This is a genomic window from Brevibacillus panacihumi, from assembly GCF_003710985.1.
Classification (GTDB): domain Bacteria; phylum Bacillota; class Bacilli; order Brevibacillales; family Brevibacillaceae; genus Brevibacillus; species Brevibacillus panacihumi.
In genome coordinates, this window is the sequence record NZ_RHHT01000016.1 from 1 (window position 1) to 44,743 (window position 44,743).

The following is a 44,743-nucleotide window of genomic DNA, read 5'->3' on the forward strand; positions in this document are numbered from 1 at the left end:
CAAGGTGGTTGAAGTAGGGAAGAAGGAAGAATCATATGAAAATGCGAGAATAAGGGAGAAAGACTCTAATTTTGAGGGGTTAAACCGGTATAGTGAAAGTAGACCGAAACGAGGGGAGGGGTAGCCGATGGCAAGAGAACTCCAATTTGATGATGAAGGTGTCATTTTAACATTAACGGGAGCGACCGGATTCTTCGCTTTAAAATTCAATCTGAAAATGCCCTACAGTACAATAAAAAGTGTATATGTCGATTATTTTGACGCTCCGCGATGGATGCTCAGGATGCCTGGAACTTCCATTCCTGCGCTACATATTTTCGAAGGGAGCTTCAAATACGCGGATGAATGGTACTTTCTTTCTTACGAGAGCAGAGTCCCCCTTTTAAACATCGAGCTAGAAGGACATGAGAAATATAAGTATGTGATTTTTGAGATCAATGATCCTACCGGCGTTGCAGCCGATATTCGAAGACGCTTGGCAAAACATTCTACTAACGGGTAACGTTAGTTGGCGAACAAATGATATAGCGGCGGTCTAAGACTTTCCTTTCCGGGTCTTACACCACCGCTATTTTTTATACAGCACTAGACGCAAACATGTTTTTCATCCGACACTTGCTGGTCATTCTGAAGCAGATGAGCCGCGTATTCCAGCGGTCTGCGCACGGCTTCAAGATACCGTCGCCACTGTCCCAGCTGGCGAAAAATGTCGCGGCCAGGCTTGGGATTCATCTCAATCAGCCAGACATTTCCCTTCACATCAATGCCTATGTCCATACCGAATTCCATCATCTGGCCGAAGTGCTGCTCGATCCTCGATACCGCATGCAGCGCCAGATCCTTGCACTCGCCGATGATCTGCCGCGTCATCTCGTAGCCAAAATGCTCCGTGAGAAAACGCGCCGCTGGGACCGCCCTCCCTCCGCTGTGCAAATTGGAGGTGGAGGATCGCTTTGCTCCCAACCGGATCGCCATCCCAGTCAATTTCCAGGTTCCCGTCCCGTCCTTCTGGGCGAGCAGCCGCGCATCTACGGTTCGTCCCGGCACCAGGGAAAGCTCCAAGCCCTGCTGCAGAAAAAACTGCTCGTTTCCCTGCTTCTCCTGCTTCATCCACATCTGGAGCCGTTGATGCAAAACCTCGAGGCTGGCGATTCTTTCGGATATCTTCTTTTTTTGCTTGGTCTGCCCTTGCAGATGAAAGCCATCTGGCGTTCTTACGACCCGCAGGATGCTTCGGCCACCTGTGCCATTGGTTGGTTTGACATAGACGACCCGATGCTCCTGCAATAAAAGCGACAATGCTTCTCGGGAATACTCCAGCGTCTGCGGCAGCCATTTTCTCAGAATGGGATCTTGCTCCAACACACGGTGAACGGAGAATTTATTGGCGAAGCGGCTGTTCGCGTAACGAAACAGCTGTTGTCGGCGAAAGGGCAGATACCCGGCATGCTTGGGAACCGGGTAGTAGCGATAACGGTCGATGACAATATCCGGCCAAGCGTACCAGTTGCTTTTCCAGCCTGTCTGAGTTGGCGTATACCCTCTTATTTTTCTCGCAGTGAGATCGACATCTTGTGGACTAAAGAGGAAGACTTCCAGATTCATTTTCTCCCCCTCTCTGACCATCAGACGCAAAATGCCAGGCTCGATAAAGCCCTTCTCTCCTCTGTAGGTAAGGACCCCGATCCTTTTTTTCACTGACAGCAACACCCGCCTTTCTTCTTCACTTCCGCCCTCATCCCCTTGACAGTTTATGCTGAAAATGAAAAAAGCGCCTTTGCCTGTACTAGGCATTAGCGCATCTTTGGACTCCTCGTCTACATTTAGGACGAATGTTTTTCCAAATAGAGCAAGGCTGTACGCCCCAACAATTCCCCTGCGACCAGCATGGCGTCCTCGTCGATGTCAAAGCGTGGATGGTGATGCGGGAAATTGGCAAGCTTTTCGGGATTGCCTGCTCCTACAAATAGAAAGGCTCCGGGTACTTTGCCCAGATAGTAGGAAAAGTCTTCCCCGCCCATCAGCGGTTTCATCGGTTTGACGCGCTCCGCACCAAACGCAGACAAGGCAGCCTCGCGAGCCACCTGCGCTTCCTTCTCGCTGTTGATGACCGCAGGATAATCGCGAATATAGTTCACCTTCGCGGAGGCTCCCATCATCGCTGCAGTTCCCTGGGCGATCTCGGTCAAGCGCTCCTGCGCCCGATCCCGCACTTCAGGCAAAAACGTGCGGACCGTTCCCGTGAGGCGGCAGCTGTCTGCAATCACGTTGTTGTTGTCACCGCCGTGGAAGGTTCCGACCGTTACGACGACACTCTCCATCGGGCTTACATTGCGGCTGGCGATGGTTTGCAGGGCCCCGACGATCTGCGACCCGACGACAATCGAGTCGATCGTTTCTTCTGGTACAGCACCGTGTCCCCCGCGCCCTTTGACCTCGATTACGAAATCATCGATGCTCGCCATGATCGGACCGTGGCTGATGAACACCTCGCCTACCGGCAGCATCGACCACAGGTGAACGCCAAAGATCGCATCAACCCCGTCCATGGCTCCATCCCGAATCATCTGGCTGGCACCGCCTGGCGATTCCTCCTCGGCATGCTGGAAGACAAAACGGATCTCCCCTGCGAACTTATCGCGATGCTTGGCAAGAACACTGGCAAGGCCGAGCAATTGGGACGTATGCGCGTCATGTCCGCAAGCGTGCATGACCCCGGGCACAGTCGACTTGTACGGCACTTCCTTTTGATCCTGAATCGGCAGGGCGTCAAAATCCGCTCGCAGCGCTACAACAGCTCCGGGACGGACGCCTTTCAGCACACCGATTACACCGCGGCCGCCCACACCTGTACGAACCTCGTCCAGCTCCAGCTCTCTAAGAATTTCAGCGATCATGGCTGGCGTTTTCTCTTCCTGAAAAGAAAGCTCCGGATTCTGGTGCAGATGGCGGCGCCAGCGGATGATTTGCGGTTCCAACTCTTTTAATTCTTCAGTAAGTTGTTCATGCAAGGACATGTTGATTCCCTTCCTCCCCTAACGATCCTGATTCTTTTCTCTCATCATAGCAGAAAATCAGCAGGATCAGGATGGAAGATTAGACAAGAGGATAAATCTGCTGCTTTCTCCGTTCAAAGACCGAAATCGAGGCAAAGCCCGCCCGTTTGAGAGATTTGTATGCTTCCTCGGAGGATTTCCCCACTTCGTCCGGATAAATAGCGCCAGACGAAGGCGTGACAGCTACCTCATGCTGGGCCAGAATCTCCAACAGACGGTAGCCGGGACTCATTTCTCGAAAAGGAGCGAGGCTACGGTGCCCCGAGGTATTGATCTCTGTCGCCACCTGATAGCGCTTGAGGGAGCGGGCTACCCGCTGGTAGGAAGACAGCAGGGAGGCCTCCTCCGGCCGATACCCGCATGCTTTTACGCCGTCCAGATGAGCGATCAGGTCAAATAATCCGCTTCCCGCAGCCAATTCGACCAGATCGAAATAGCGGCTGTACAAACTCTCCAGGGGCATGCGCCTGATATAGTCCCTAGTTTCCGGCAAATGAACAGCCATCCCCTCTACAAAATGAACGGCACCCATGCAGAAATCCCAGTCATAAGCGGTCGTGATTTGGCTAAGAGCCTTCTCTTCCCCCGGGAAAAAATCCAGCTCGATCCCGACTCGCAAGGAAATGCCGTCTGCCTCCCAGCGATTACGCTGCGCCTCGAGAAAATGGGCATAACGATCCAGCCGTTCGCAGCAGACCTGATCCAGCCATAGCCTCTGTTTTTTTCCCAATTGACCAGAGCTTCCGCGCAGTTGCCGTTCGTATAGGGATTTGAACTCGACAAAGCGGTATCCATGCTCGACCACCCCGATGATCCGAACTCCGCGCTGTTTTGCCTTTTCCCTGTAGAGATCCAGCCAGGCGGTCGAATAGGGACCTTCCTGTACCCGCTCCTTCATTTTTTTAACCAACCCGTCCAGCCAGGCGCGATAGCCCGGCCCATCCCCTGATAACGTGTCAGCCAGTGATCCAGCCGTCTGCTGCAGCCAAGTTAGCGAGTACGGCCCCTCTTCCAAATGCACGTGAAAATCTACCTTCATCCCGATCCCCTCCGCCGGGTAAGTCCCATCTTCTTACTTGTTTGTATGTGGAGGCGATCGGGCATATGTCAAAGCAGGTTAGTTCATGTCGTTTTTTCTTTCGAATACGTAAAAGGTATGCGGATAGCGGTTCTTCTCGTCCACAATCCCCTCTTGTTTTTCGACCAAGGTATAGGCATCCCGGTCCCACGGCGGAAAAAAGGTGTCCCCCTGCACATCCAGATCGATTTCGGTAATATAAAGCCGATCTGCGGCATCCAAAAACTGGCGGTAAATCTCTGCGCCTCCGAAAATGATCACATCTCCGAGCGCCAGAACATCTTCCTTGGAATGAACCACCTCTACACCCGGCATGTGAAAATCGGGATTGCGCGTCAAGACGACATTGCGCCGGTTGGGGAGAGGTTTCCCGATTCCCTCCATCGTCTTGCGTCCCATCACAATGGTTTTGCCTGTCGTCACTTCCTTGACATGCTTCAAGTCCGCAGGAAGATGCCAGGGCATGACTCCATCCTTGCCGATCACCTGGTTGTTCGCGTAGGCGACGATCAGGCTAATCATACCGCGACCTCTCCTTTGATATGGGGGTGTGCCTCGTAGCCGACGATTTCGATGTCTTCAAACGTAAAATCAAAAATAGAGGTAACTTCGGGATTTAGCACCAGCTTGGGCAGCGGTTTCGGCTCACGGCTCAATTGCAGCTTGACCTGCTCGACGTGATTGAGGTAGAGATGAGCGTCTCCCAAGGTATGGACAAACTCTCCGGGCTCCAGTCCCGTGACATGAGCCATCATCTGCGTCAGCAGCGCGTAGCTGGCGATGTTGAACGGCACCCCTAAAAACGTATCCGCACTTCTCTGATACAGCTGGCAGGAAAGCTTGCCTTTGGCGACGTAAAACTGGAACAACAGGTGACATGGCGGCAAAGCCATCTCGTCCAGTTCCGCCGGATTCCAGGCGCTCACGATGAGACGGCGCGAATCGGGATTTTTTTTGATTTCATCCACGACCCACTGAATCTGGTCCACGGTCTTCCCGTCACGTCCGGCAAAGGAACGCCATTGCTTGCCGTATACGGGTCCCAGGTCGCCGTTTTCATCCGCCCACTCGTTCCAGATGCGAACCCCGTTCTCCTGCAAATAGCGAATATTGGTATCCCCGGAAAGGAACCACAAAAGCTCGTGAATGATCGATTTCGTATGTAGTTTCTTGGTCGTGACCAACGGAAAGCCCTCACTCAAGTCAAAGCGCATCTGATGGCCGAAAACACTGATCGTCCCGGTCCCGGTCCGATCTTCTTTGGTGACACCCTCGTTCAAAATGCGCTGGCACAGATCCAGATATTGTTTCATTTCCCTACACTCCTTCCAATACTCAATAGTAAACCATAATAGGCCGTGCCTGCCAGCCAAAAAAACGCCGTCCGCTCCTTTGCTCAGGAGCGACGGCGTTATTCCATTTGTCGTCTACGTATTGTTCACAGCCGTACGCGAAACATTGGACGCTTGCTGGCCGCGCTGGCCATTGACGATTTCAAAGGTGACCAGCTCCCCTTCTTCCAAGTTGCGGTAGCCAGATCCGTTGATGGCCGAATAGTGAACGAATACGTCTGGCCCTCCGTCCCGTTCGATAAAGCCGTATCCCTTTTCCTTGCTGAACCATTTTACTTTCCCCTGAATCATTGCATTTCCTCCCTGTACAAAGTGAAGCTCTACGCTTACCTTATCCTATGCGGATGAGAGGGATGTGGAGATAGCGTTATGAAAATAATCGGGTTACTGGCTGGCCACGGGAAGGGCTGCCGGCAATAACACGGTGACACTGGTCCCTTCGCCCGGCCTCTTCCCCGTCAGCAGCCGCCAGTATCTGATATCCTTTCTTTTTCAGGTAAAAACGAAGCAGTTCGCGAATATGCGTATCTTCATCCGCGACCAGAATCGTCCCTTTGGCAATAATAGTCAACCTTGATTTAAGCTTTATAAACGAATTATTTAAATGATTCAAATTTACAAAACAATTAAACAAATTTACACTATGGTCAACGGATTATTTTAGGGATGGTGTGACAATGGGTACAAAATCTGCATGTAACTGGATGACTCTTTGGGCGTCGATTTTATTCGTCGTGATCCTCGGTTTTTCCAGGCTCTCCTACGGCATGTTTTTGCCTGGGATACAGAGGGAGCTCGGTGGGAGCTACGGTCAATTGGGCATGTTAAACACGGTCAATTTTATCGGATATTTGGTGGGGACCTTATGTCTGCCTCCTCTGATCGCTCGGTTACCGGACCGCAAGCATGTGATCAATCGACTGACGTGTTTGTTGCTTGCAATCGCTATGATTGGCTCGGCATTTAGTGAAACTTTCATCCAGCTCGGTCTATGGAGATTCTCAATCGGCCTCCTATCTGCCTTCGCCACGGTGTTAGTCCTGTCCATTGCAATGGATGCCATACGACCGGCGGAACGGGGAGTAGCATCGGGTCTTATCTGGCTGGGCGGGTCGGCCGGCATTCTTTTGACGGGTTTATTCGCCCCCTTTACCATTGATCCTTCTCACTTGCAGGGATGGCGATATGCATGGGTGGCCATGGGCGTTTTCGGCTTGATCGCAGCGTTCGGCTTCGAGCTCGTCACCAAAAAACAGGGACCTGCAAAAATACCCCAGACGGAATCGAAGCCACCAGACCAAGGAAGCGTGAATGTGTACCGTCTCTTGCTGAACCCCAAAGAGTTCTTGTTCTTAATCGCTTCTTATTTCTTCTTCGGCTGGGGATACATCATCTATTTCACGTATTTGATTCCCTATCTTGTGAGCAAAGGCATTCCGTCTCTCTATGCCGGGTTGATCTGGTCCGGAATCGGTTTTGCGGGTTTGTTTAACGGATGGATCGGAGGCAAAGCTATCGATCGATGGCCGAGCGGATATACGCTTGCGGCGGGATTAATCCTGGGGACGATCGGTGTGAGCGGCGTCATTACGGATCATCTGTTTTTTACGGCATGGGGTGCTGTCACGGTTGGATTGGTTTCCTTTCTTACACCGCCACTCATGACGACCGCGCTTCTCCGGCGCCATGTCCCTCACAGCGCTTACGCGGCATGCCTTAGCATAGCCACTGCCTTTTTTGCCTTAGGGCAGATTATAGGTCCCATCGTTGGTGCCGTGATGGTCGAATGGTACGGCTTGCAATTCGGTGTTGCATCCAGCGCACTCTTCTTGGCGATAGCCGCCGCGTTGGCTGGTTTGTATGGACAGCAACAACGAAAACAAGAGGTCCGCGATTTGCCATTATGACGAAAGCTTGTACGTTACCGTTACAGATTTGATTGCCGAATGGAAAAACGATCCTGCCAAGGAAGTTGGGCGAAGTTGGGAGTGACGCCACCTCTTTGATTGTGTGTGCGTCATCCCTGGGTGCACCAAAAAAGCACGGGGGTTTCGTCCCCCGCGCTTTCCTATATACCCAACTACTCCAATTCGGATGCGACTCGATTCATTTTTCCTGCCAGTTCGTCCAAATCGACTTTCATCTCCAGCGCCGCCAAAAGGCCGGTGAAGTAGGAATTGACCTGCTCCTTCACACGGTCACGCTCGACTTTCACGACCTCGGCGAACAAGGTCGAAAACTGGCCTTGAAGCTGCTCGCTTCCCTGTGCTACGTAAGCTGTGACAGGCTCCTGCAAGCGTTTTTCCAATTCCTCGCGCATTTTCACCCTGCCGTCCTGCTCGAAGAAATCCTTGGTGTTCTTGAACAAGGACAGAGCAGGCTGCAAGGCTTGGGCAGATACAGGCAGCTCTTCTGCAAAGGTCAAGGTCTCTACCTGCCGAGGCTGGTACGGGGTGAGGGAAAGACCCGCAGCATAGCCCTGCACGTCACGCTGCCAGCTCTGGACGAGGGTAAGACCCTGCTTGTTCAGGAACTTTTCCAGACGCAGCGTCGTAGCCCGCAGCTCCTGCGCCAGATCGTAGCTGATGGAGCGCAGCAGATCGGTGAGGCAGCCTTGCAAAGCCTGCTTCATATTGCGTCCGTCTTCCTTCAGCACAGCCGGATTGAAAGCAAAGCCGTACAGTTCGTTGAAGCGGAAGAAGAGGCGCTGCTTGACATAGTGGAGCAGCTCTTCCCGTTCTTTGTCCAGATCTCTTTCCAGCGATGTGACCGACAACGCATCGACGGCTGCCAGTGCGGCTGCTTGAGCCTCGTTCGCAGCATCGCGTCGAGCCTGACGCTCGCTTTCCCCCGATTGGGCCATTCGCATGAATTCCGTCAACGTCTGATGAGCGCGGCGAATCTCGCCCAAGGCGGCATTGACCGCAATCTGCGTAAGTTCGTCAATGGTGAAACGCAAGAAATCCTCTTCAAAATGCGCCATCCCCGACAGGGCAAAGGCTTCGCCAGCAGGCATAAGCTCTTCCCCTTCAGCGGATTGCGTGCGCTGGCGATAGACTTTTTCTGCGGAAGCATTCAGCTTGCCAGCCTCGTGCATCCGCGCCAGCAGCGCCGTCTGGCTAGAGACGGGATAGATGCGCGGCAGACGGATGCCGCAGGTAAGCAGATTTTTTTCCACGTGAGTGATGACGCCTTGCAGTTCTTCCTCGGATGCAGCCAAATCGGCCGCGTTCACGATAAAGAACATTTTGTCCATCTCAAACGTATCCTTGACCCGCCCCATCTGCAGCAGAAACTCGCGGTCCGCCTGGGAGAAGGCGTGGTTATAGTAGGTGACAAACAGCACGGCATCGGCGTTTTTCATGTATTCGAACGCAACACCGGTGTGACGGGCGTTGATCGAATCCGCACCGGGGGTATCCACCAGGACGATTCCCTGGTCGGTCAACGGGCAGGAGTAGAACAGCTCGATGTACTCGGCGAAGCATGCTTTCTCTTCCTTAGCGACAAAGCTTTTAAACGCCTTCATGTCGACGAGCAGCTGTCCGCCGAGATGTTCCGCCATCTCCCCGAGACCTTTCGTGACCGCTTTCAGGAAGGTGTAGTGCGGTTTGGCTGTAGGAGGAATCTGCGTCACATCGATTTTGTTCAGCTCATCCAATGCCCCTTCAAGGTCAGCCGCAGAGTGGCCGAATACAGCCAGCGAACGCAAGACATCCTGCTCGACTGCATCTCTGCTTTTCAGTACGACCCGTACGGTGCCATGCGGTTCGGTGTCCGTGGGCGGCATGATCTTGTTGATCGCGGCCGTCGTCGGGTTGGGCGATACCGGCAGCACCAGATCACCCATCAATGCATTCGCGAAGGAGGATTTGCCCGCGCTGAACGCCCCGAACAAGGCTACGGTAAAGCGATTGGCCGTCAGCCGCTCCGCGCGGTCCAACATCGCTTGCGCCTGGTTCTGCATGCCGGGCACATTGATGATTTCTTTACTTGTACGCCGCAAACGCTCGGCTGCGGCAAACAGCTTCTCTCTCAACTGGTTCATAATCGTGGGCTACGCTCCTTCTTGCAGAATCGCCTGCAACTGTTCTTTGGCTGCCTGTTCGCTCGAAGCGAGCTTCGCCAATTCCTGGTGTACTGCTGCCAACTCGCGCAGCACGGACAGTCGCTTTTGCGCCTCTCCGCTTTGCACTTGCACTTGCTGCTCCAACTGCTTTACGACCTGCTCGATGAAAGCAAGACCTGCTCTGCGGTATTCCAGCTTGATCCCGTTGGAAAGGTCGTTGCAGTAATTCATTACGTATTCGCGGGAAACCGCTCCGTTCTTGATATGGGAAGCAAGGAACTCGCCCGTCAATTCCACCTGGGTGGCGTGGACAGCGGCATGATAGGCTTCGTCGCGCATGTCGTATGTCTGCGGCAGCTTCGCCATCAGTTCCTTGAAATGGAAGTCGAGATTGCCGGCTACCTTTTCGCGCAAATCGGCCAGCAGAGCCTCTTCGCGGCGCGCCCGCTCCTCTTCGGTTTTCTTTCCGGCGAACAAAAAGCCCGTTTTGAATCCCGGCTTGCGGCTTTCCAGATAGCTCTGCGCCGCTTCCGAGGTGCTGTAGTAGGTGAGTCTTGCGTTGTCCAGCAGCGTGCCAAGCTCCTTTTCCATCTGCTTGCGGGCTTCGTCTGTACGGGAAGCCATTTTTTCTGCTTCCGCCTCCGCCTGTTGCAGGGACGCTGTTACCATATCCGAATCCCGGCTGTCGACTCCCTCCAGGTTCAGGGCGTCGAGCTTGTCTTCCAGCTTCCGCCGCGCTTCCTCATTGCGTCCCTTCAATACCTGCACGTGTTCGTCGACCAGATGATGGGCTGCGCTGCGCACACTGTCAGCGACGAGCTTTTCACGGTCCGCGATCAACTGGGACAGGAGAGCGGAAAACGCCTCGTACTGGTTCTCATCGTGATCGGGTTCTGCCAAAGAGGTGTAAAAAATCCCGTCCGGGTGAATATTCCACGTAGCAAACGCTTCCTCGACACTTTCCTTGTAGGAGTCAAAATCAAGCTCGAAGTCGATGTGCTTGTCGATCATGTTCACGACCAAATAAACCGGTTTTCCCCGGTCCTTCAAGGTTTTCGTGAAATTGAAGTTCTCTTCTGCCTGGACGTGGTTGTAGTCCATCATGTAGATGACGACATCAGCCAGGTGCAAGGCCGATTCTGTCGCGATCTTGTGAGCGGCATCCGTCGAATCGATCCCAGGCGTGTCGAGCAGACTGGAATGCTCATCTAAAAATGTGCCGGGGTATTGAACCTCTACCCATTCCACTGTATCTCCGTCCACGGCGAACTGCTTCAGCTTCTCCATCTGCGTATCCGGGTCAAAGGTGACGACTCCGGTTTCTTTTGTATAGACGCGGGCGGCCTTCTCTCCACCGCGAATTTTGACTACATTTGCACTCGTCGGGATTGGATTGGAAGGAAGCAGCTGCACGCCCAATAAGGTGTTGATCATCGTCGACTTCCCTGCGGAAAAGTGACCGCAGAACGCGATGTTCAACTCCGCCTGACTGGTTTTTGCAGCCAATTGTTTCAGCTTCCCTGCTGTAACTCCATCCCCGTTTTCATCCATATACGCAGCAGCCCGCTCCCAGACCTCTGCCATGCGGGCAAACGCTGTCTGCGGCTCTAGCACATGCGTGTGAGGCATCTTTACCATCCTCTCCAATAAACCTGCTCTCTTTATTCTCTCTCGTATCTACCAAGCCGAATGTACCATACCTGCAGGGGTAGTTCAATTATTTGTGTGAAAGTTTGCACGTGGAACTTTCATCCGCAACTACATCCTATTCATCTTTCCGAGAAGAGGTCGATAGGAAGGAAGCGGAAGAAAGCCCGTTCGTCCATCTCGCTGAACGCACGGGCTTCCCAAATCCTATTTTTGCGCTACGAGGTCAGCGAATGCCTTGGCGTAGGCAGGCAGGTCAGGCGGTCTGCGCGACCCTACGATATGCCCGTCGACCACCACTTCTTCATCGATCCAGATCGCACCCGCATTCTCCATATCGTCCTTGATCCCGGGTGTTGACGTCGTCTTTACGCCCTGCAGGATCTTGGCCGAAGCCAGCACCCATCCCGCGTGGCAAATATGTCCGATCGGTTTTTTCGCTTCATGCATGTCCTGCACAAAGGAGAGAACCTCCGGATAGCGGCGCAGCTTGTCCGGCGCCCAGCCGCCTGGCACGAGCACGCCGTCGTAATCGGCCGCTTTCACCTCTGCCATGGAAAGGTCCGTCTCGCAGGGGACACCGTATTTGCCGAAGTATACATGATTCGCTTTTGGCCCGACGAGATGCACCGCAGCACCTTCTTCCCGCAGCCTCAGCACAGGATACCACAATTCCAAATCTTCAAATTCCGCCTCGACGAAGCAGACGATTTTCTTTCCAGCCAATTGCATGGAATCAGCCTCCTACTTTCTCTTTCTTCCATTGTAACAGGAACACCTGGGATGTGCATGTACCCGTGAAATATAAAAAAGTGAGAAACAGGTTTCTTACGCTGTCTCCCACCTTATAACGAATGAAAAAAAATATAGCTGGTGCCGGTAGAGGGACTTGAACCCCCACGGTTTCCCTCACGATTTTGAGTCGCGCGCGTCTGCCAATTCCGCCATACCGGCATTGTGAAACCCGTCACATGATTCGACAGAATTCGTCACGTTTCGATATCACTTTTCTACTATAACAAGGATACGTGGACGGCGCAAGACCTTTCTTTTGAAAGGCTTCCCGGCATTCAAGTGGATATATGATTGCGGCTTTGCAGCCATCGTTCGAATTCGGCAGGTGTACGCACATGATCGTCTAATACAGCAGAATAGATATCGAAGCTTTTCACTTGCTTCCCGTATTCCGTTCGTGACGCCCATACGGATTTAATGCTCAAAATCGAGACAATCGCTGATGGAGTAAGACGACCGGGCATTGTGCGAATATGCTGCAGATCGGGTTGTTTTTCTGGCTCGTCCACGAACCAAATATCCAGCTCCCACTCGTTTCCGCTTTTGCACTGATATTTCAAACCGATAAAATAACCGTCTGGGTAGACCGGATCAGTATTCCAACTGCCGGTATCGTTGATGAAGTTCATATGCCGAACCCCAGGATGGGCCATCAATCGTGAAGCAATGCCGGAAATGGCAGCGATGTCCAGCTTGGAGCAAACGACCGTCATATCGAGGTCTCTCCAGGTCATTAAACCAAGGGCGGCACTCCCCACTTTAACAGGCGCACCCGCTGCTTTTAGCAATTCGGTAAGGTTCAATTCTTCCGCTACTGCAGCAGCTTCTGTCTGCAACTGCAGTTGGCGGGCAAGCAGATCTTCCCGTTCCATCATTTTTCGCTCCTTTCCCCTATGTACGAAACGGATTCACCTTTTTTGAAAGGCTTTGCCATAGTGGTCGACAGCAAAGCTAAATAATACTTTTATCATAAATAAAAGAAATGTGATCAACATATACGGCTGGATATTGGGCAGCAACGGAATACAACCTACGCCGATGGACAGAAGCAAGCCAAGAATGGATAAAATATTTTGTTTTTCGCCAAAAACATCATGCAAAAACGATGAAATCCGTACTTGTTTCATACCTTTGCACTCCAAAAGCATATTTGGGATGATTGCCCGTCTCGCTTCCTGTTTCGCATTGCCAGCATAACGGGAGTGTCCAGAATGATGAATTCGCCATTGTAAAGTCCCCCTCCTTCCATCCGCGATATAGATATACAGGAGAATCATCTTCACCTCCTTTTCTCCTGCGAAAATGGCTGCAGTTATCTTCTCCCCCGGCATGGCGCACAGCACCCCGCGAGTATCCGCCGTCTTCCTGGCTTGTCGAAAGGATAATCGAGCGGATGCCTCCCTGCCACAATCCAGCGTCCATTCGGCTTTTTGAAGAGTTGGTAGACGCGAAAAAAACGATCGCTCGGATCAAAGGCAAACCACGCAGCAATCGTTACACGTCTCGGGGACTTGGATAACACCTTGGTTTTGACGATCGGGGGCGCTCCGATGCCATCTCCCACAGGGATTGCCAGTTTGCCGCGAATGCGGCGCAGGTCGAGATTGACGATCACCCGGTTTGCCAGGCATCTCGTCATGCTTTTTTGCAAAAAACGGCGTATCTTTGCCACCGATTGAAATCGTTTGGGCAAAATAACCCCCCGCTCACCTACACGTTTTCTTGCTGAAAATACGATGGTCCAGAAATCACTTTCCGCGTCTCTGATCGTCTTCACCCATCTCTTTCGCATCCGGCATACCTCCTTCCTACATGGGTATGCTGAGCTTCCCGCCCCCGGTTGGGCCTTTTTCAGGGTTGGGCCGCAGGTGTATAACTTTGACAGGAACGGACAAAGTAACAGAGTATGATGAAAACTGGTTAGGAGGATACGCATGCCAAGTCAAATCAATACGGATTCGCTGAAAAAGGCCGAGGTCTCTGCCACGCTGGCCAAAACGATGATTACGCAAGCCATTGAACAATCCGCTGCTAACCCTCAATTGGCCGAAGAGGCTCTCAAAACAGCTTCCACGGAGATCGCGCAGGCGCAAACGATGATTTCCCAGGTTCAATCTACCATTCAGACCCAACAGCAACAGCAACAGCAACAGCAACAACAACAGCAGCAACAGCAGCAACAAAAATCCTGATTGCCAGAGAACAGGCGAAGGGTTTGGCAACAGTTGGCTGAAAGCAGCGTTTCGAGTGCAGGAAAAAAGCCGCACATCCCGATTCTAGATGGGTCAGGGAAGTGCGGTTCTTTTATTTGTTTCAAGGACGGATATACAGATGGATATATGGTTGACGAAATTGGCACAGATATAATACTATGAGTACCATATTAGTATTATTGGTACTTAAGGAGACGAAACGGATGGATAAGGAACATAAAATAAGAAAACGCATCTTGGATTATGCCCAGCAACAGTTTGCAACAATCGGTTATTCCAAAGTTTCGACCGCACAGTTTGCGTCCGACCTGAAGATGAGCAAATCGACCTTTTATAAATACTTTTCGAGCAAGGAAGAACTCCTGTTTGCCGTAATCGACGATTTCTACCATTCCTTTGAGCAGGAAATTCAAAGCATCATCAACGACGATAGCCTGGAGATCACGGAGAAAGTCCAGTCGTTCATTCTTAGTGTCAGGAAGCGATTTCGTCACTTGCATGTCTCGGTCGTCGAAGACTTCCGGCGGGCCGTCCCGGAAGCGTATGCACATCTTGAGGAACGCCGGAGAAGTCTCATAACGGGAACGCTGATCGGCTTGTTCGAACAAGGGGCGAGGGATGGATTTTTCCGTTCTGATATTCCACCGATGATTATTGCGAATGTGTTGATTCAGGCGATGCAGCATTTGGAGCATCCGGAGGTGATCGGCGAGTTGCCGTACAGCTTCGCTGACATGTTTCAGCAAGTATTCTCGATCGTCATGGAAGGCAGTTTATCGGAGGAGGGTCGCAAACGTTTCCGCTCTTGATCACATGCATGGAAAGAGGTGAAATGGACAATGAAAGCAATCATTATCGGCGCTGGCATCGGAGGGCTGAGCACAGCTATTGCTTTGCGCAAAATCGGGATGGATGTGAAAGTATTTGAAAGCAAGCAGGAAGTGCGTTTCGCAGGTGCCGGGCTCGGAATCGGGGCGAACGCAGTCCGGGCATTGCAGCAGCTTGATGTTGGCGATCAAATCCTTCGGGCAGGAAAAGCGTTGGATGAGCTTCGCATCCTCACACCTGCAGGGAAAATCCTGCAGCGTACGGAAACTGCGGCAATTAGCCACAAGTACGGACCCGATAATGTCTCGATTGAACGGGGAGTGCTGCTGGAGTTGCTTATGAGCGCTTTGGGTCCGGAGAAAATCGTCCATACCGGAAGAACTTGCAGGCATTTTGAACAAAATGACTCCGGGGTGAAAGTGTGGTTTGAAGACGGTTCAACGGAGGAAGGAGATTTTTTAGTCGGTGCGGATGGTGTTCACTCCAAGATTCGCGAAGCTCTGCTGCCGAACGCAATACCACGTTATGCCGGATACACTTGCTGGAGGGCCGTTGTACAGGCCGAACCGGACCTGCTTCATTATGATCCGAATGTGTTTATCGAGACATGGGGTCGCAAGGGACGCTTCGGGTTGGTTCCCTTGTCGAACAACCGAATCTATTGGTTCGCCTGCTTGAATGCCAAAGCCCCAGATTCCCCACTCAGAACCTATACGGCACGGGACTTGATGAAGATCTTCGAGGGCTATCATGAACCCATCCCTCAAATACTGGCGCAAACCTCTGATCATCACATGCTGCAGCATGATATTTATGATCTGCCGCCAATCAGCCGTTTTGCGTTCGGACGCGTCGTGTTGCTCGGTGACGCTGCTCATGCCATGACGCCCAATATGGGGCAAGGTGCCGGACAGTCTGTGGAAGACGCCGTCATCCTGGCAAGTCACTTGAAACAGAGTCCAGTCATAGAAGAGGCATTGGTAAGATATGAACGCGAACGAATCGGCCGAACCGGGCAAATTACCAGAATGTCCAACCGGATCGGAAAGGTAGCACAGCTGGATGGGCACGTTTCCATCGCCCTTCGCGATGGGCTGTTCCCCCTTGTTCCGGCAAGGATTTTGGAAAAGCAGTTGGAATATCTGTATGAAGTGAGCCTTGATGGATTGTTGTAACGCAGATCGATTCTTGTCTACAATAGAGGGAAATGTCTGAAAGAAATGAGGATGATCCCATGCCAAAGCTAAACGGCATCAATCATTTTTTGTTTTCTGTATCCGATCTTGAGCGGTCCTTTTGTTTTTATCGCGATGTCCTTGGGGCGCGTCCCCTCGTTCGCGGCAGGAAGCTGGCCTATTTTGAGTGGAATGGATACTGGCTGGCTTTAAATGAAGAAAGCGAGATTCCCCGCCGTGAGATCCATGATTCTTACACACATCTGGCTTTCTCGATCGACGAGGAGAGCTTCGATACCTGGCGTGCGCATCTGGAAGCCCATCAGGTGCATATTCTGCCTGGACGGGAGCGGGATGAACGGGATCGGCGCTCTATCTACTTCACCGATCCGGACGGACATAAATTTGAATTGCATACCGGGACTCTCGAGGATCGCCTCGCGTACTACCGGGATGAAAAGCATCATATGACCTTTTTTGAGTAGTGGATGGCGGCTATCGACCAGATCTACGGCCCACGCCTCTGATTTGCTTGCGAATCGAGCGAAGCTCAGCCGGGTTCAATCGTCTGGTCGAATGGGGACGACGACGCGGATGTAATCGAGGTGTCCGAATACGGGCCCTGCTAGCTGTACCACGCGCCACACGAACGCCAAATGCCTGCAACGCCCATTGAACGGGGAACGAAATGGAGAGACGCCCATCTTCGGAACCGGCAAAATTGACAGCGGCAGCACGGTTCCCTGACGTCAGCCAGACGGAGCCGGAATCCCCAGCCAGCGAAACGGCCCGTGAACCGCGAATCACGGTCTGATTGCGGAATCGAATCTGCCCCAGTCCCCCGTAGCGGCCGTAGTCAACCATGATATCGGTGTGAATCGAGACGACCACACCTCTGACAAAGCCGGAGGAGCGTCCCACCTTTTTCAGGCGGCTTCCCAATGCATAGGAGCGCACTGACCCGGGGATCCTGCCGATTCTGGCATAGCGTGGGGCGAGCAGACGCTGACTGCTCGGGATCGCGATCGCCGCATCGAGGTAATTGACCCCGCCACGTCTCAATCGGACATAGCGGTACATCCTGCCGATGCGGTCTCTTCCCGGACGTCCGCCGTCCGCTCCTCCCGGCTGCAGGACTTCCGTATAGCCCCCGGAATTGTTCCGGTTCAACACATGGTTGTTGCTCAGCAAAAACCGCCGTGCCCGGTTTGCAGCCTGCGCGACGATCAAGCCCGCTGTTCCGGATATGCCGCGCCTCCCTACGCTGTATCCGGCTATGACGGGACGAATTCGGCTGCGAAGTCCTCTGCCTGTCGCTTTCGGTTTGACGAAGGGATGGCAGCAGCAGCGGCCGGATTTGACGATCCTCACCGGTACACGTACGGAATTGCCTGTCTTGGCGGTGGTGACATGAACGCAGGACGGGCATTTCTTTTTCATGGAAGCTTGCGAGTGCAAGGTGTACAAGACGACACATAATCCGCCCGCTCTGTTCACTCCGTTGGCAAATCCCACTCCAATCCCCACAACTCCCGGCAATTTGCCCCAGTCCTTCACCAGTTTCTCCTTGGCACGCAAGGCGTGTTGCAGCGTCGCCATCGTATCCCTCCTTCTTCGAATGTAAGCAAAGTTCTCTTCCTCATCGTATGTTCGATGTGGCCAGGTTCCTCGGACAGATGCAGCGGCTCGGAAAGCCTTTTTTTCAACAGAAAAAAAAAGTGCTCCACAAGCAGGACAACTGCTCGGGAACACCCTCTTCTTATTTTACGACGCTTCGGAAACCGTTTGGTTGTTTTCTACCAAGGCCTGCTTGAGGTTCTTGTTCCAGTGAACCAGCACCAGATTCAATACGACGGCTGTCAGGGAGCCTGTGACAATGCCGTTTTGCAACAGCATTTTCAACATTGTCGGCAGTTGCTCGAACATGCCCGGCACAGCGGCAGAGCCAAGCCCGACCGCGATGCTGCACGCGGCGATCAGAAGATTTTCATTTTGACGCAGGTCTACTTGGGACAGGATGTTGATGCCGGAAGCCACGACCATCCCGAACATGGCGATCATCGCTCCACCCAGAACTGCGTTAGGGATGACCGTGGTTAACGCGGCCAGCTTCGGCAGCAATCCGAGAACGACGAGAATGCCGCCCGCTCCGATCATGACGTCACGGCTTTTGATGCCGCTCAGTTGGACAAGACCCACGTTTTGCGAGAAAGCGGTGTAAGGAAATGCGTTGAAGATTCCCCCGAGAACGATCGCTACCCCTTCTCCCCGCAGGCCCTTGACGACGTCCTCGTTGCTGACTTCTTTGTTGGTGGTTTTGCCCAATGCGAAGTACACCCCTGTAGACTCGGCCATGCTGATAATATTCACCAGGATCATTGTAATGATTGCTACAACACTAAACTCAGGAACGCCAAAATAGAAAGGCTTGACGACGCTGAACCAGGAGGCTTCGACAACCGATCCGAAATGGACAATTCCCATCATATAGCCCGCTACTGTACCTGCGATCAACCCCAACAGAACAGAGATGGCCCGGACGAATCCTGTCGCAAAGCGGTTGACCAGCAAAATGATGATCAGCGTGCCCAATGCCAACAGCAGATTGCTTGGCTGTCCGAAATCAGGGCTGTCCTGGCCCCCAGCCGCATTGTTCATCGCTACGGGAATGAGTGAAAGACCAATAATGGTTACGACGGAGCCTTGCACCACCGTCGGGAAGAATTTCAGCAGCTTCCCAAAGAGAGGAGCAGCCAGGACGACGAAGATCCCGGAGATGATGATCGCCCCGTATGCAGTAGCCAGATTGCTGGTCGAAGCGATGGCGATGATCGGGCCTACAGCCGTAAAGGTACAGCCAAGCACGACCGGGAGGCGAATGCCCGTGAACCGGGTGCCGATCACTTGCAAAAGTGTCGCGATCCCGCATGTGAACAGGTCTGCAGCGATCAGGTAAGCGATTTGAGCAGGGGTCAGCTTCAACGCTGCTCCGATAATCATAGGAACGACTACAGCGCCTGCGTACATCGCCAGGACGTGCTGGAAGCCCAGGGTAATCACTTTTTGTTTGGATAGCATGACGGTTCGATACTCTCCTCTATTTGCGCGTATTTTTTACGTGATAAAACGCGGTCGCTCCCCTTTGCGTTGCCTCGATAAAGGTTTCCTTATACTAGGCTGGAAGCGGGTTCGATAAACTCGATATGCTCCGTGGACATGGACTGAATCCGGGCGAGGGATTCGATGCGGACACCCGCTTGTTCGAGCAGGCCGCGCCCCTCCTGGAAGCTTTTTTCGATGACCGCTCCGATGCCGACCAGATGAGCTCCAGACTCCTTGATGATCTGAGTGAGTCCGACCAGTGCTGCACCTGTAGCAAGAAAATCATCGACGATCAAAATCCGATCCTCCGCAGACAAATACTGGCGAGCTACGCTGATCTGATAGGTCTCCTGACGTGTGAAGGAGTGGACAGGTGCCGCGTATACCTCTTCGGACAAGGTGATTGCCTTTTTCTTTTTCGCGTAGATGAACGGCACCCCGAGCGTATAGGCCGTAGCCATCGCGAAGTGAATCCCGCTCGCTTCAATCGTCAGCACCTTGGTGATGCGCTCCCCCTGGAAACGTTCTGCAAAGGCTTGTCCGATCTGCATGGTCAAGAGCGGGTCCACCTGATGGTTCAGGAACGAATCCACCTTCAACACAGATGGGGAAAGAACTTTTCCATCCCGCATGATACGTTCTTGCAATTCTTTCATGACTGATTGTCCTCCCTTTATCTTCCCAGCTTCACTGTAACGCAATAAAGCCCAGAGCAGACAGGTCCCTGGCTGGTTACGCAACAACCAACACCAAGTGAAACCTGTCCCTCTGGGCTTTTCTCCCTCAGGTGTAGCACATCTCGTGCCAGCGTCGCTCGGACCAGTCTTTTCCCTATCTAAAAAATGGAAAAAATCGACATAGGAAAAACGGAACCCTAGACGCTCTTTCACTCGTAGTCAGGCGATTTACGGTCACCCGGTAGAAACTGTTGGGCCTTATTCCCAAGATTATACGAGCATACAGTATCTTGTTTCGATACAGACCAATCTACCATATCTCATGAAGTGGTATCAAGCGTTATTTTTTTGCAGGCTGCCAGGGCAGCCAAATGCAAAAGCAAAACCCCCGATCCAGATTGATCGAGGGTCATAAAATACGTGGTTATTTCTTTTTCTGGCGTTGGCCCATCGTGATTTTCTTCCACTTTGCCTTCTCGGCCGCCCGCAATGCCGCATCTTCCTTGCGCGCCAGATGCGCCAATTCCCGTTGCAGCTTGCGGTAATTGTCGTAGCGCGATTGGTCCAGTGTACCGTCAGCCAAGGCTGCTCGAATCGCGCAGCCAGGCTCGCGCAAATGCTGGCAATCGCTGAAACGGCAGGACTCCCCGAGCGATTCGATATCGTCGAAGGCGTCGCGAAACCCTTCATCCGCTTCCCACAGCTGCAGCTCGCGCATTCCCGGAGTATCGATCATCAAGCCTCCGCGCGGCAAAAGGAACAGCTCCCGATGCGTCGTCGTATGGCGTCCCCGGTCATCTCCGGCCCGCACCTCGCTGACGCGCTGCATCTCGGCACCGCTCAGCTTGTTGATCAACGTGGATTTTCCGACACCGGAAGAACCGAGCAAGGCGACAGTCTGACCTTCCCCCAAGTAGGGTACGAGCTGGTCCAAGCCCTCATCTTGTTCGGCACTGACGACATGCACCGGTACCCCGATCGCGACGGACTCTACCTCCGCGATGCGGGCTTCCAGGTCGTCGCACAGATCCGCCTTGCTCAGCACGATGACGGGAGCAGCCCCGCTCTCCCAAGCCAGGATGAGATAGCGCTCCATCCGGCGCAGGTTAAAGTCGTGATTCAACGCATTGACGAGGAACACCGTATCGACGTTGGTGGCGACGATCTGCTCCTCTACCGTACTTCCCGCCACTTTGCGTGAGAACTTGCTTTTTCGGGGAAGCAAGGCATGGATCGTCGCTTTCTTCTCCTCCGGCCGCGGGCTGATCACCACCCAGTCGCCCACAGCTGGATAATCCTCTCGACCGGATGCCTCATAGCGAAGCTTTCCTGTCACCTCGCCCAAAAGCTCGCCATACTCGCTTATGATCCGATACATTCGTTTATGTTCCAGCGTAACGCGTCCCACGCTGTACCCTTGCTCGGCATAAGGGGCAAAATGCGGCGTAAAAAACGCATTCCATCCCATTTTTTGTAAAATAGACTTTTGTTGCTGCTGATTCACCTACGGATTCCCCCTGTAAATGGTTTCACACTTTCCACCAGTCACAGTCGAATCCTCATCTGGTAAACGGGCTGTCGTTCGTTTAAAAGGAGGATTCCTGCGACCCGATTCCTGCAATTAGCTGTTTGTTCATGTACTTAGTTCCCATAATACATCGCTCCTTTTTCTACAGAACCCATTACCTTAGATGAAGGCAGTATGGATCTTGCGTATTGTTTCCCAGTTATTGTAACACGAAGTTTGCGGAATGCAACAGCGGCTAATCGCCGCCGCCACCGCCTCCATCTCCGCCTCCGCTGTCACTGCCGCTGTCGCTTCCCCACCAACTGTCGGAGCTTTTGCTCGGCTTGTCATCTGAATAATACGAAGAGCCGCCGGAATCCCCTGATGCGTGATTTCCACGCTTTTTCTCTTTATTGGCGATAGTGACCACTGCCAAGATGACGAACAATGCCAAAAACGCGAAGACGATCCCGATTGCCATCAGTCCCATACAGCACCTCTCCTCTCCATCCACATTTTATCTGCTTCTTTTCTTCCTCAAGACACGTCCAAAGATCAACAGGATGGGCGACAAGAGAATCGCCGCCGTGATCAGAGAAGCGCGTATCGAGTAACGATTGCCGACCCAGCCCACAAAAGGCCCACCAGCAGTCTGTCCCAGCGCATCCGTCTGCCCCATCATCGAAATGATGGTAGCCCGCACCCTGCTCTCGATGTTCTGATTCAGCCAGGTATCAAACAAGGGCTGCGTGAGCGAGTTCAGCATCCCGATCAACAAGAGGGAGACCAACGCCCATGTAAACGTCGGCGAAAAGGCAAACGCCAGAATCGCAGCGATGCGAATAAAGGTCAGTACAAACATCCCAACCATGACAACTCTTTCGTTGTTCATATCCAGCCGCCGTTCTCCTGCACGAACGACAAAAATGCTCAGGAACGTCGAGACTGCTGCAATCAAGCCAAACCACATCGCCATCGACAGGTGGGACTCCGGTATCCCGATCTCCGAGATGAGATGCGCCTCCCACAATCTGTCATACCCTTCCGACGCCGCTCCGCTAAAGAGCGTGACGACGAGGATCAGCAGCAGCATCGGTTCGCGGCGGATCACCTTTGCTCCGCTCAACCACGTGGTCTTCATCTCCTGCCAATGGGACGAGTCTGCTGTCCGCTCGGGACGGACGAAACGATGTTCCTTCATAAAAAAGATCAGGAACAGCCCCACCCCCAGATAAAGCAATCCCCCTACAGCATAAGGAAGATGTGTTCCCAAGGTGGAAAGACCGACACTGACCGCAATCCCCAACAGCGTCCCCATCAGGGAATAGCTTTTGGCCCGCAAGAAAAGGCTTCCCATCTTCTCTGTGCCGACTTCATCGACCACCCAGGCGGTATCCGCCCCACTGATAAATGTGTAGCCAATCCCGCAAATCAGCTGGCTGAACAGTACCCAGACAAACACTCCTACGTACGGGATCAGCGTCTCCAGACTCGGAATAAAGCCCTGTAGCACAAATCCTGCCCCAAGCGCAAACATGCCCGCAATGACAGACAGACGCCGGCTGTAAGTATCCGCTACAACTCCGGTAATCCCTTCAAAAATCAATACCGTCACTTCCAGCACCATGCCGACGATCAGCAGCTCCAGCGGATTTAATCCCAGCGTGGCGATGTAGTAGATTGCATACGTCGTAAACATCGTGCTATTGGCCAATGACTGCATAAATGCCATGATCATGTATACCTGTGACGCGTGAAAATTCATGTTTCCCCATCCACCTTTTCGGCAGACGACACGCCACGTCTCACTTGCTATTCAGTTGTCAACGACCGCGGAAGGCAAATGCGTACGTGTCGCCTAGCTTTTGTTTCGTCCTTTGGTTTGTACTGGTTTGAACGCATGTGAAAATGTTTGCATGCTTGTACACCTCCTGATTGAATTCCTTACATTATAATGGAAAAACGCACTTCCTGGATAAGAAAGTGCGTTTTTCATCGTGCTCTTTATTTAGGCGTTGTGATTGATTACTTTTACCAGACTGGAGATCGTGCCGGCATGCATCGCTTCGTGGATGAAAGCAAAGTTGCACAGCTCAGCTACCGTCTCAAAACGCATGGGCCCCATTTCAATCGGTTTGGGCAAAGCCCCTTCCAACGATTCGGGCGACAGTTCGGAGAGTTTGTTCAACTGCTCTGCGAGAACAGCCAACAGTTCGTCTTTCGTCGGCGGAGTGATGGTCCAGTCTGCTGGTTTCGTCCCCATTTTGAAAAGCTCCTCGTAAGAATCTGGAAGCTTGATGACGTCCAGAGAACAGAGTGCAAGGATGCTGTTCTGCACGACTGCGATATGACCCAGATTCCATTTGATCGTGTTGTTGAAAGGAACAGGCTGTACATCGTAAAGCTCCTCTGGAATCATTTGTGCCCGGTGAAGCAACACACTGCGAATGGTTTTTCCTGAAGATAAAATCGCGGATGACATGAATGGACACCTCCATGAAATGGTAATGGGTTACCACTCCCATTGTACACGATTTTATGGGCTGCTAGGCTTTTTTTCGAAAGAGACTGACGAGCGAAATTAGCAAAGCCAGTCCGGAGAGAACCAGCGGCAAGGTGCTGCCGGTTCCGGTCGAGCTGCCTTGTGCCGCGGCTGGCGCTGCTTGCTCATCGGTGTGTCCGTGATCGTGTCCATGACCAGCATCCCCCGTTCCTTGCCTGATCGTTGTCACGGAGGCAGGCGTCTTGGAATCCTGATCTCCCGTCCATTCTACGACCTCACCATCCGTATAGGTCTGGTAGGCTTTCCAGGAAAGCTCTCCCGCTTCCTTGGGATTGGCCCCGACGAACGCAAATTCCATGAACTCATGCGGCCCGATGCCACCGTCTGTCGCCGTCCAGATCAAGGCTGTATTGCGCCCCTCTGCGTCTTTTTCGAATTCATAGCTCCATCCGGGTACAGGTTGGACGGTGCTTACCTTCACTCCAGCCGGAAACTCCAGCTTTACTTTGACGGTGTTCGCGTCTTTTTCCACCGGAACGCGGACCGTATACTTTTCATAAGCACCCGTTGTGGTCTCCTTGGGATATACATTCACATGAGCCTGAGCACCGGCGGCTGTCATCCAAACCACACCTGCCACCAAGATACTGCTCATCCATTTTGCCTGTTTCATCCTTATTCCTCCTCGACTTGATTTAACCGGGATACGGCATTTGGCTCATCCACAATCCTGCGAAAATAGCCAAAATCCCAAAAACAACTTCCCAGCGCAAGCGCTTTTCGTTCAACACATGTTTTCCAAGCCAGCCATTCCTCTGTCGATAAGCGACAATCAGCATCAGCAGGACCAAGACCAGCTTCACCACCAACAGATCGTTCCAGATCAGCCAGTTTTCCAGCATCTTATTAAGATCAGTCTGCACCCACAGCATGAGAATGCCTGTAAGCAGGGAAACCAGTGCTGCCATCGCGACAAGGCGCAAAAAGAAGCGCTTGAATGCTTCATTCCCTTGATGTGCCTGCGATCTGTGCAAAAGCAGGTAGGCGAGTGCTCCCAGCCACAGGGCAATGCTCAGGACGTGCAGCACACGCAGCAGCAAAGCCAGCCACAAGGGGGAAAGCCCCCAGGCATGGCCGCCAAATGCTTGCGTGCCGATCAGCAAGAGCCACACCGCGACATACCAGCCTGTGATCATGCCAGGTAGCCCCAACAGCAGGAGCAGCAAAGCAGATACCAGCAGCATGATAGCAAAGGGAGATTGCGACAAGACAGAGACATTGCCTTGCCAGAGCGCAGTTGTCAGGGAAGCCGCCGGAAGAGACGCATCGTAGACGAACCACAATGACGTCAGGCCGATGAATATCAACAGCCAGCCGATCTGTCTGCCTCTTCCCAAGGATTGCGCAAAGGACGGCAGGCCGTAGCGTTGAGCGAAACAAGCCACCAGATAAAAGCCGCCTCCGACGAGCAAAATACCCTGGGTCAGGAATCGGAGAAGGATCAGATACGTCGGATCCGATTGCTTCTGGGACGGCTCAGCAACATGCGCACTCTTTTGTCCCAGGGAAAAGGTCAGCCGCTCTTCCACCGGATGTCCGTCCTCCGACACCACGGAAACCATTGCCGTATACGTCCCTTCTGCCAGATCAGGAGGCAACGAGACATGGACGCGCGTCGCGTCACCTGGCTGCAGCCTGGGCCGCTCCAGCTTGACTTCCTCTCCGTTCCAGTCGTACAGATGAATCTCGACCAGATCAGCCTCCAGGACCTCTGTGAAAGCAAACGAGAGTTGTCCCGGGTTATGGTGCAGCAGTTCTCCTTCTTTTGGCGAGCTGTCCACCAATCCGGCGTGGGCCTGGACATTTCCGATCCCTCCCATGAGGATCAGGAGAAAACAGATGATCCGGAATAGGATCTTCGTGCTTTTCATGTTCATTTCGATCACCTTCCGCTTCATAAGACTAGCAGAATGACGGCTTGTTCCATATGGCTCACACGGGCTATTTTCAAGGAGTATCGCCAAAAAAAGAAAGACCCAGACCGGATTATCATCCAGCCTGGGCCTTTGTGCATCTATTTATCTGCCGCTCTTCATTTCTGTCCAGTAGCGGTCGTACTCTTGCAGGGTATCCCCTACGTCGACCAGCCACTCTGCCCGAGCGATGTCTTTCGGGTCGAGGAAGATCATTTTGTTGGAGCGGTACTCTTCGCTGTGCAGAGGATACGCCTGTTCATTCGGGTTGCTGTATCCGATGGATTCGTAGTTCTTCACGCTAACTTCCGGGTCCATCAGGTAGTTGATGAATTTCTCAGCCAATTCCTTGTGTTTGGCTCCTTTGGGAATCGCCATGGTATCCGCCCAGATGGTTGCCCCTTCTTTCGGGATGACGTAATCCACATTCGGATTCTCCGCTTGGATAAACGCAGCGTCGCCAGACCAGACAGAGCCGATCCACGCTTCTTCCGCGATCATCTTCTGCTTGATGTTGTCAGTGTCAAACGCGATGACGCTCGGCAGCAAGGTCTTCATATCGGCAAATGCCTTCTCCAGCTCGCCTTTATCCGTCGAGCTGTTGGAGAAACCGTTTTTGATCAAGGCCATTCCCATGACCTCACGCGGGTCATTCAGGAGAATGACACGGCCCTTGTACGCTTCGTTCCACAAGTCATTCCAGCTTGTCGGCTGTTCTTTGACATAATTTTTGTTGTACGCGATCCCGGTAATACCCCATGTGTAGATGATGGAGTGCTTGCTGCCAGGGTCAAACGGCGGCGTCTGGAATGAGGAGACGATGTTTTTCAGGTTGGGAATGTTGTCTTTGTTAATTTCTTCCAGCAACCCAAGCTCGATCATGGTCGCGACCATGTAGTCGGAAGGCTGGATCAGATCGTAGCCCGATGCGCCTGCCTGAATTTTGGCCAGCATCTCTTCGTTGCTGCCGTAGACGTCGTAGTTTACCTTGACGTTGAATTTTTGCTCGAAGTCGGCGATGACTTCAGGATCGAAGTTGTCAGCCCAACTGTAGATGTTGAGCACTTGGGCTTCCTGCTCCGAAGACGAGGAACAGCCTACGGCCGTAAAAGCGAGTGCGGCGGTCAAAGCGCCGATCATGAGTGATTTGAAGCGTTTCAATGCAGATCATCCTCCTATCAATATGGGATCGTCTTAGAGTCCTTGCGTCTGAAGAGCTCAGCTATGATCACCAGAAGTACGGTACTTGTGATTAACAGTGTAGATAGAGCATTTACCTCTGGCGAAACTCCCCGTTTCACCAGCCCGTAGATATACAGCGGCAAGGTAGTCGAATTCGGACCCGCCACGAAAAACGAGATTATGAAGTCGTCCAGCGACAAGGTGAAGGACATCAAAAATCCTGCGACAATCCCTGGCATAATCAACGGCAATATCACGTAGCGAAGCGTCTGCCACGGAGTCGCGCCCAGATCCTGCGACGCTTCCTCCAGATCCTTGCCCATATCTGCAAGACGAGCGGAAATGATGACCATCACAAACGGAATACTGAAGGTCGTATGCGCCATGATCAGCGTCGCCTTGCCCAAATCAACCTGGAACTGGCTAAACAGGATGAGCAGCGCCAATCCGAGCATGATCTCGGGGATCACAATCGGCAGATAGATCAGGCCGTTGATGATATTTTGCCAGCGCAGCGAATAATGCTTGATCGCCAAAGATGCGGCCGTTCCGAGAACCGTAGCCAGCACGCTGCTGATGAGGCCGATCGACAGGCTGTTCGACAGCGCCTGCATCACCTGCCTGTTCTCGAACAAAGAGATGTACCACTTCCATGTAAAACCGCTCCAGACCGCATTGATCCGCGATTCATTAAACGAGTAGAGAATCAGGACCGCAATCGGCAGGTAGAGGAAGATGATCATCAGCCAGGAAAATCCCGACAACGCGTTTGAGCGCTTTTTCATGCTGACCCCTCCTTCGCACCGCCGGCTTGGGTAGCCTTGAAGTAGAGCAGGATCAGCAGCAAGGACAACAGCATCAGCACGATGGACAACGCAGATCCGAACGGCCAGTCACGCGCTGAGAGGAACTGGTTCTGGATGACGTTGCCGATCAGGGCCGACTTCGCTCCCCCCATCACATCCGGAACGACGAACATCCCGATCGAGGAGACGAAGACCAGGATCGAACCCGTCACTACGCCCGTCTTGGTCATCGGCAGGGTCACATGCCAAAATGCCTTCCATGGCGTCGCGCCCAGATCATAGGCCGCCTCCAGCTTGCGGTAATCCATCTGCTCCAGTGATACGTAGATCGGCAGAACCATGAACGGCAGGAGCGTGTAGACCATCCCGACGAGCACGGAGCCGGAATTGTACAGAAGCGTCAGCGGCTCGTCGATCAAGCCAAGTGACTGCAAAATGGTATTGACGACCCCTTGCGAGCGCAAAATGATGACCCATGCGTAGGAACGAACCAGGAAGTTGATCCAAAAAGGAATCATGACCAATAACAGCCAAATTTGCTGCTTGGACTTCTCCAGCCTGGAAATGTAATAGGCCAGCGGATAGCCGCACAGGATGGAAAATACCGTCGTCAATACGGCGACAACCAATGTATCCCAAAAAATCAGACCGTATAAAGGATCAAAGATCCGTATGTAGTTGTCAATGGTAAATTGATAGACAACTTGGCCGTACGTGCCTCGCTCCATGAAAGATAAGGCCAGCATCAGGATCATTGGCAAGACGAAGAGCGCCCCCATCCACACAAGTGTCGGCAGCGCAAGGAGTTTGATTCGCTTTGTCTTCAACAAGAAAGCACCACCTCGTCCGTCTGTGACCAGCCAATCGCCACTTGATGATCCACCTGCCAGTCATAGCCTTCGTTGGCGTATTGATGGGCCAAGACGCTCATTTCTGTTCCATCCAAGCGAATATAAATCTTTCGCAGATTTCCAAGAAATACGACATCCGTGATCCGTCCCGTCTTCTTGTGCTTCTCTGATTCCACATCTCTTGGATACAGCTTCAATTTTTCAGGTCTGACCGCTGTACAAGCCCCTTCCTCCTGGAAGATGTTGTTCTCGCCGATAAACGTGGCGACGAACATGGTTTGCGGTCGGTTGTAGATTTCGGCAGGGGACGCGATTTGTTCAATCCGGCCTTTGTTCATGACGGCGATCCGATCAGACATCGCCATTGCCTCTTCCTGGTCATGCGTCACGTAGATAAACGTGATGCCCAGGTTTTTTTGCAGATTTTTCAATTCCAATTGCAGGCTTTTGCGCAGTTGATAGTCCAGCGCTCCCAGCGGCTCGTCCAGCAGCAACACTTTGGGGTTGTTGATGATGGCTCTGGCGATCGCAACCCGCTGCTGCTGGCCGCCGGAAAGCTGCTTGGGAGTGCGCTTTCTCAGCTCGCTCAGCTGCACGTATTGCAACACCTCTTCCAGCCTCTGCTGCTGCTCGGCTCCGTTCACCTTTTTCATCTTCAGGCCAAACAAAATGTTTTGTTCGACCGTCATGTGAGGAAACAGCGCATACTGCTGGAACACCATGTTCATATCTCGCTTGTACGGGGGAACCTGGGAGAGCGGCTTGCCTTCGAGGTAGATCTCTCCGGACGTCGGCTCTTCAAAGCCCGCAATCATACGAAGCAAAGTGGTTTTTCCGCAACCACTTGGACCCAGCAATGTCAAAAACTCCCCTTCTTCTATAGAAAGAGAAAAAGGGGGAACTACGACAGAGCCGGCAAATTGTTTTTCAATGGTATCCAATTGTATGATTGTTTTCATCTTGTCATCTCACCATATGTAGAAATACTCATGCCAATCTAGGTAAATATATCGTGTATGATTCTTTTTGTAAACAGTTTCAGGGCAGGAAAGCAATTTTTCCTTGGACTATTTTCCATTAAAAGACACCGGATGTCCTCGCACCCGGTGTTTCTTCCTTCTGCACCGCCCTACCCTTTGGGCAGGTATTCGCCATACAGACAGATGATATAGTTGACTCCCAGATAGGGCTGCATATTGTTGTGCGGCTGGTCATTCCCCGCTACACCAATCGCAAGGGGGCTCATGGCTGTCCCTTCAGCAGATGGGGAATACGCTAGAATGCCTCCCCGGATGTTCGTTGTATTGGCCCAGACCGCTTGGGTAGGATCAGCAGTATTCGCCTCCTGGATCACCCGTGGAGTATGCGTGTGGGCAGGAATTTCCTATGTCCGAAGAGCAACCGAGCTTGTCCCCGTTGTCTGACCGATCACCCGCGGTGTCAGACCGGGCCCGTGACCGAAGTGCATCGGTGCTTTCCCCCGCAAATCTGGCAGGCAAAATGTCGTTTTCCCGTTGCCGCCATACTTAATTCCCAAAATACTGTATAGAGCCGTATTACTGCTAATTGGCAGCTCTTGTCCATCGCAAAATGCCCAATTCTTCGGAGCAAATTGTCCAGCAAATATTCGGATTTCTCCGACAAACCCATCCATGTCCCAAAACCTCCTTTATCATGAATCTCGCGGGGGAAATATCCCTCGCATGCAAATGCAATAATTGAGCACCGTGTAAGGCTGCATGTTCGGGTGGGCCTGTCCCTGTCCACTCACTGTCAATGCTTGTCCATGCATTACGGTATTCACACTGTCATAGTAGAGTTTTGTCGTCCCATTATTGGCCCACCGTATATTGTCAGCAATCTGTGCAGTCGCAGGCGCATTCGTGCCAAAAGCCTGATGCTGATGGGCCGGCATTTCCTGGCTTGTCAGAGCATGGCTTTCTTCTCCGCCCACGGCTCCTGCCCGGATGCCCGCTCCTGCGTGAATGGGTACTCGGCCGCGCAGATCCGGCAGACAAAAATAGGTTCTCCCATCTCCTCCATAGGTCGCCCCCAGTAAAGAATAGAGTGCTTGATTCGTGATAATCGGCAATTGTTGTCCATCACAAAAAGCCCAGCCAGGCGGGGGATAATCACCCGCGAACAGTCGAATTTCACCTAAAAATGGCTCCATGAAATTTCCTCCCGTTTCATGTGATTGATCTTTAGCCTGCCGGTGGATACATACCAGTGACTGCGATAATAAAGGTAATGGCAAGCGAGGGCATCATATTGTCATGCGGCTGATTCCCGCCCGCAATCGATAGACTGTTTGCATCCATCAACGCTGAGGACCCTTCCGCCGCTGTGGAAAATACTTTTGCACTTTGCGACCATACTTGGTTTAGCGGTGTGTTGGAGTCCCCCTGAAGCTTGGAGGCATGGACGCTATGCGTATGTGCCGGGAGCTGGGGCAAGGAGAGCGTGACCGTCTCAGCTCCTGCTTTTGTACTGAGATCGTATTTCGTGCCTGTCACAGGGTTCGTCCCCCGATGCACAGGAAGTCTTCCCCGCAAGTCAGGCAAGGCAAAGGTCGACTGCCCATCGCCTCCATAGGTGGTGCCAATCAAGGCAAACAAGACTTCGTACTCGGCTATGGGCAATTCTTGTCCGTTGCACAAGGCCCACCCTGCCGGGGCATAATCTCCTCCGAACATCCGGATTTCTCCAACATAGAAATCTTCCATCGTCATTCTCCTCCATCGCAACATCTGCTTGTTTGAGAAAGTGCCGGCCAGGGGTTGACCGGCACCTTCCTTCTGGATCATCGAACGACAATCCGCACCTGCGTTTCATATCCTTCATAACGAACTGTCAGGATGGTTTCGCCTGTTTGCAGCGCTTTTACCTTGCCATCCTTGACCGTGGCGATGCTTGTATCCTCAATCTCCCAGTCCCCGTCGTCAGATACAATCTCGTCATATCCCTTTTCATACTCTGCATAAAGACGAAGCTGCCGGGATTCCCCTTCCTCCATATTCAAAAAGAGCGGGGAAAGCCTGATTTCCCGAATTTCCTTTTCCTCCATGACCAGGACGCGCACGGTAATGCTTTTTCCGCTGTAACGAGCCGTGATGGTCGCTTTTCCAGGTTCTCCTGCAATAATTTCTCCCTCGTCCGTGACACGGGCTACATCCGGGTCGCTTGATGTCCAGGAAGCAAGCTCGGTCAATTCAGGATCGTCGCCGTTTTTCGTCGTGCCATACAAGCGAAGCTGCTTCTCGCCACCCTCCTCCAGAATCACATTCCTGCCTGCATCGATGGTGAGCGAGCGAATCGATTCTCTGGATATGGTGACGGGGATGATTAACTCTTCTCCCTGGTAGCTGACGGTAATCCAATCTTCGCCCTCCTCTTTGCCCGTCTTGATGCGTCCGTTTTCGAATGTGACGAGACCATTCTCGGAATGGAAGCGGGTCTTGGGATCTTGATTAATCTTTGTGCGAATGCCATCTTCCCTGTAATAGATGCTGACGCTGGCCGTAGTTCGAGGAGAGAGCCAAAGCGCGGAGTCCGATGCTGCCAGGGTTCCTTGTCTGTCGTTCTTTTTGCGGACGGTTATCGCTGCTGTATCCGTTTTGCCGCCGTCTGCAGTCGTGACGGTAATGGTCGCCTCTCCTGCTTTATGAGCTGTCACCACTCCGTCTTCATCCACACTTGCCACTTTGGGATGGCTGCTCGACCAGATCACGGCCTGGTTGGTAGCGTCGTCCGGCTGCACGGTGGCCTTCAGCCTTTGGGTTTCCCCCACCAGCAGCTTTAGAGAATCCCGATCCAGCTTGACTGCTGTTACGGGAACTTCCTCTACTGCTTTTTTCACTGTTACTTTCGCAGAGGCGGTTTTTTGGCCCTCCACGGTGGTTGCCGTGATGACGGCATCGCCTGGTTTTTTGGCTGTTACCATACCGCTGCCATTCACCATGGCCACATGCGGATCGCTGCTCGACCAGATCACGGCCTTGTTCGTCGCGTTACTAGGGGAAACAGTCGCAATCAAGGTTTTGGACTCGCCTCCGAGCAGGGTAAAGCGGTCTTCATCCAACGAGATTCCCGTCACGGGCACCCATGGCGTTGGATCAGAGACGCGCAGCACAATGCTCTTCTCCAGAGAAGTGACGTTACCCGCCTCGTCACGCAGTTCCAGCAGGACTTTTTTCGGGCCATTTCCGTTGGGAAGTGTCCAGGAAACCGAGCGGCTGTATGCTTGCCAGTTGCTCCATGTGCTGTTCTCATTCGCGATGCGCATTTTGATCTGTCCGAGATTGTCCGTTGCGCTGATGGACAGATTCACCCGTGGGGAACTGGTCGTCCCAGCTCCCTTGTTAATCGTAAAGCTTCCGCTTGGGGGAGCTGTATCTAGAATGATGCTTTGGGTGTAGACTTGGCTTTCGTTCCCTGTCTGGTCGCGAAATTTGATCGAAATGGATTTTGTACCATCTATGCCTGGCAGTTGCAAATGTTTCGTCGAGGAGAATGGTTCAAAAGTGCTCCATGCTCCATCTGTGTTGTAAGACATTTGCAAGGCGTCAGCGGAACCGTTTGCCCAGATTTGCAACGTGACGTCCCGTGATGCTGTATACGGGGAGCCATTGTTGATGGTAAAGCCGCCGACAGGTGTAGATTTGATGATCGTAAATTGAACGGTTGTGGCATTTCCGGCTTCATCTGTCACCACCAGTTTGTATTCCCCTTCAAGCGAGACAGTATGGCCGTTGGGAATGATCTGTCCGTTCAGCGTTGCACTTCCTTCTGAAAAAAAGATCGTCTTGTCGGTGCTGTACACTGCTTGATTCGTAACGCCACTTACGATAGGGGGCGTTGTATCCAGGATGATACTGGCTGTCTTGGTCGTCTGGTGTCCCAGTACATCCACCAGCTTGACGTATACGGTTTTTACGCCGTCGCCGCTGCTGAGATTCCAGGTTTTTGTGCCAACATATGGTTCTTCTGGCGTGAAACCCGATGATGTGTCATTGGCAAAAGACATCTTCATGCTCGTCAAATCTTTTGCGGTAATGGTTACATGTACTTGGGTCTGATTGGTGAAAGCCGCTCCGCCATTTATCTGAACTGCCGCCACAGGAGGCGATTTGTCCACGATAAACTGCAGGGTGTTCGTATTGCCCGCGGAATCTGTCACGATTAAGTCGTACTGGCCTTCTTGGGTGATGGTATGGCCGCTGTCAATCAGGATACTGTTTAAGACTGCCGTAGCCCCGTTCGAATCTGAGAAGGCTACGGTTACATCGTTCTTATATGCTCCTCCCATTGAGACGCCAAAAATCACAGGAGCTATGGTATCAAGAATAATGGCTGCGGATTGTTTGGCTGTCACATTGCCTGCTGCATCGCGGAACACCGCGTACACAGTTTTGGTCCCGTCTCCAGGGGTCAACTGCCAATGAATGGGACTTTGCAGATCATTCCACGTCGTAAAAGGACCGTCTTCCTGATTGGAAATACTTACCTGAACGGGGAGGCTTGCTTCGCTCGCACCAATGTCCACATACAAGTCGACATCTCGTGATAAGGTATAGGCTGTTCCGTTATTGATGGTGAATGTTGTCACGTCAGGCGGAGTTTGATCCAAGTAGATGGTTCGCGAAACAACCTGCGATTCCAGCCCTGCGGAATCCCTCGCCTGTACATACACTGTCTTTAGACCCTCGCCAGCGGAGAGATTCCATTCATACTCAGGCGTATAGGGCACCCAGGCGTAAGTCCACTCATTTTCCACATTGGAGAGACGTATTTGAACGCTGTCTCCAGCATCTGGGTCTGTGATCAATGTCTTGATCGTTACCTTCTGACTGCTTGTCGATGCCACGCCATCATTGATCAGGAACGACTCGATAACAGGAGATTCATTCTCGTCCAGGACCTGAATGGTAAAAGGCTTGGAAAAGGTCCCGCCTGATGAGTTTGCGACGTGAATCGAAAATGTGTACAAGCTTTTGGTTTCATAGTCCAAGGGGCGTTTCGTCAACAGGTAGTTTTCTTGGATGCTAAATGCTTCTGCATCCGTTCCGCTTAGGGTGAAAGTAAAGGTTTCATCTGGGTCAGGGTCTGTCGCGGTGAGGAGACCGATCGCCTTGCCAGCCTGACTGTTTTCGGGGACTGTATGGTTGGATAAGTGGATGTCTGTAGGTGGTGAGTTGAAGGTTACTTCCAGATAGGTATCGAGTTCTGGATTCATTTCAACGCTGTCATTAAAAAAGAATAATGTCCGAGTTCCGTCGTCGCTAACCGTATTTCCTTCCAAGACAAAGGTTGCTTTCTTACCGTTTGCCTCAAATTTCGGTTTTACGTAGCTCGTAACGTCAATCCGGTGCCTTCCTTCAGAGGCTACTGAATACCTGGGGGCAACCTGGCTGCCCTTTACAGGCAAAGATCGGCTGCTATCCTCCATCCAATCGTCATGATCTGAACCGAACAGGTCCAAAAATGGGGGTGAGCCCCTGTGTTCAAGACCTCTGACATTGAGACTCAGCATGACGGACTTGATCCTAGCGTCGGGGTTTTGATTCATATGCTGCTGAATCAGGTCCAGATTGAATCGGATTGCCCCTTTCATAACCCCGAAAGCTTTTTCGTTACCAATGAACATGATGTTATCCTGGGTAGGCAAGGGTCCCGACTCCCCTTCTGGATAGCCAGCTATGTCGTCCACAAACTTGTCCGCCTCTGGCCTGATCTTCAGAGTTTGCGGATCAGCAGCCATGGCAGACTGTTGAACCGCCGCAGCCGGAAACAAGCTGAACACCAAAACGAAAACGAGAAAACGCGCAAGATTCCTTTTCATGTATCCTCCCCTCTCTCTTTTAAAAACTGATCGGATTTACAAGATACTGGTTGATTATATATGGAACCCGGCACTCTTTTCTGTAATCCTCATCACAATTGCAAAAAAGCGTGTCGGAAGTTTTCTGTAGTTAAATTCCATAAAATGTCATAAAAAGGCAAAAAGTCCCGTCAGTAGAATACTCTACTCACGGGACTTTTTCCTTCTGTTTCTACCAGATTATTTGTTTATTTTGTCACCAGTTCCAGCGCTACCGGAATATTGCTCTCCACTTTTTCGCCTTTTGCCACTTTCACTGCGGTTTGCAGGGCAGTTTCACCGATTGCCGCAGGTTTTTGCGCGACTGTAGCTGCCATTTTTCCGTCTTTTACGGCTTTCACCGCATCATCCGTAGCGTCGAAGCCGACCACCAGCACATCCTTGCCTTGCGCTTCTACCGCTTGCAATGCGCCCAATGCCATTTCATCATTGTGTGCAAATACCGCCTGGATGTCTTTGTTTCCTTGCAGGATATTCTCCATGACACTCAGGCCTTTGGCACGGTCGAAATCAGCAGGCTGGGATGCGACTACCTTGATGCCTTCCTTGTTGTCTACCGCGTCGTGGAAGCCTTGGCCGCGGTCGCGAGCAGCAGATGTTCCGGCGATGCCTTGCAGCTCGACGATGTTGCCTTTTCCGCCCAGTTTTTCCAGGATGAACTCGCCCGCCATTTTACCGCCTGCCGCATTGTCGGAAGCGATGTGGGAGACCACTTGGCCGCCTTCTGCCGCACGGTCAACGGTGATGACCGGAATATTGGCTTTGTTCGCCGCTTCGACTGCGGTCACGATCGCCGCGCTGTCGGTCGGATTGATCATCAGGACGCTGACTTTCTTCTGGATCAGGTCCTCGACACCGCTGATTTGTTTCGCTGTATCATCCTGCGCGTCTACGACCAAAAGATCGACGCCGGCTTCCTTCGCCGCTTTTTCCGCTCCTTCTTTCAAGGATACGAAGAACGGGTTGTTCAACGTGGATACAGCCAGACCGATTGTCACCTTACCGTCAGCGTTGCCTGTCGATTGCTCCGGTGTATTGTTCTCCAAATTGGACGTAGTGGAACAGCCAGCCAAAACACCCAGCACCAGAGATGAAGCCAGTGCCATTTTCAAAAGCTTTTTCATGAAAACCATCCTCCCTTGCTTTCTCGCTGTCTATTTCTTAGCTTTAGATCGGTCGATCAACACTGCCAGCAAAATGACCGCCCCTTTGACTACCGACTGGTAAAAAGAGGAAACGTCCAGCAGATTGAGACCGTTATCTAACACACCGATGATCATCGCACCAATCAAGGTACCGACAATCCAACCATTCCCCCCGGACAAGCTGGTGCCCCCGAGTACGACGGCCGCGATAGCGTCCAGCTCGTAGGAAGTACCCGCTGTCGGCTGAGCCGAATTGAGCCGGGACGTGAGAATAACCCCGCTGATCGCGGCAAAAAGACCGCTGATCGCATACACCATGACTTTTACCTTGGACGTGCTGATTCCAGACAGGCGGGTCGCTTCTTCATTGCTCCCCAGTGCGTAGACATGACGTCCAAACGTTGTATGGCGCAAAATAAAATACAAGATCGCAAATGAAATCAGCATCCAGATGACAGGCATCGGAATCTCCAGGAAAAAGCCCTTCCCGAGAATGGCAAAATCAGAGTTAAGCCCGGTAATGGGTCTTCCTTGGGTATAGACCAGTGTCAGACCGCGAAAAATCGTCATGGTCGCCAGTGTCGCGATAAATGGCGCTACCCTTCCTTTGGCAATCACCACACCATTGATCGCCCCCATCACGGCACCTGCCAGCAATCCGATGAGGATGGCAAGCCAGGTATCCATGCCGCCTGCCATCAAGCCCGCGGAAATCGCGCTCGATAGCGCCAGGATGGAACCGACAGACAAGTCAATGCCCCCGGTCAGGATGACAAAGGTCATCCCGAACGCAATCAAGGCGTTGATCGAGATCTGGCGCAGCACGTTGAAAATATTGCTTACGGTCAAAAAGTCGTTCGTGATAACCGACAAGACGATCACAATGAGTGCCAGCCCCAATAAAGGGCCCATTTTTTTCAAAAAGTTAAACGGCATGACTCTTCCCTCCTGTCGCCGCATGCATGATCAATTCCTGTGTCGCCTCTGCCCGAGTGAACTCCCCGGTGATCCGTCCTTCATGCATGACCAGGACCCGGTCGCTCATTCCGAGCACCTCTGGCAGCTCGGAGGAAATCATCAGAATGGCTACCCCTGTTTTGGCGAGACGGTTCATAATGTCATAAATTTCCTTCTTCGCCCCAATATCAACGCCACGCGTCGGTTCATCGAGGATGAGAATTTTCGGCTCGGTCGCCAGCCACTTGCCGATGACCACCTTCTGCTGGTTGCCGCCGGACAGGGAGCCGACGATCTGCTCGCCGCCTGCTGTCTTGATGAGCAGCTGCTTGATCGCATCATTGCTGAGCTCATGCTCATGTTTTGGCCGCAGCACGCCAAGCGAAGAAACTTTGTCCAGATTGGGCAAGGAGATGTTTTCGCGGACGGGGAGAGACAACACCAGCCCTTCCTCTTTACGGTCTTCCGTGACCAGGGCAATACCGGCGCGGATAGCATCGATCGGACGAGTGATGCGCACAGGCTGATGATCGACGAAAATCTGACCCTCGGACACATGCTCCAGTCCGAAAATCGCTTTGGCCAATTCCGTGCGTCCGGCTCCCATCAGCCCGGCAATCCCCACTATCTCGCCGCTTCGGACCGAGAAGCTGATCTTCTCCAGTTTTCCTTTGACGCAGAGATTGTCCACACGCAGCCGCTCATCCCCGGATTCGATCTGTTCTTTGGGAAAACGATCCGTAATCTCGCGTCCCACCATCATCCTGACGAGCTCATCCATATTGGTCGCAGCTGTCTCGACCGTGCCTACGTATTGCCCGTCGCGCAGGACGGTGATCCGGTCGCTCACCTGGAAGATTTCCTCCATCCGGTGCGAGATGTAGATCATGCCGACGCCTTTTTGCTTCAAGGAGGCAATCACTTGGAAGAGGGCGTCGATCTCCCGATGGGTCAAAGCCGCAGTCGGTTCATCCAGGACCAGGATGTCTGCCTGCATCGACAGAGCTTTGGCAATCTCAATCATCTGCTGCTGTCCGACCGACAAGTCGCCCACGAGCGTATCCGGGTCGAGATCAATCTCCAGCTGCTTCAGCCAATGCTTGGCTTCTTTCCTCATTTTGGCCCAATTGACGAATCCGGTGCGGCCATAGGTAAACTCGCGTCCGAGAAAAATATTTTCCATGACCGACAGATGCGAAATCAGGTTCAATTCCTGGTGGATAATCGCAATGCCTAGCTTGCTCGCGATATCCGGGGTCATTTTTTCCTGCGCTGCTCCCTTGACGAGAATCGTCCCGGCATCCCGCTCGTAAATCCCGCCGAGGATTTTCATCAGGGTAGATTTGCCTGCCCCATTCTCCCCCATGAGTGCGACCAATTCGCCGCTCTTCAGGTTCAATTGGACGTTCTCCAAAACCTTGACACCCGGAAAGGACTTGCTGATTTGTTTCATTTCCAACAGATATTCCGACACTGCTCTCCCTCCCTTCGCCTGCACCTCCGTCAGAAGGTGACGCCGGATTGCAGGATGATATTGGCATATGGCGTGCACTCGCCTGTACGGATAATCGCTTTTGCGTCTTTGCTGAGCTGCTTGAACGTTTCGTGGCTCACGCTCTCCCGTTGTACGCCTGCAAACGTCTCTTCCAGACGCGCCAACAAGGCTGGCTGAGCCGCTTGGAGTTCTTGCGCATAGATCACCTTTTCCACCTGCATCTCCAAGAGGACGGCGTCCAGGACCTCCGCGAAGGTAGGCAGGCCGGGGACGACAGCCAAATCGATGCGAGTCACAAAATCAGGGATGGGCAGGCCCGCATCACAGATGATGATTTGGTCGGTATGGCCAAGCTGGCTGATAACACTGGAAAGTTCACTGTTTAAAATGCCGCATTTTTTCATAATAACCCCCTGTTATTGGTGAAACTGCTCGACTTGTGCCAAGGTTGGCATCCCCGCTTGTGCCCCCAGACGCGTGACTGCCAGCGCTGCCACTTTTGTCGCGAAGGCTACTGCGTCCCGAACCGATTTTCCGCTGGCAAGCGCATAGGAAAACCCGGCGTTGAAGGAATCTCCCGCTCCTGTAGTGTCCACGACGGGTACTTGATGGCTGGGTACAATTCCGCTTTCTTCCTCCGTCAAAAAGGCTGCTCCCTTCGCGCCCAAAGTCGTGACGATAATCCGCACGCCTTTTTTCTGCAGGGAGCGCATGGCCGCCTCCAGATCCTGTCCCTTCTCTTCTGCCAGGATGAGCAATTCGGATTCATTGGGAATCAGGACATCGACGTGCCGCAGCAATTCATCTGGCAGCGGACGAGCGGGCGCAGGATTCAGGACCACCGTCTTGCCGAGGCTTTTGGCTGTTTGGGCAGCGTGCATGACGGTTTCCAGAGGAATTTCCAGTTGCAGCAGCACTGCGTCCGCTGCGGCAATCTTCGCCTTTTGCCCATCGAGATCCGTCGGCAGACAGGAGGCATTGGCACCGGGAACGACAATGATCTGATTATCGCCCTCGGCTAAGACGATAGACGCGACACCTGTATGGCCTTCTTGCACCGTCTTGACTCCTGCCACATCAATCCCTTCGCGGTTCATGGCCCGCAAGAGATCTTCCCCGAAGCTGTCGTTGCCAACAGCTCCGATCATGGCGGTCTTGGCGCCAAGGCGTGCCAGGGCGACAGCCTGGTTGGCTCCTTTTCCCCCGGGGATAAAATGAATCTGTTCACCCATGACGGTCTCTCCGAGAGCAGGCGGGCGATTGGCTTCTACGACGATGTCCATATTTAAACTGCCGATGACGACAATATGTGGCGAGCGATTCATGAATCTCTCCCTTTCTATGAAAACGTCTCAATCTATCTTGGCGGATGTGGATAAACGCCGTTCTACCCGCCAAAAGACGAAACTAACGACAATCAGTAAACGGTTACATATATTAACCAAAATGTAGACAAACTCTGTATAAATTTATCTGTAACCGGTTACACATATTCATGCGTATAATATACTCCTGGGACAAAAAACTTGTCAAGAAAATTCCCGCTGGAGAACTTCGGAATATAAAAGGAGCCAAGGGATATTCCCTTGACTCCTTATGTCTATGAATGAACAAGCAGCTTATTCTGGCGCGCGGTACACTTCTTTTCCTGCTACGATGGTCTGTCTGCAGGTAAAGCTCGAATCCAGTACGATAAGATCTGCGTCGTATCCGCTTTCCAGCTTGCCTTTTTTTGCATCCAATCCCAGCAAGGAAGCAGGGGTCTGGGAAGCCATTTGCACCGCTTCCGGCAGAGGTACCCGGCTTAGCTTCACCATGTTCTCCACTGCACGGTTCAGCGTCAAAATGCTGCCTGCCAGCGTTCCGTCCGCCAGCTTGGCTTCCTCGCCTTTTACGGTGACCTCTTGTCCCCCGAGATCGTACTTGCCCTCTCCCATGGCTGCGGCACGCATCGAGTCGCTGATCAAAGCAAGGCGATCCGCTTTCTTCACCCGATACAGAATCCGCATTACCGCAGGGTGGACGTGAATTCCGTCCGCAATCAATTCGGTGCTGAGGTGTTCGTGGTACATCGCGGCCCCGACAACACCCGGCTCGCGATGATGCAGCCCGGTCATGGCATTAAAGCAATGGGTAAAATGACTGACACCTGCCTGAACAGCCTCCGCAGCCTCATCGAAGCTTGCCCCGGTATGGCCCGCCGAGACGAGGACTCCTTGCCCGTCCAGCCAACGAATCGCTTCTGCAGAGCCTGGCTGTTCAGGCGCAATGGTTACGACTTTCAGCATCCCTTCCGCCAATTCGTGCATGCGGCGCACCTCTGCTAGCGTTGGAAACGAAATGTCCTGTTCATTTTGCGCACCCTTGTAGCGCGGATTGATCCAAGGGCCTTCCAGATGGATGCCGACTGTTTCCGCTCCGTCCAGTCCCTGCCTGCTCGTAGCGACGATATTTTTCAGGGCCTGCTCCAGCTTTTCATAGGAAGCTGTCATGGTCGTGGCGAGAAAGGATGTGACACCGTAACGCGCCAAGGCTGTCGAGATCGCTTGCAAGGATTCCGGTGTCGCGTCCATCGTATCGTACCCTGCGATGCCGTGCATGTGTATATCGAGAAAACCCGGGCATATCCAGCCATCTGCCACGTCAGTGACGCGCTCTGGCAGCCCTTGATGCCAATTGGCGGCTGGGCCGGCATACAGGATCTTGCTTCCCTCGACGATCACCAGCCCATCAGGCAGCTCCTCTCCGTGCGTGATGACTGTTCCCCTTAAAGCAAATGATTCCTTCAATCTGTTCCCCTCCGTCTTGCGTGTCCGCCAGGGACTTGGAATATGGCTATAAACTTCGCCGTACCTCCTCTGCCTCTGCGACCAGTCGATGCAGCAGTTCTGCCGCCGACACTTCCTGGCTCAGCGAAGCTGCCTGCCCCGCCCATAGCGACAGATACTCCTTGTTTTGCTGTTTGGACGCTGCCGCGCGGATATCCCGTGTCAAACCATTTTGCACCGGATAAGTCGGCAGCTCCTGCTCCAATGGCGCGAGCAGATTGACGAACGCATTGGCCACTCCGCGGGCTGGTTTTCCGGAAAAAGCGCGGGTCAACACCACCGACTCGTCGCTTGCTTCCCGCACAGCTTTTTTGTGCAAGGGATGCGCGCCGCTCTCCACGCAAGTCAGGAATGCCGTACCCAGCTGCACGCCTGCAGCGCCCAGGGCAAATGCTGCTGCGATTCCCCGGCCGTCCATGATGCCCCCGGCAGCGATCACCGGAATCCGAACCCGATCCACTACTTGCGGCACCAAAGCCATCGTCCCGATCAGATTGCTTGGCGAATCCGGCAAAAAGGAGCCGCGATGCCCTCCTGCCTCGCTGCCCTGCGCTGTCAGCATGTCGACGCCGCTCTCCTCCAACGCTACGGCCTCGCGCACCGTCGTGGCCGTTCCGATTACGGTCGTTCCTTGCTGTTTCAATGCCCGGATCCACTTTTGATCGAGCAGGCCAAAGGTAAAGCTGAAAACGGGCACCTTCTCTTCCAGTACCACGTCTATCTGCTCTTCAAACGATTCTGTATATCGATTCACCGCAGGATCAGGGGGAAGCTGCAGTTTGCTGCGTACATCGTTCATCGCCTGTCGCACCGACTCGGCTACAGGCTGGTCAGGATCAAAAGGCTCGGGAATAAACAAATTGACCCCAAACGGCTTGTCTGTCTGTTCACGGATCGCGCGAATCGCTGTCCGAATCTGTTCTGCTCCCATATAGGCCGCACCCAGCGTTCCCAGCCCCCCAGCCTGCGAAACGGCAGCTACCAGCTCAGGCGTAGTCGTCCCACCTGCCATTCCCGCCTGAATGATCGGCCATTCGATTTGCAAACGCTTCGCCACTTCTTTTTTGGACCACATGCTGATTCCCCGCTTTCTCTCCTATTTCGGTTCGATGCCCAACTCATCAAGCAATGCGATAAAGTGAGCGAGCACCCGAGCTGTCAAGCCCCAGATGACCCACCCGTCAATTTCATAAAAGAGATGCTCCATCTGTCCGGTACGCCATGGAGATTGTCTGCCGCCCGGTATCAAGTGAAACGGAAAATCCTCATCGGCCTCCGAATACATCGAGACCTTGTGACGGGACGGCGGTGTATTCCGCAGGGTGTCGAGCGGAATGATGAACACTTCTCCGACTTCATCCGGATTGGGATTCATTTCGCTGATGTCATGCAAGTAGCCGACGAAGGGGTAGATACAGGAAAAACCTGGTCCAAGCAAAATATCCAACGCCCCTATGTAGTCAATCTGCGACTCTGGAATCCCCAGCTCTTCGCTCGTCTCCCGCCGGGCGGTCGCCCAATGCGTAGGATCGTCCTCTTCCCTGCGTCCTCCGGGGAAACAGACTTCTCCGGCTTGCCGCCGCATCGTAATCGCCCGTTTTTCAAACAGGACGCCCAAACGTCCGTCCTCCATGGTGACCAACGGCAGCATCACGCTGTAAAAGCCCAGGCGCTGCTCGCCCATAATCCCCTGTTTTCTCTGGTGAAATGCTTCTGCCACTGCTGCAACACCCGGATGGGATGTCGTCAATGAAGGCAGTTGATTGGAGATCTCGATCAGATTATCGTCCGGGTCGCGCAGGTAGATGGAAAGCAAGGGACCTACTGCTCCTGTGCGTTGTATGGGACCTTCCACGATCTCTACTCCGCAGTTTTTCATATGCCGGATCAGTTGTTCCATCGGCCAGGACGAGAGCAGGCATAGATCTGCCGAACCGGGTACGGGATGCTTTGCTTTTGGCTCCCACTCGCGCCCTGCTTGATGGAGGTTGATTTTCTGTCTGCCGAACTGCAAAGCGCGTCTGTTCTCACCAAACGTGATTACGGTCATCCCGAGGACGCGTTCGTAAAATTGGCAGGTTGCTTCCATATCTCGGACCGTTAACACCAGATGATCCAGACTGTCGATCATGCCCATCATCTCCCCTAGCTGCTGCTTTTTTTATTATAGCAAAGTTGGGAGGGGCTTGGTTTGGGTGGAGTGCACGAGAAGAAAAACACGGTCTACCAGCTGTAGTGGCGGGGAGGAAAAAGAGGAAAACGCTTTTGGCGGGTTGGGCTCTTCGCTGGGGGTCACCCTTGCCGCTTCCACTCCAAAGGCGGAACCGCGGCCAAAAGCAGCCGACTTCGAAGAAGTAATTCAGGGTGTAGAGTAGAGAACTGACGCTTTCTGGCGACCGTTTGGTCGCCTTACTCCTATCAGTTCCCCCTCATCAAACCGTACGTGAGGTTCTCCCTCATACGGCTTTCCGATGTTCTTCTTTCCTTGGCATTCGGTTATCGCGTACGGCAAGCTTCACAAGAATTCCTCTTGTAGCTTTTGCTATCTCTCTCATCCGCGCATGTCTCGCTTGTTTATTCCTTTTCTTGTTGTTAAAGAGCACAAGTCTTGTCAGAACATACAA

At 52.8% G+C, this 44,743-nt stretch carries 44 protein-coding genes, 1 tRNA gene, 1 pseudogene and 1 riboswitch; of the genes and pseudogenes, 7 read left to right on the forward strand and 39 right to left on the reverse strand.

Annotated elements, in window-relative coordinates; genetic code table 11:
• The first annotated feature begins 127 nt into the window (after window positions 1–127).
• Window positions 128–502 carry a hypothetical protein gene (locus tag EDM58_RS09075; protein WP_122913061.1) on the forward strand — a complete coding sequence of 125 codons (375 nt, stop codon included), beginning with the start codon at window positions 128–130 and terminating at the stop codon, window positions 500–502.
• Between the two features lie 83 nt (window positions 503–585).
• Here the strand turns inward: EDM58_RS09075 and EDM58_RS09080 are convergent, their stop codons facing one another.
• The 7 genes from EDM58_RS09080 to EDM58_RS26525 all read right to left on the reverse strand — a co-directional run bounded on the left by EDM58_RS09080 (window position 586) and on the right by EDM58_RS26525 (window position 6,057).
• Window positions 586–1,698 (reverse strand): YheC/YheD family endospore coat-associated protein, encoded by a 1,113-nt coding sequence (locus tag EDM58_RS09080; protein WP_122913101.1) that lies wholly within the window; start codon window positions 1,696–1,698, stop codon window positions 586–588.
• A 125-nt stretch (window positions 1,699–1,823) separates the two neighbouring features.
• Complete coding sequence (locus tag EDM58_RS09085) at window positions 1,824–3,017, reverse strand: M20 metallopeptidase family protein (RefSeq protein WP_122913062.1); 1,194 nt, start codon at window positions 3,015–3,017, stop codon at window positions 1,824–1,826.
• Window positions 3,018–3,096: 79 nt separating this feature from the next.
• Window positions 3,097–4,095 carry a PHP domain-containing protein gene (locus tag EDM58_RS09090; protein WP_122913063.1) on the reverse strand — a complete coding sequence of 333 codons (999 nt, stop codon included), beginning with the start codon at window positions 4,093–4,095 and terminating at the stop codon, window positions 3,097–3,099.
• A gap of 78 nt (window positions 4,096–4,173) precedes the next feature.
• Window positions 4,174–4,656, reverse strand: a complete 483-nt coding sequence (locus EDM58_RS09095; protein WP_122913064.1) for a dihydrofolate reductase — start codon at window positions 4,654–4,656, stop codon at window positions 4,174–4,176.
• The gene (locus tag EDM58_RS09100) at window positions 4,653–5,447 is read right to left on the reverse strand and encodes a thymidylate synthase (RefSeq protein WP_122913065.1); all 795 of its coding nucleotides are present in this window, start codon (window positions 5,445–5,447) and stop codon (window positions 4,653–4,655) included. Before EDM58_RS09100 ends, EDM58_RS09095 begins: the two co-directional genes overlap by 4 nt.
• Window positions 5,448–5,561: 114 nt before the next feature.
• Window positions 5,562–5,777 (reverse strand): cold-shock protein, encoded by a 216-nt coding sequence (locus tag EDM58_RS09105; RefSeq protein WP_122913066.1) that lies wholly within the window; start codon window positions 5,775–5,777, stop codon window positions 5,562–5,564.
• Between the two features lie 76 nt (window positions 5,778–5,853).
• Complete coding sequence (locus tag EDM58_RS26525) at window positions 5,854–6,057, reverse strand: response regulator (protein ID WP_425455610.1); 204 nt, start codon at window positions 6,055–6,057, stop codon at window positions 5,854–5,856.
• 106 nt (window positions 6,058–6,163) lie between these two features.
• Between EDM58_RS26525 and EDM58_RS09115 the strand changes: the two genes are divergently transcribed.
• Window positions 6,164–7,393 carry a YbfB/YjiJ family MFS transporter gene (locus EDM58_RS09115; protein ID WP_122913067.1) on the forward strand — a complete coding sequence of 410 codons (1,230 nt, stop codon included), beginning with the start codon at window positions 6,164–6,166 and terminating at the stop codon, window positions 7,391–7,393.
• Window positions 7,394–7,566: 173 nt separating this feature from the next.
• On the opposite strand, the gene EDM58_RS09120 is transcribed toward EDM58_RS09115, so the two are convergent.
• The 7 genes from EDM58_RS09120 to EDM58_RS09150 form a co-directional block, all read right to left on the reverse strand.
• Window positions 7,567–9,534, reverse strand: coding sequence for a dynamin family protein (locus EDM58_RS09120; RefSeq protein WP_122913068.1), 1,968 nt, complete (start codon window positions 9,532–9,534; stop codon window positions 7,567–7,569).
• Window positions 9,535–9,543: 9 nt separating this feature from the next.
• Window positions 9,544–11,184 carry a dynamin family protein gene (locus EDM58_RS09125; protein ID WP_122913069.1) on the reverse strand — a complete coding sequence of 547 codons (1,641 nt, stop codon included), beginning with the start codon at window positions 11,182–11,184 and terminating at the stop codon, window positions 9,544–9,546.
• 225 nt (window positions 11,185–11,409) lie between these two features.
• Window positions 11,410–11,934, reverse strand: coding sequence for a type 1 glutamine amidotransferase domain-containing protein (locus EDM58_RS09130; RefSeq protein ID WP_122913070.1), 525 nt, complete (start codon window positions 11,932–11,934; stop codon window positions 11,410–11,412).
• A 139-nt stretch (window positions 11,935–12,073) separates the two neighbouring features.
• Window positions 12,074–12,156: transfer RNA gene (locus tag EDM58_RS09135), tRNA-Leu, on the reverse strand.
• Between the two features lie 116 nt (window positions 12,157–12,272).
• Window positions 12,273–12,872, reverse strand: a complete 600-nt coding sequence (locus tag EDM58_RS09140; RefSeq protein WP_122913071.1) for a hypothetical protein — start codon at window positions 12,870–12,872, stop codon at window positions 12,273–12,275.
• Window positions 12,873–12,905: 33 nt separating this feature from the next.
• Window positions 12,906–13,280, reverse strand: coding sequence for a hypothetical protein (locus EDM58_RS09145; protein WP_148039312.1), 375 nt, complete (start codon window positions 13,278–13,280; stop codon window positions 12,906–12,908).
• A gap of 29 nt (window positions 13,281–13,309) precedes the next feature.
• Window positions 13,310–13,789, reverse strand: a complete 480-nt coding sequence (locus tag EDM58_RS09150) for a hypothetical protein (RefSeq protein WP_122913073.1) — start codon at window positions 13,787–13,789, stop codon at window positions 13,310–13,312.
• A gap of 142 nt (window positions 13,790–13,931) precedes the next feature.
• Between EDM58_RS09150 and EDM58_RS09155 the strand changes: the two genes are divergently transcribed.
• From EDM58_RS09155 to fosB, 4 genes are all read left to right on the forward strand, one after another.
• Window positions 13,932–14,189: a hypothetical protein gene (locus EDM58_RS09155; protein ID WP_122913074.1), complete on the forward strand. Its 258-nt coding sequence runs from the start codon at window positions 13,932–13,934 to the stop codon at window positions 14,187–14,189.
• A 224-nt stretch (window positions 14,190–14,413) separates the two neighbouring features.
• Entirely contained in the window at window positions 14,414–15,019 is a 606-nt protein-coding gene (locus EDM58_RS09160; RefSeq protein WP_183187460.1) for a TetR/AcrR family transcriptional regulator, read from the forward strand.
• A 30-nt stretch (window positions 15,020–15,049) separates the two neighbouring features.
• Window positions 15,050–16,213: an FAD-dependent monooxygenase gene (locus EDM58_RS09165; protein ID WP_122913076.1), complete on the forward strand. Its 1,164-nt coding sequence runs from the start codon at window positions 15,050–15,052 to the stop codon at window positions 16,211–16,213.
• A gap of 59 nt (window positions 16,214–16,272) precedes the next feature.
• On the forward strand, window positions 16,273–16,698 hold the full coding sequence (fosB, locus tag EDM58_RS09170) for a metallothiol transferase FosB (RefSeq protein ID WP_122913077.1): 426 nt from the start codon (window positions 16,273–16,275) through the stop codon (window positions 16,696–16,698).
• Between the two features lie 10 nt (window positions 16,699–16,708).
• On the opposite strand, the gene EDM58_RS09175 is transcribed toward fosB, so the two are convergent.
• The 25 genes and pseudogenes from EDM58_RS09175 to EDM58_RS09295 all read right to left on the reverse strand — a co-directional run bounded on the left by EDM58_RS09175 (window position 16,709) and on the right by EDM58_RS09295 (window position 44,250).
• Entirely contained in the window at window positions 16,709–17,812 is a 1,104-nt protein-coding gene (locus EDM58_RS09175; RefSeq protein WP_122913078.1) for a chymotrypsin family serine protease, read from the reverse strand.
• Window positions 17,813–17,977: 165 nt separating this feature from the next.
• Window positions 17,978–19,291, reverse strand: coding sequence for a nucleobase:cation symporter-2 family protein (locus EDM58_RS09180; RefSeq protein ID WP_122913079.1), 1,314 nt, complete (start codon window positions 19,289–19,291; stop codon window positions 17,978–17,980).
• 89 nt (window positions 19,292–19,380) lie between these two features.
• Window positions 19,381–19,971, reverse strand: a complete 591-nt coding sequence (locus EDM58_RS09185; protein WP_122913080.1) for a xanthine phosphoribosyltransferase — start codon at window positions 19,969–19,971, stop codon at window positions 19,381–19,383.
• A gap of 217 nt (window positions 19,972–20,188) precedes the next feature.
• Window positions 20,189–20,290: riboswitch (purine riboswitch) on the reverse strand.
• Between the two features lie 126 nt (window positions 20,291–20,416).
• Window positions 20,417–21,460, reverse strand: a complete 1,044-nt coding sequence (gene rsgA / locus EDM58_RS09190) for a ribosome small subunit-dependent GTPase A (protein WP_122913102.1) — start codon at window positions 21,458–21,460, stop codon at window positions 20,417–20,419.
• Window positions 21,461–21,755: 295 nt separating this feature from the next.
• Complete coding sequence (locus tag EDM58_RS09195) at window positions 21,756–21,989, reverse strand: hypothetical protein (RefSeq protein WP_122913081.1); 234 nt, start codon at window positions 21,987–21,989, stop codon at window positions 21,756–21,758.
• A gap of 27 nt (window positions 21,990–22,016) precedes the next feature.
• Window positions 22,017–23,264, reverse strand: a complete 1,248-nt coding sequence (locus tag EDM58_RS09200; protein ID WP_122913082.1) for an MFS transporter — start codon at window positions 23,262–23,264, stop codon at window positions 22,017–22,019.
• 243 nt (window positions 23,265–23,507) lie between these two features.
• Window positions 23,508–23,981 carry a DinB family protein gene (locus tag EDM58_RS09205; protein WP_122913083.1) on the reverse strand — a complete coding sequence of 158 codons (474 nt, stop codon included), beginning with the start codon at window positions 23,979–23,981 and terminating at the stop codon, window positions 23,508–23,510.
• Window positions 23,982–24,045: 64 nt separating this feature from the next.
• On the reverse strand, window positions 24,046–24,675 hold the full coding sequence (locus EDM58_RS09210; protein ID WP_122913084.1) for a YcnI family copper-binding membrane protein: 630 nt from the start codon (window positions 24,673–24,675) through the stop codon (window positions 24,046–24,048).
• A gap of 22 nt (window positions 24,676–24,697) precedes the next feature.
• Window positions 24,698–25,933: a copper resistance CopC/CopD family protein gene (locus tag EDM58_RS09215; protein WP_122913103.1), complete on the reverse strand. Its 1,236-nt coding sequence runs from the start codon at window positions 25,931–25,933 to the stop codon at window positions 24,698–24,700.
• 147 nt (window positions 25,934–26,080) lie between these two features.
• The gene (locus tag EDM58_RS09220) at window positions 26,081–27,136 is read right to left on the reverse strand and encodes a polyamine ABC transporter substrate-binding protein (RefSeq protein ID WP_122913085.1); all 1,056 of its coding nucleotides are present in this window, start codon (window positions 27,134–27,136) and stop codon (window positions 26,081–26,083) included.
• 17 nt (window positions 27,137–27,153) lie between these two features.
• Window positions 27,154–27,942 carry an ABC transporter permease gene (locus EDM58_RS09225; protein ID WP_122913086.1) on the reverse strand — a complete coding sequence of 263 codons (789 nt, stop codon included), beginning with the start codon at window positions 27,940–27,942 and terminating at the stop codon, window positions 27,154–27,156.
• Window positions 27,939–28,742 (reverse strand): ABC transporter permease, encoded by an 804-nt coding sequence (locus EDM58_RS09230; protein WP_183187462.1) that lies wholly within the window; start codon window positions 28,740–28,742, stop codon window positions 27,939–27,941. The genes EDM58_RS09225 and EDM58_RS09230 overlap by 4 nt, the downstream gene beginning before the upstream one ends.
• A gap of 44 nt (window positions 28,743–28,786) precedes the next feature.
• On the reverse strand, window positions 28,787–29,773 hold the full coding sequence (locus EDM58_RS09235) for an ABC transporter ATP-binding protein (RefSeq protein ID WP_122913088.1): 987 nt from the start codon (window positions 29,771–29,773) through the stop codon (window positions 28,787–28,789).
• A 170-nt stretch (window positions 29,774–29,943) separates the two neighbouring features.
• Window positions 29,944–30,468, reverse strand: a pseudogene (locus tag EDM58_RS26530) (phage tail protein).
• A gap of 18 nt (window positions 30,469–30,486) precedes the next feature.
• Window positions 30,487–30,987: a phage tail protein gene (locus EDM58_RS09245; RefSeq protein WP_122913089.1), complete on the reverse strand. Its 501-nt coding sequence runs from the start codon at window positions 30,985–30,987 to the stop codon at window positions 30,487–30,489.
• 31 nt (window positions 30,988–31,018) lie between these two features.
• Entirely contained in the window at window positions 31,019–31,540 is a 522-nt protein-coding gene (locus tag EDM58_RS09250; RefSeq protein WP_122913090.1) for a phage tail protein, read from the reverse strand.
• 77 nt (window positions 31,541–31,617) lie between these two features.
• Window positions 31,618–35,655, reverse strand: coding sequence for an Ig-like domain-containing protein (locus EDM58_RS09255; protein WP_122913091.1), 4,038 nt, complete (start codon window positions 35,653–35,655; stop codon window positions 31,618–31,620).
• A gap of 227 nt (window positions 35,656–35,882) precedes the next feature.
• A complete protein-coding gene (gene rbsB, locus EDM58_RS09260; RefSeq protein ID WP_122913092.1) occupies window positions 35,883–36,818 on the reverse strand; it encodes a ribose ABC transporter substrate-binding protein RbsB in 936 nt (311 codons plus the stop codon).
• A gap of 30 nt (window positions 36,819–36,848) precedes the next feature.
• A complete protein-coding gene (locus tag EDM58_RS09265) occupies window positions 36,849–37,775 on the reverse strand; it encodes an ABC transporter permease subunit (protein WP_246000627.1) in 927 nt (308 codons plus the stop codon).
• Entirely contained in the window at window positions 37,765–39,270 is a 1,506-nt protein-coding gene (locus EDM58_RS09270) for a sugar ABC transporter ATP-binding protein (RefSeq protein ID WP_122913094.1), read from the reverse strand. The genes EDM58_RS09265 and EDM58_RS09270 overlap by 11 nt, the downstream gene beginning before the upstream one ends.
• Before the next feature lie 29 nt (window positions 39,271–39,299).
• The gene (gene rbsD, locus EDM58_RS09275; RefSeq protein ID WP_122913095.1) at window positions 39,300–39,695 is read right to left on the reverse strand and encodes a D-ribose pyranase; all 396 of its coding nucleotides are present in this window, start codon (window positions 39,693–39,695) and stop codon (window positions 39,300–39,302) included.
• Window positions 39,696–39,707: 12 nt separating this feature from the next.
• A complete protein-coding gene (gene rbsK / locus EDM58_RS09280) occupies window positions 39,708–40,616 on the reverse strand; it encodes a ribokinase (RefSeq protein ID WP_122913096.1) in 909 nt (302 codons plus the stop codon).
• 294 nt (window positions 40,617–40,910) lie between these two features.
• Entirely contained in the window at window positions 40,911–42,080 is a 1,170-nt protein-coding gene (gene nagA / locus EDM58_RS09285) for an N-acetylglucosamine-6-phosphate deacetylase (RefSeq protein WP_122913097.1), read from the reverse strand.
• Between the two features lie 46 nt (window positions 42,081–42,126).
• Complete coding sequence (locus tag EDM58_RS09290; protein WP_122913098.1) at window positions 42,127–43,194, reverse strand: NAD(P)H-dependent flavin oxidoreductase; 1,068 nt, start codon at window positions 43,192–43,194, stop codon at window positions 42,127–42,129.
• A 21-nt stretch (window positions 43,195–43,215) separates the two neighbouring features.
• Entirely contained in the window at window positions 43,216–44,250 is a 1,035-nt protein-coding gene (locus EDM58_RS09295) for a VOC family protein (RefSeq protein WP_122913099.1), read from the reverse strand.
• 64 nt (window positions 44,251–44,314) lie between these two features.
• Here EDM58_RS09295 and EDM58_RS09300 point away from each other — a divergent pair, with 64 nt between their 5' ends.
• Window positions 44,315–44,494 (forward strand): hypothetical protein, encoded by a 180-nt coding sequence (locus tag EDM58_RS09300; RefSeq protein WP_122913100.1) that lies wholly within the window; start codon window positions 44,315–44,317, stop codon window positions 44,492–44,494.
• Window positions 44,495–44,743: the final 249 nt, after the last annotated feature.

Bases quoted from the DNA above. Each gene is read 5' to 3' on its own strand.
- EDM58_RS09185 (WP_122913080.1), bottom strand. From the start codon at position 19,971: ATGAAAGAATTGCAAGAACGTATCATGCGGGATGGAAAAGTTCTTTCC.
- EDM58_RS09075 (WP_122913061.1), top strand. From the start codon at position 128: ATGGCAAGAGAACTCCAATTTGATGATGAAGGTGTCATTTTAACATTA.
- fosB (WP_122913077.1), top strand. From the start codon at position 16,273: ATGCCAAAGCTAAACGGCATCAATCATTTTTTGTTTTCTGTATCCGAT.
- EDM58_RS09215 (WP_122913103.1), bottom strand. From the start codon at position 25,933: ATGAAAAGCACGAAGATCCTATTCCGGATCATCTGTTTTCTCCTGATC.
- EDM58_RS09090 (WP_122913063.1), bottom strand. From the start codon at position 4,095: ATGAAGGTAGATTTTCACGTGCATTTGGAAGAGGGGCCGTACTCGCTA.
- EDM58_RS09210 (WP_122913084.1), bottom strand. From the start codon at position 24,675: ATGAAACAGGCAAAATGGATGAGCAGTATCTTGGTGGCAGGTGTGGTT.
- EDM58_RS09290 (WP_122913098.1), bottom strand. From the start codon at position 43,194: ATGTGGTCCAAAAAAGAAGTGGCGAAGCGTTTGCAAATCGAATGGCCG.
- EDM58_RS09200 (WP_122913082.1), bottom strand. From the start codon at position 23,264: ATGAATTTTCACGCGTCACAGGTATACATGATCATGGCATTTATGCAG.
- EDM58_RS09205 (WP_122913083.1), bottom strand. From the start codon at position 23,981: ATGTCATCCGCGATTTTATCTTCAGGAAAAACCATTCGCAGTGTGTTG.
- EDM58_RS09130 (WP_122913070.1), bottom strand. From the start codon at position 11,934: ATGCAATTGGCTGGAAAGAAAATCGTCTGCTTCGTCGAGGCGGAATTT.
- EDM58_RS09140 (WP_122913071.1), bottom strand. From the start codon at position 12,872: ATGATGGAACGGGAAGATCTGCTTGCCCGCCAACTGCAGTTGCAGACA.
- EDM58_RS09155 (WP_122913074.1), top strand. From the start codon at position 13,932: ATGCCAAGTCAAATCAATACGGATTCGCTGAAAAAGGCCGAGGTCTCT.
- EDM58_RS09165 (WP_122913076.1), top strand. From the start codon at position 15,050: ATGAAAGCAATCATTATCGGCGCTGGCATCGGAGGGCTGAGCACAGCT.
- EDM58_RS09085 (WP_122913062.1), bottom strand. From the start codon at position 3,017: ATGTCCTTGCATGAACAACTTACTGAAGAATTAAAAGAGTTGGAACCG.
- rbsB (WP_122913092.1), bottom strand. From the start codon at position 36,818: ATGAAAAAGCTTTTGAAAATGGCACTGGCTTCATCTCTGGTGCTGGGT.
- EDM58_RS09250 (WP_122913090.1), bottom strand. From the start codon at position 31,540: ATGGAAGATTTCTATGTTGGAGAAATCCGGATGTTCGGAGGAGATTAT.
- EDM58_RS09180 (WP_122913079.1), bottom strand. From the start codon at position 19,291: ATGCTATCCAAACAAAAAGTGATTACCCTGGGCTTCCAGCACGTCCTG.
- EDM58_RS09235 (WP_122913088.1), bottom strand. From the start codon at position 29,773: ATGAAAACAATCATACAATTGGATACCATTGAAAAACAATTTGCCGGC.
- EDM58_RS09160 (WP_183187460.1), top strand. From the start codon at position 14,414: ATGGATAAGGAACATAAAATAAGAAAACGCATCTTGGATTATGCCCAG.
- EDM58_RS09195 (WP_122913081.1), bottom strand. From the start codon at position 21,989: ATGGGACTGATGGCAATCGGGATCGTCTTCGCGTTTTTGGCATTGTTC.
- EDM58_RS09120 (WP_122913068.1), bottom strand. From the start codon at position 9,534: ATGAACCAGTTGAGAGAGAAGCTGTTTGCCGCAGCCGAGCGTTTGCGG.
- EDM58_RS09150 (WP_122913073.1), bottom strand. From the start codon at position 13,789: ATGCGAAAGAGATGGGTGAAGACGATCAGAGACGCGGAAAGTGATTTC.
- EDM58_RS09225 (WP_122913086.1), bottom strand. From the start codon at position 27,942: ATGAAAAAGCGCTCAAACGCGTTGTCGGGATTTTCCTGGCTGATGATC.
- EDM58_RS09125 (WP_122913069.1), bottom strand. From the start codon at position 11,184: ATGCCTCACACGCATGTGCTAGAGCCGCAGACAGCGTTTGCCCGCATG.
- EDM58_RS09265 (WP_246000627.1), bottom strand. From the start codon at position 37,775: ATGCCGTTTAACTTTTTGAAAAAAATGGGCCCTTTATTGGGGCTGGCA.
- EDM58_RS09295 (WP_122913099.1), bottom strand. From the start codon at position 44,250: ATGATCGACAGTCTGGATCATCTGGTGTTAACGGTCCGAGATATGGAA.
- EDM58_RS09100 (WP_122913065.1), bottom strand. From the start codon at position 5,447: ATGAAACAATATCTGGATCTGTGCCAGCGCATTTTGAACGAGGGTGTC.
- rsgA (WP_122913102.1), bottom strand. From the start codon at position 21,460: ATGGGATGGAATGCGTTTTTTACGCCGCATTTTGCCCCTTATGCCGAG.
- EDM58_RS09230 (WP_183187462.1), bottom strand. From the start codon at position 28,742: ATGGGGGCGCTCTTCGTCTTGCCAATGATCCTGATGCTGGCCTTATCT.
- EDM58_RS09245 (WP_122913089.1), bottom strand. From the start codon at position 30,987: ATGGAGCCATTTTTAGGTGAAATTCGACTGTTCGCGGGTGATTATCCC.
- EDM58_RS09115 (WP_122913067.1), top strand. From the start codon at position 6,164: ATGGGTACAAAATCTGCATGTAACTGGATGACTCTTTGGGCGTCGATT.
- EDM58_RS09255 (WP_122913091.1), bottom strand. From the start codon at position 35,655: ATGAAAAGGAATCTTGCGCGTTTTCTCGTTTTCGTTTTGGTGTTCAGC.
- EDM58_RS09105 (WP_122913066.1), bottom strand. From the start codon at position 5,777: ATGATTCAGGGGAAAGTAAAATGGTTCAGCAAGGAAAAGGGATACGGC.
- rbsK (WP_122913096.1), bottom strand. From the start codon at position 40,616: ATGAATCGCTCGCCACATATTGTCGTCATCGGCAGTTTAAATATGGAC.
- rbsD (WP_122913095.1), bottom strand. From the start codon at position 39,695: ATGAAAAAATGCGGCATTTTAAACAGTGAACTTTCCAGTGTTATCAGC.
- EDM58_RS09175 (WP_122913078.1), bottom strand. From the start codon at position 17,812: ATGGCGACGCTGCAACACGCCTTGCGTGCCAAGGAGAAACTGGTGAAG.
- EDM58_RS09095 (WP_122913064.1), bottom strand. From the start codon at position 4,656: ATGATTAGCCTGATCGTCGCCTACGCGAACAACCAGGTGATCGGCAAG.